Origin of the sequence: Dyella silvae (assembly GCF_026421305.1) — a bacterium.
Taxonomy (GTDB): Bacteria; Pseudomonadota; Gammaproteobacteria; order Xanthomonadales; family Rhodanobacteraceae; genus Dyella; species Dyella silvae.
The window spans coordinates 1-56,259 of record NZ_JAPJBQ010000013.1 but is presented as its reverse complement, the minus strand read 5'-3'; the positions used below and the strand labels follow the sequence as shown (position 1 = coordinate 56,259).

Below are 56,259 nucleotides of genomic sequence, written 5' to 3'. Positions count from 1 at the left end.
GTCGGCGTCCTCACTGCAGATCACCGAAAGCTGCATGCCGCCGTTCATAGTGTCGGACAGATCGCCCGACAACAGCTTGGCCTGACCAAGCAACGGCCCCACGTCGCCATGCGCCGCCGCGTCAATGGACAACGGCAGCAAGGCGGCGGTAAGCGGCGTATAGGCAAACATGCGGACCACACTGGCCAGCGAATACTCGTTCAACTCGCGCTGCACGCTCTGGTAGGTCTGCGGATCGCGGAAGCTCACCTTGTGCGGATTGGCTCGCAGCGCGTCGCGCAATTGGTAAAGCGTCTGATAGGGATCGTTGAAGCGCTTGCGGCAATCGTCGTTGCCACTGCATCGCGCAAACTGCGCCTTCAGCGCGTCGTCGAGATTCCGCGCGAAGTCCTGACCGAGCGCCAGCTCGTTGGGCACCACGCCATCGAGCACCATGCTGCGCACGGCCTGCGGATAGCGCATGGCGTACTGCTGCGCCATGCGCGTGCCGTAGGAAACGCCGACCAGGTCGAAGGTGGGCGAGCCCAGCGCCTTGCGCACTTCTTCCAGATCCTGCGCGGCGATGGTGGTGGTGTAGTAGCGCGGGTCCGCCTTGCTTGCGAGCTGCCTCAGGCAGCGCTCGGTTTCTGCGCGTTGCCGGTCTGGGTGGGCGTCCGTATCGTCCGCACCACTTTCCACGCCTTCGTTGTCGTCATGGCAGGTGAGCGGGTTGGAACCACCAGTTCCACGTTGATCGAGAAGCACCACATGGCGATGCGCGGTCAGTGGTTGCAGCGCGGCCGTTACGCCCGGCCACGACTCCGTGGCGGCCTGGCCGGGGCCGCCGGCAAGCAATACGAGCATGTCCTTGCTGGCCACCTGCGCGCTGCTGCGAATCACGGCCAGCTTCAGGCCGATTTTGCGGCTGTGCGGATCGTCGCGGTTCTCCGGCACCTCGAACGGCGCACACCACGCGGCGGTCGACAGCCCGCTGTTGGGCTGGCCCAGTTCGCAGGGCGTCAGCGTGAGTGAGCCGAGTCGCCAGGTTTGCGTTGTGCCTGCTGCAGCTTGCGATGACCCGGCAGCGGCTACGGCAGCAGCGCTGCCTTCCGGCGCGGCCATGGCCGCATGCGGATGCCAGTGCGTGCCGCCTAGTATCGCCAGTCCCAGCGCTACGGTGCCTATTCGTCCCTTGATTGCCATGACTTGAGCTCTCCCCTCATTCCGTTCGGGTGGTACAGGTTTGGCCGGACATTAGGGGCCCGGCTCAAAAATCGATTCGATGGAAAGGCCAAACAATCGCGCGATCTTGAACGCCAGCGGCAGACTGGGATCGTATTTGCCCGTTTCGATGGCGTTGACCGTCTGGCGTGACACATCCAGCCGCTCAGCGAGGTCGGCCTGCGACCAGCCATGGTCACTGCGAAGTTCGCGGATGCGGTTGTTCATTGGCAGCGGTTGCGCCAGAGCATGCCGCAGTGGGCGAGGCCATACGACAAGCACAGCGCCGGGTACACCAACAGCATCGCCAGCGCGCCGTCGATCGTCAGCACATGGGCCGCACCGAGGAAGCCAAACGTCATGCTGACTACGCTCACGATCGCGACGCCGATAGCCAGCGCCTCCATATGCTGGCGACGCTCAAGCTCATCGCTGCCCAGTACATAGCGAATGGAGACGAGCACGGCCCAGGCCACCGGCAGCACGGGCGACAAGGCCGTGATCACCTTGAGCCAACCGGGTTCCATGGTTCGATGCAGCGGCCATACGTAAAGCATGACCAGCATGTAGACGAGCATGGCCGGCATGAATTCGCGGGCGTAGCGGTGGTCGATCTGGCGGCTGCGCTCGCGCATCACCGCGCGATTGATGTGGATCATCAGCGGCACCGAACCCGCAAAGACGAGCAGCCCTATCACGCGCAGAGCCAGGTTGCCCTTCACCATCAACCAGACGCCGCCGATCATCAGCGTGAAGTTGAGCAGCATGACCAGCCAGCGGGCCCAGCGGGGCCAGGTGTACATCGGGGCGCGGTACCAGCCCGCGTTTCGCACCGGCATGTTCATGGCTGCCCACCCTTGCTCTCGACGTATCGCATGGCCTTCCTCCCTGGACCGCATGTCAAGTCAACTTGACACAGGTTAAGGGGTGGCAATTCGCGATGTCAAGCGTGCTTTACACAAGAGGCGGATATCGGCCTTTGGCGTAGGAACTTGAGCGCGTAAGCAATAAGACATTTCCAAAAATGTGACACAATTTGCACATTGAGCCGGTCTTGGGGCCCGATGTGACGCGGTCCGGCTTACAAAAATCGTCACCCCCTCTTAACACCCAGTTCTCGAAATGCTCACGGCGAGGCCATTTCCATGGCCCCGTCCGCGTTGGCACGGGGGTTGCTTAGGGCGGGGTAAGCGATCTGGTTTCCGGCCGACAGGGGCTAGGGCCAGAAGCCAACAGCGCAATCGGAAGGCGGTGTATCTCGTTGTCCGGAGGCGCATAACTCGTTGTTTTCAATACTTACGCCTAGTCAAAGGACATCGTATGAAGAAAGTTATGCTTACCGCCCTGGCCGCCCTGTTTGGCGGCGCCGTTCTGGCTCCGATGGCGGCCACGGCCTCCGACGGACAGATCACCTTCAGCGGCAACGTCAACGCCAGCACCTGCACCATCGCTTCGAGCGCCAACGGCACCACCGGTACCGCCAACTTCGCCGTTGCGCTGCCGACCGTCTCCAAGGCCTCGCTGGGTGCCGCCGCTGGCGTCACCGCCGGGACGACCCCGTTCAGCCTGAGCCTGACCAACTGCCCGGCCGGCACCAACACGGTTGCGGCCAACTTCGACGCCAGCGCCGCCATCAACACCAATGGCCGTCTGAACAACACCAACAGCGGCGCGGGTGCAGCCACCGGCGTTGACCTGCAGGTGCTGAACAACAGCCAGGCCGCGATCAACCTGAACACCCAGGCCAACGCCACCACGGCGGCGGTCACCGGCGGCAACGCGACGCTGAACTATTTCGTCCAGTACTACAACAACGGCGGCACGCTCGGTGCCGGTACGGTTGCCAGTGCTGTGAACTACAGCATCACGTACAAGTAAGCACCGGACGCCCCGTGGCCGCCATGGCCACGGGGCTCTTCCCCCCGTTGACCTGATCGGACTTCCCTTGATGAAACGCCTCTTCCGCGCCATGGGCACGGGACTGCTGGCTTATTGCCTGGTTCTGTCTTCCGCGCATGCCAACGTCATCATTGCCGGTACGCGCGTGGTGTTCCCCGCCAGCGACGGCGAAGTCACGCTGCGCCTCACCAACGACAACAACGCGCCAGCGCTCATCGAGGCCTGGGTCGATGCCGGCGACGAACATTCCACGCCGGACAAGGTCAACACGCCGTTCCTGATTACCCCGCCGCTGTTCCGCATGGAGCCGCACCGGGACCAGAGCCTGCGCATCATCTTCACGCCGGGCAAGCAGACGATGCCCGCCGATCGCGAATCGTTGTTCTGGCTCAACGTGCTGGAAATTCCGCCGAAGCCGTCAGGCCAGGAATTTGCCGGAAAGAATTATCTGCAGCTCGCCATTCGTTCGCGCCTGAAGCTGTTCTATCGCCCGCCTGGCCTGGCTGGTGATGCGCAGAAGGCCGGCAGCGCGCTGACGTTCAAGGCCACCGCTTCGGCGCTGGTCGTGCACAACCCCACGCCGTACTACGTCACCATCAGCGCGCTCACTGTGGGCAGCGATGGTCAGTCGTTTACATCCGAGGGCGGCATGGTCGCTCCCCTCGCCGACCTGCGCCTGGAACTGGCCAACATGAAGCACGCGCCAGCCCCGGGCACGGTCGTGCAGTACGAGACCATCAATGACTACGGCGCCGCGACGTCGCTCAAGAGCGCGATTGTTCCGTGATGTTTTCACGCGCCACCACGAATCGCCTGTCCAGGCAGGTGGTGCGTCGGCGCGTGCTTTGGTGCGCGACCATTGCGGCACTTCTTGGCCCTTACCCGGCACTGTCCTTCGCTGCAGCCGCTGCCAGCGGCGCTGATGCCTCGGCCAATGGCGGCTACGCGGACTTTGACCGCAACCTGCTTTCGGGCGCCGGCCAGAACACGACGACGGATCTGTCGCGCTTCGAGCACGGTAACCCGGTGCTGGCAGGTACATACAACACCGACGTCAAGCTCAACGGCGCATGGATTGCCCGCACCGACGTGCGTTTCGTGGCCCCCTCGCCCAACGACAACGCCGCACCTTGTATCACTGCCGAGCTATTCCGGCAGACCGGGCTGCGTGCGGCATCGCCATCCGAAGAGCTGCAGGCCAGGCTGAAAGATCCGGCCGCCTGCGTGGCTATCGGCGACCTGATTCCCGGCGCGACCACATCGTTCGACATGGGCGAGCTGCGGCTGGATATCAGCGTGCCGCAGGCCTATGTGGGGCGCACGCCTCGCGGTTACGTCGATCCGCAATACTGGGATACCGGCGTGCCGGCCGCCCGACTCAACTACAACTTCAACAGTTACCGCAGCACCAGCCAGGGTCAGAGCCAGACGTCGTCGTATCTGGGCCTGAATGCCGGCGTGAATATCGGCGCATGGCACTTCCGCCACGATTCAACGCTCAACTGGCTATCGGCTACAGCGGCCACGTCATCGCAGCGCCACTGGCAGAACATCGATACCTATGTGCAGCGCGACCTGCCCTCGCTGCGCGCGCAGCTGACCGTCGGCGACAGCTTTACCGATGGCTCGGTGTTCGACAGTTTCGGCGTGCGCGGCGTGCAACTCGCCACCGACGATCGCATGCTGCCGGAATCGGTTCGCGGTTATGCGCCCGTGGTGCGCGGCGTGGCCGACACCAACGCACTGATCACCGTGCGCCAGAACGGCGCGCAGATCTATCAGACGACCGTGGCGCCGGGGCCGTTCGTCATCAAGGACATCTATCCGACCGGCTACGGCGGCAATCTGGACGTCACCGTGACGGAAGCCGATGGCCGCGTGCGTACGTTTAGCGTGCCGTATGCCTCAGTGGCACAACTGCTGCGTCCGGGCACGCTGCGCTTTGGCATGGCGGCGGGACAACTCCGCAATCAGACCCTCCAGCACCGGCCGAACGTGGTGCAGGCCACGGCGCAGTACGGTTTCAGCAATCTGATCACCGGTTACGCGGGCTTGCAGGGCGCGCAGGACTACGCATCGATACTCGCCGGCGCCGCCGTGAATACGCCGCTCGGCGCATTCGCTGCGGATGTCACGCATGCGCGCACGGAGATTCCCGGGTACGCCACGCAGTCTGGCCAGAGCGTGCGCCTGAGCTACAGCAAGATTCTTCCGCAATCGGGCACGTCGCTGTCAGTGGCAGCGTATCGCTACTCGACCAGCGGATTCCTGAGCCTGAGCGATGCGGCCGTGGTTCGCGATTACGCACTGCGCGGACTCAACGCGTTCACCGAGTACAGCACGTCGACGCCGACGCTGGTCAATGGCGTGCCACTGCAGACGGTGCTGACGCCGGGCCAGCAAGCCACGCTGGCAGGCACCACCTACAACCCCTCGCTCGCCGTCGTCGGCCTGCAACGCCAGCGCAACCGCTTCAGCCTGACGCTCAACCAGCAGCTGGGCGAGCATGGCGGCACGCTCTACGCGAATGGTTCGGTCAGCGACTACTGGAATCGCAACGGCACCGACACGCAATTCCAGGTGGGTTACAACGGCGCTGTCCGCAGCGTCAGCTACACGCTGTCTGCGACGCGCACGCGTGATCCGCTGGGTCGCTATGACAACGAGTACGGCCTGACCGTGCAGATCCCGCTGGGCGAGAGCGTGCACGCACCGAGCCTCAACCTCACGTTCAATCACAATGCCATCAGCGGCAACCAGGAGCAGGCGATGCTCGCTGGATCGGCCGGCAGCGAAGATCAGTACAACTACACCGCGATGGCGTCGCACAACGAAAATGGTGGCACCGCAGGCAGCGTCAGCGGCGGCTACCGCGCGCCGTTTGCGACGTTCAACGCCAGCGTCGGCAAGGGCAGCGGCTATTCGCAGACCTCAGTGGGCATGAGCGGCGGCGTGGTGGTGCACGCGGGCGGCATCACCTTCGGTCAACCGCTGGGCGATACGGTGGGCGTGATCTACGCGCCGGGCGCCGATGGCGCACGCGTCAGCAGCTCCATCGGCGCGCATGTGAATGCCTCCGGTTACGCGCTGGTGCCGTACCTCTCGCCGTATCTGCTCAACACCATCGAGCTCGACCCGAAGGGTTTGCCGCTGGATGTGCAGCTCGACGCCACCAGCGCGCAGGTCGCTCCGCACGCAGGTGCCGTGGTCATGCTCAAGTTCAAGACCAAGACCGGCCGCACGCTGGTAGCCAACATTCACCAGCCCGACGGCACACCCGTGCCGTTTGGCACCGAAGTGCTCGACGAAAAGGGCACGTCACTTGGCATGGTCGGCCAGGGCGGCCAGGCGCTGATTCGCGTTGCTGCCAACGCCGGCGAGCTCACGGCGCGCTGGCAGGATGACGGCGGCATGTCGCAAGCCTGCTCGTTCACCTATCAACTTGCGGCGCCGGACAAGAACCAGGCACTCGCAAAATACGCAGCCATCGACGCCGTGTGCACCGCACCGCGTGCCGTGGCCCAGACAATGAGGAATCACCCGTGATGCCATCCCGACGGAGGACTGCACGTCCCATGCGCTGGCTCGCCCTGCTCGGATGCCTCGTGCTGTCAACAGTGTGGGCACCGGGCGCGCTGGCGGCCGTGTCGTGCTCAGGGCCAAGCACCCTGCCGATTACTCTGCCCAGCGTCACGGTCTCCAGCAACACGCCGCAGGGCGCACCGTTGGGGCCGCCGACGCAGGTCACCGCCACGTTCACCTGCACAGGTCTGCCCTACGACTCGTCGACCTTTGGTCAGACGGTCACCTTCCAGGCCGGCGATCTGGCCGCCATTGACACGGCCAACGATCCGCCAACTGGCGGCGGCATCATGTTCAGTACCAGCAAGAGCGGTGTCTCGTTGCAACTTACGGCGACACCGGTGCAGGCCTCGGACAACGCCTGTCTGCGCTGCGGCCCCGGTTCTACGCGTGGCTGGGAAGCGGCGACCATCACTTATCCCAACAGCAGCGTCACCGTCACGTTGACCGCCCAGTTGATCAAGACTGGCACGACGGTCAGCGCGGGCACAGTGCCCAAGATCAACCAGCTGCTGCGCTTCTATTGGTACATCTACGGCATCACCGCCAGCGTGGGGCCCATCACCACCGTTTCCGTGAACTCGACGTCGATTACATCGGCGGCCTGTTCGCTCAACATCGGCAATCAGAACGTGCTGGCGGTAACGCTGCCGACCATCTCGACCAACGCGTTGCGCGGCACCGGAAGCGTGGCGGGAACGACGCCGTTCAACCTCACCTATCAGTGCTCGACAGGCGCCAAGCTCTCGATGAGCATGAGCTCTTCCACGACGTGGTCGAGCACCCTTGGTGTGCTTTCGTCGAGCGCCGCCTGCCCCAGCAGTTCACAGACGCCAGCGAAAAACGTCGGCGTGCAGGTGCTTCAGAGCGACTACACCCCGATGTCGTTCTCGCAGGCGCAGTCGCTGGGCAATTCGCCCGATGGCACGCTGACCATTCCGTACTATGCCCAGTACTACCAGACAGCCACGCCGGTGAGCGCGGGGCCCGTCTGTGCGACGGCGACCTTCACCATGTCCTACAAATAGAGCCCGTTGGCTTTAGTCGTACGCGCGCACGATCAGACGAGCGTTTTCGGCGCCAGCATAGTTGACGAGATAAGCGAGAAGCCGGTCCTGCATCAGCACTTCGCCCTCAAGCGGAACCACGCTTTGCCGATAAAACGAAGAGGGCGGTGCGGTTCCCACCTCGCCGCAGCTGCTTCTCGACGAACCCATACCCGGCACGCCGCCCGCTGACAGCTCGCACGTCGATGTCACGATCTGACCTGAAAAGGTTATGCGGCCACCTTCTGCGTGCGCCAACGGCCCACCGAGCGCCAAGGCGACTACGCAACAACCCGTCCAGGTCCAGCGAATCCAGCCCTTCATAAGTGCCCCTTCCCGCACCCCCTACGGAAAAAGGGGTACCTGATGGGATCTATCGGCGTGAGTCCCCGAGGCTTGATATCGGAACGCCGGGCACGTCTCGGCCATGTGAACCAGATCACATTTTCATGTGAGCCGAATCACACTTTCGGCCGCCTGCGGGCGGGAAAGGGCTGTTCTGGAAAGAAAAGGCGGGGCTGGGCTGCCGGGTTAGCGGCCCAGACGGGCGGAACTTAAGTGGTGCGTTCGGGCCGCGTTAAGCCAGCGGCCCCAGGTCGTTTAACGCGAGGAGATGTACTTCTCGCGGCGGATATGCGCCACCGGCAGGCCGAATTCCTTGAAGGCCGCGAAAGCGGCGTCGACCATGTTGGGGTTGCCGCACAGGTAGGCGATATCGCGCTCGGCGCTCGGGGCCAGCTCGGCCAGCACGTTCTGCACGTGGCCCTGGCGGTCGCTCGGGCGCGGCCTGGCACGGGGCTGGCGGCTCAGGCAGCCATGGAAGCTGAAGCCCGGATGGGCCTGTGCGAACGCTTCGAACTCCTCGCCGTAGAGCAATTCCACTTCGTTGCGCGCGCCATACAGCAGCACCACTTCGCGACCCTGCTTCACCAGTTCAGCAATCTGCGGAAGCATGGCGCGATACGGCGTGACGCCCGTACCGGTGGCCAACAGCAGGTAACGCTTGTTGGTGTCGCCCGCCTGCAGGCAGAACCGGCCGTAGGGGCCGCTGGCGCTGATCTCACCGCCGATGGGCAGCTCACTCAACAACTTGGTGGCGGCACCGCCTTCCACATAGCTCACCGCGATTTCGATGCGCTGCACCGGCGAGGTGCCGTCACCGACCGTGCCCACCGAATAACTGCGCTTGGTGGCCGTGCCATCGTCGTAGTGGAAGTGGATCTGCAGGAACTGCCCCGGCACAAAGGCCAGCGGCTGTCCGTCTGCGCGCTCGAACGCCAGGTGCCGCACGGTGGGCGCCAGCATGGTGCTGTCGACGAGACGGAGCTGAAAGTGGTCTGCCATGGGTATTCCGGGAGAAACAGTGTGGCCGCCACATCGGAACGGACGGGCTGGGCAAGCCACGTATAATAAGGGGCTAGCCCCTCCGGTGCAGCCCATGTCCCCAAGTCCCACTCCCGCGCTGGTCGTCGATAACCTGCGCAAGACCTATAGCAACGGCGTCGAAGCTCTCAAAGGCATCAGTCTCACGGTCCAGCCCGGCGACTTTTTCGCCCTGCTCGGCCCCAACGGCGCTGGCAAATCCACCCTCATCGGCATTCTCTCCTCGCTGGTGAACGCCACCAGCGGCGATGCGCAGGTCTTTGGCGTATCGGTGAACAAACAGCGCGGCAAGGCCATGCAGCTTATTGGCCTGGTGCCGCAGGAAATCAACTTCAACCAGTTCGAAAAGCCGTTCGACATCTGCGTGAATGAGGCCGGTTTCTACGGCATTCCGCGGAAGATCGCCGCCGAACGCGCCGAGAAGTACCTCAAAGAGCTGCGTCTGTGGGATAAGGCGCAGCATCAGGCCCGTATGCTCTCCGGCGGTATGAAGCGTCGTCTCATGATCGCCCGCGCCATGATGAACGAGCCGAAGTTGCTCATTCTCGATGAGCCCACCGCTGGCGTGGATATCGAAATCCGCCGCTCCATGTGGCAGTTCGTCAGCGGCATCAATGCCGCCGGCACCACGGTGATCCTCACTACGCATTACCTGGAAGAAGCCGAACAGCTCTGCCGCAACATCGCCATCATCGACCACGGCACCATCGTGGAAAACACGTCGATGAAGCGCCTGCTGGCCACGCTGGACGTGGAAACCTTTGTGCTGGACATCGCCCACGTGCCCGCCGAACTCCCTGTGATTCCCGGCATCACGCTGCGCCGCCTCGACGAGCACACCCTTGAAGTGGAAATGTCGCGCTCACACGACCTCAATTCGCTGTTCGCCAGCCTGAGCGAGCGCGGCATGACGGTGACCTCGATGCGCAACAAGACCAACCGCCTGGAGGAATTGTTCGTGCGTCTGGTGGAAAACGGCCGTAGCACCAAGGAAAACGTGGAGAAGGTGGCATGAACAGCACCGCCAATATCGTCGCGCTGAACACCATTGTCCGGCGCGAAATCGTGCGCATCATGCGCATCTGGACGCAGACGCTGATTCCGCCTGCGATCACGATGACGCTGTACTTCGTGATCTTCGGCAAGCTGATCGGCAGCCGCATCGGCCAGATGCATGGCTTCACCTACATGCAGTACATCGTGCCGGGCCTGGTGATGATGAGCATCATCACCAACAGCTACGGCAACATCTCCAGCTCGTTTTTCGGTGCCAAGTTCAGCCGTGCCGTGGAAGAAATGCTGGTGTCGCCAATGCCCAACTGGGTGATTCTGCTCGGCTACGTGACCGGTGCCGTAACCCGCGGTCTGGTGGTCGGTGCGCTGGTGCTGTTGATCGCCTTGTTCTTCACCGACCTGCATGTAGCGCACCCGGTCATCACCTTCCTGTCGGTGCTGATGGGCGCCACCGTGTTCTCGCTGGCCGGCTTCGTCAACGCGATATTCGCCAAGAAGTTCGACGACATCGCCCTGGTCCCCACCTTCGTGCTCACCCCGCTGACCTACCTCGGCGGCGTGTTCTACTCGGTGGACCTGCTGGGTGAACCGTGGCGCAGCATCTCGATGATCAACCCGATTCTGTACATGGTGAACGCGTTCCGCTTCGGCGTGCTTGGCGTGAGCGATGTGAATATCGGCGTGGCGTTTGCGGTGATGCTGGCCTTCGTGATTGGCCTTACCGCCGTGGCGCTGAACCTGCTCAAGCGCGGCATCGGGCTACGCTCTTAAAGGCAGAAAACAGGGAAGATAAGTGAGAAACGAGAGGAAAGCTCTCTCTCACTACTCACTCCTCTCCACTCACTCTTAGCTCTTCCATGCGTGTAAACAAATACATCAGCGAAGCCGGCATCTGCTCCCGCCGCGAGGCGGACGAGCTGCTGCTGGCCGGCCGCGTCACCATCAATGGCGAAGTCGTCACCACCGGCGCCAAAGCGCTGGAGGGTGACGAGGTGCGCGTAGACGGCGAGATCGTCAAGGCGCGCATCCTGGCCGCCACGCCATCGGCGAAGCGCGCGGTCTATATCGCGCTCAACAAGCCGGTGGGCGTGACCTGCACCACCGACCAGACGGTGAAGGACAACATCGTCGACTTTGTCGACCACCAGCAACGCGTCTTTCCCATCGGGCGCCTGGACAAGGATTCCGAAGGGCTGATTCTGCTGACCAGCAACGGCGATATCGTCAACGAGATTCTGCGCACGGAGAACAACCACGAGAAGGAATATCTCGTGGCGGTGAACAAGGCCGTTACCGACGAGTTTCTCGCGGGCATGGCGCGTGGCGTGCGCATTCACGGGCAGATGACCAAGCCGTGCAAGGTGCGCAAGATCGCCAAGTTTGGCTTCGCGATCATTCTTACGCAGGGTCTGAACCGGCAGATTCGTTTGATGGCGGCAGCGTTTGGTTATCGCGTGACGCAGTTGCGGCGCGTGCGCGTCGTCAATGTGAAGTTGGGGCATCTGAAGCCCGGCCAGTGGCGCAATCTCACCGACGCAGAACTGAAGGGCCTGCTGCCCAACCGCACGCAGTGGTAGTGCGCTTTGGCGCTACACCACACTTCTCCCTCTCCCCTCCGGGGAGAGGGCTGGGGTGAGGGGCCAATCTTGCGACACCCTCTTCAGGATTTTCGCGATCAACGGCAAAACGTGCTGCAGCGCGCCACTTACGCCGACTCGCATTCATTGAAACGCTACGTTTGAAGCGACAACGGGCCACCGATCCAATAACGCACCTGCACAAATCGCCACAAAACCACCCACCGCTCGACATCACCTCCCCTCTGGTGCATACGTATTCACTTCGAACAACCGGCACCGCCAGCGCAGAATCGCCGGACTCTGGATTGGGGAGAGGCAATGAATCTGAATTCCACATCGGCGCCGAAGAACGCCGTCGACGACCTTGGGCAACACGCTACAGCGCGTGTCGTGCTGATCGCCGCCGCCGCCGCACTGGGCGGTTTCCTGTTCGGTTTCGACACCGCGGTGATCAACGGCGCGGTCGATGCCGTACGCGGCAACTTTGGTCTCGACGCGGGCCGAATCGGCTTTGCCGTGTCGTGCGCGCTGCTCGGCTCGGCGGTAGGCGCCTGGTATGCCGGCCCGTTGGCGGATCGTCTGGGCCGCGTACGCAGCATGCAAGTGGCGGCGCTGTTTCTGGCCGCGAGCGCACTGGGCGCGGGCCTCGTCAGCAGCGTGGGCAGCCTGATCTTCTGGCGCCTGATCGGTGGCGTGGGCGTGGGTATGGCGTCGGTGATCGCACCGACCTACATCGCCGAAGTATCGCCTGCACAGGTGCGCGGACGGCTGGGCTCATTGCAACAGCTCGCTATCGTGCTCGGTATTTTCGCGGCGCTGCTGAGTGACGCATGGCTGGCCGGTTCTGCCGGCGGCGCTTCGCAGCCGCTGTGGCTCGGGCTGGCCGCATGGCGCTGGATGTTTCTCGTCGCCGTGGTGCCTGCGCTGATCTATGGCTCGCTGGTGCTGGGCGTCCCCGAATCGCCGCGCCATCTGGTGGCCAAGGGCCGCCTGCCTGAAGCACGTGAAGTGCTGCGCAAGGTGCTCGATATCCACAACGAAGCAGCACTGGACACCAAACTGCAGGACATCGAGCAAAGCCTGCGTTCCGAATACCGCCCGCGCCTGCGTGATTTGCGCGGCCCGCGCCTGGGGCTGTTGCCAGTGGTGTGGGTTGGCATCCTGTTGTCGGTGTTCCAGCAATTCGTGGGCATCAACGTCATCTTCTACTACTCCAACACGCTGTGGCATTCGGTGGGCTTCAGCGAGGCGGACTCGTTCTCCATCACCGTCGCCACGTCCGTGGTGAACGTGCTGGTGACGCTGGTGGCGATCGCCCTGGTTGACCGCATCGGCCGCAAGCCGCTGCTGGTGATTGGCTCGGCCGGCATGGCCGTCACACTGGGCCTGATGGCCTGGTGCTTCTCTCTGGCTACCGGCAGCGGCGAAAACCTCTCCCTGCCCACACCGTGGAACTACGTGGCGCTGGTCGCCGCCAATGCCTACGTGGTGTTCTTTGGCATGAGCTGGGGCCCGATGGTGTGGGTGCTGCTGGGCGAGATGTTCCCCAACCGCATTCGCGCTATCGCGCTGGCCGTCGCGGCCTCCGCCCAGTGGCTGGCCAACTTCGCCATCACGGCCACCTTCCCCGCGCTGGCCCAGGTGGGCCTGTCGTTCGCCTATGGCCTGTACGCGCTGTTCGCCCTGATATCGCTGGTGTTTGTGGTGATGTCGGTGCGTGAAACGAAGGGTATGGAGCTGGAAGATATGCGGGGTTGAGAGCCCTCGCTTGCATTCCGTTCGCCCGCCTCAAACCCCTGTGCCTGAACAGCGCAGGGGTTTCTTTTTTGGCGCGCTGAAGGGCTGATATCTCGGGATGCATGGATGAGCCGGATCGCAAGAATGACCCCTCACCCCGGCCCTCTCCCCGGAGGGGAGAGGGAGAAGTGGGGTATCTCGCGAAACACCGAGAGCACCAGCATGCTGCGCTTTAAGTCCTCTCCGCTGTGGCGCGTTGCGGTGTAGCCGTACCGCGTGTCGGATGGATCGTGAGGTGCCGATTGTCGAGGCCGCCAAGGCTCGTATTAAACACGACGCTACGAGCCTTTCAGGCCATTTTCTTTGGGTTACTTTTCTTTGACTCCGGGCATCCTGCCCTGCGCCCTTCGGGCCGGCTTCGCCGTTCGCACGCGCTCCTGCGCGTGCGTGGGCCAGCAAAAGAAAAGTGACTCGGCCTCCGGCAGGAGGTCGAAACGCCCGCCGCGTAGGCGGCACTCTGGCGGTATCGCCAGATCAGGTCCAAGAGCAAAGGCACTGGATCCCAGCCTTCGCTGGGATGACGGTGAGGGAAAACCAGCGCCGTCGCGAGCATCCCCCCCTCTCCCCTCTGGGGAGAGGGAGAAGTGCGGTGAATCGCGGTCCGCGACCTCAACCCCATCACATGCGATCATGGCGCATGACCGATTTCCGCACGCTCCCGCTCAAGCCCGCGCTGCTCTCCAGCGTGGAAACCCTCGGCTATACCGAAATGACCCCGGTGCAGGCGCTCAGCCTGCCACCGATGCTGGAAGGCCGCGACGTGATCGCCCAGGCCCGGACTGGCAGCGGCAAGACCGCGGCCTTCGGGCTGGGGTTGCTGCAGCACCTTTCAGTGGACACCATCCGGCTGCAGGCGCTGGTGCTGTGCCCCACGCGCGAGCTGGCCGATCAGGTCAGCAAATCCATCCGCAAGCTGGCGACGCATATTCCCAATGTGAAGGTGCTGACGCTGTGCGGCGGCATGCCGTTGGGCCCGCAGCTGGCGTCGCTCACCCACGATCCGCATATCGTGGTCGGTACGCCGGGCCGCGTGCAGGAACATCTCAAGCGCGGCAGCCTGCATGGCGGCGGTATCAAGGTGCTGGTGCTGGACGAAGCCGACCGCATGCTGGACATGGGTTTCTCTGAAGCCATCGACGACATCGTCGGACGCATCGCCAAGCACCATCAGACGCTGCTGTTCTCCGCCACTTATGCCGATGAGATCCGTCAGGTGAGCAAGCGCCTGCAGCGTGATCCGGTGGAAGTAACGGTGGAAACACCGCACGACGAAGTGACCATCGAGCAGCGCTTCCACGAGGTGGAGCCCGCACAAAAGATGGACGCGCTTGCCCAGCTGCTGGGCAAAGATCAGGTGAAGGAAGAGCAGGCCCAGCATGCACTGGTGTTCTGCAATATGCGCAAGGACGTGGATACCGTTGCCGTTGAGCTGGATAAGCGCGGTTTCACTGCACTGGCGCTGCATGGCGACATGGAGCAGCGCGATCGCGACGAAGTGCTGGTGCAGTTTGCCAACCGCAGCTGTTCCATTCTGGTCGCAACCGACGTGGCCGCACGCGGGCTCGACATTGCCTCGCTGCCGCTGGTGGTGAGCTACGACATCGCGCACGATCCGGACACCCATACGCATCGCGTCGGACGCACCGGCCGTGCAGGCGAAGATGGTCTGGCCATCACGCTGGTCACGCCACGCGAGCGTCCCAAGGCACTCAATATCGAAGAGCAGATGGGTCATGCCCTGTCCTGGCACCCGCTCAAAGTATCCCCGCCGCGCGGCAAGCAGCTGCATCTGGCGCCGATGCGAACGCTGGTGATCGATGCCGGACGGCAGGACAAGCTGCGGCCCGGCGATATTCTCGGCGCACTGACCGGCGATGCGGGCCTGGATGCCAAGCAGATCGGCAAGATCGATGTGTTCGCCACCCGCGCCTACGTCGCCATCCGCCGCGATCTGGCGAACAAGGCACTGGAACGGCTGCGTGCGGGACGCATCAAGGGGCGTAATTTCCGGGTGCGTGCGCTGCACTGATCGGTCACGTCACTGCCCCAGTGCAGGAGCGGCCCCCGAGGCCCCGACCATCGCCCCATCCCGGACGTCCAAACCGCGTAGTAAGGTGCAGGCTTCACCACTTGCCGGATGAAGCCGTGTCCCGCCGAACCCTTTGCCTCGCCGCACTGATCACCGCCTCTTTCGCCTCCGAGGCTGCCGACCTTCCGGTGGTGGTCCGCGAGCAGCCCTCACTGCAGGCGTTGTCCACGGCGCCCAGCGAGGCCGAGCTGCGTGCCACCATCGAGAAGCTGGTGAGCTTCGGTACCCGCCACACCCTGTCGGATACCAAGTCCGACACTCGCGGTATCGGCGCCGCGCGTCGCTGGGTGAAGTCTCGCTTCGAACAGATCTCCAAGGAGTGCGGCGGCTGTATCGAGGTGGTAACGCCATCGCAGGTGTTTACCGGCAAGCGCGTTCCGCAACCGACCGAAGTGATGGATGTCGTGGCGATCAAGCGCGGCAAGGGCGACCCAAAGCGGGTGATCGTGATGACGGGGCATATCGACTCGCGCGTCACCGACGTGATGAATGCCACCAGTGACGCGCCGGGCGCGAACGACGACGCCTCCGGCGTGGCCGCGCTGATGGAAGCCGCGCGCATTCTTTCCAAACAGAACAACGACGCCACCCTGGTATTTGCCGCGCTGTCCGGCGAGGAACAAGGCCTGTACGGCGGCAAGGTACTGGCCGATTACGCCACCGCCCAGGGCTGGCAGGTGCAGGCCGACCTCAACAACGACATCGTGGGCAACAGCCACGGCCAGAACGGCGTACTCGACAACACCACGGTGCGCGTCTTCTCCGAAGGCACCAAGACCAACGAGACGGCCGAGCAGGCCAAGTACCGTGCTTACCATGGCGGCGAAGTGGATTCGCCCTCGCGCAACATCGCGCGCTACATGGAGCAGATGGCAGCGACTTATATGCCCGATCTGCGCGTGCGCATGGTTTATCGCACGGACCGCTACAGCCGCGGCGGCGACCAGGTGCCGTTCCTGGAAGCCGGCTACCCCGCTGTGCGCGTCACCGAAGGCCACGAGGATTACACCCGTCAGCATCAGGACCTCCGCACCGCGGATGGCATCCACTACGGCGACACGGTCGACGGTGTGGATTTCCGCTATCTGGCCCGCGTGACCGCGCTCAACACCATCACCATGGCAGCCCTCGGCCGCGCCCCGGCGCCGCCCTCCGGCGTCACCACCGAAGGCGCACTGGCCACCGACACCACGGTGCACTGGAAGAAGGTGCCGGGAGCATCGGGCTACGTGGTGCACTGGCGCGACACGGTGGCCCCGCAATGGCAACACCGCCGCGCCGTGGGCAATGTGGATCAGGCCGTGATCAAAGACGTGGTGATCGACGACTGGTTCTTCGGCGTCTCCGCCGTATCAGCCGATGGCTACGAGAGCCCGGTGGTATTTCCGGGGGATGCCGGCAGCTTCGAACGCTCGCCGGCAGCCAAGTCGCAGTAACCAGACGGATCGGAAGTAGAGATAAGATGGCCCCGCCGCTGCGCCAAGGGGGAGCAGCGGCCGCATCGGGGGATGCGTATCAATGGACGATACCGGGGGTTCCATCATGTTTCGCACGACCTTTCTGCCAGCGCTCGGGCTGCTGGCCGCCTTTGCCCTGACCGCGCCTTCGCCAGCCGCTGCGGCCGAAGCTGGCGGCCACCGCATGACCGCGGAGGAATTTGTCAGCCAACTGCACCCCATGACGGGCAGCGTGCCCCTTCCGGGCGCGCAGGCGACGCTGACGATCGCCGACGGCTACAGCTTTCTGCCCGCTAAGGACGCGCAGCGCGTGCTTACCCAGGCGTGGGGCAATCCGCCTGACGAGAGCGTGCTTGGCATGATCATTCCAAGCACGGATGCACACTCCGTTCTGCATGAGAAGAACTGGGCGGTAGTGGTCACCTTTGTCGACGAAGGCTACGTGTCCGACGGGGACGCCGCCAAAATCGACTACAACGACATGCTCAAGGATCTGCAGAAGGCGACCCGCGAGGAAAATCCCGCGCGCCTTAAGGAAGGCTACCCCGCCATCGAACTGCTGGGCTGGGCCGAGCCACCCCATTACGACGCCGCTTCGCACAAGCTGTACTGGGCACGCGACCTCCAGTTCAAGAAGGCCGACGGCTCCGACAACGGCCACACGCTGAACTACGCCATTCGCGTGCTGGGCCGCAAAGGTTATCTCTCGCTCAACGCCATCGCGCCGATCGATCAGCTCGCTCAGGTGCGGGCCGACATGCCGACCGTGGTCGAGATGGCCGAATTCGACACCGGCGAGCGTTACGCCGACTACAACGCCTCGACGGACAAGACGGCCGCCTACGGCATTGCCGCGCTCGTGGCGGGCGGCATTGCGGCCAAGGCCGGCCTGTTCGCCAAACTCGGCGTGATGTTGCTGGCGTTCAAGAAATTCATTCTGCTGGGCGTCGCAGCAGTGACCGGCGCCATCGGCAAGTTGTTCAAACGCAAACAGGCCTGATGACTCGAGTACCGTGCGGCTCGGTGATGCGGGCTGCGCGGTGTGACATGGCCAACGTGGGGTTCACTTCGACAGGGGGAGAGAACGTTCCATGACGTACGCGGAGCCGCCGGTCAGGCGTAACGAACGCATCGAGCCCCGCTGGGACGGCCGCATGCCGCCGCCAGTGGCACCATCACGCAGACCACCCGCCGCGCCTCGGCCCCGTTCGCCGTACATCGTCGCGCACTGGCGCGGTGAATTCCCGATCTGGCAATCGTTCTGGGTAGGCGGCGCGCTGGTGGGTATTGCGCTGTTGATCATCGAAACGGCCTTGCTGGAATGGCTGAAGGCGCATCACCTCTCGCTGACGTCGATGCTGGTGCTCGCATCCGTCTATGCAGCGGCGCGGCTCACCATTTCGGTATGGCAGGTGGTGGGCATACTGCGTTCGGCGGCGCTCAGCGCCAGTGGCTGGGCTGTTCCGGTGAACATCCTGATGGTGCTGGCCATCCTCGGATTGGTTGGCAGCCTGCCCGCACGCATCCACGAGCTGCAGGCACTGTCGCACGGCGCCACCGCGCAGCGGCGGCTGAGCAACTTCACGCTTGTGCCCGACCCCATCGCGCACGCCATCGTCGTCAAGGGCAACGTGGGCGTGGGCTACGCCGACGCCGTCGTGGAGGCCCTCAACGCGCATCCGGACATCCATCGCCTGGTGCTCGACAGCCTGGGCGGCGATGTCGACAACGCTATGCAACTGCACGACTACCTTGCCGCCCACCCCGGCATCACCGCTGAAGTCGATCATGCCTGTGTCAGCGCCTGCACCGTGGTATTCACGGGCGCCTCTGAACGCGTCGTTTCCGTCCATGGCACGCTGGGTTTTCACCAGATGCATTCGATGATCGATTCGCGCGTGTCGAATGATTACGTGGACAACGAGCAGCAAAGATTCAAATCGATACTGACCACACTCGGCGCCTCACCCGATTTCGTTCGCCTCGCCTTTGCCAAACAGGGTGACGAGTTCTATTCACCGGATGCCACCGCACTGTTTGCCAACCACATCATTACCGGTCTTCGCATCGACGATCGCGTGTTCTCCGCAGCGCAGTGGCGAACCGAGAAATTTCTCTACGGCTTCAGCCTCAGCCCCAGCTCGCAGCCGATGGGCAAGGCACTCACGTTGATCCGCGAGCAATCGCCAGGCATCTACGACGCCTGGGTCGCACGCGACCTGCAGATCGAACAAGAGGCCAGTCGCGACCATCGCCTTGCCGACTACAACGTCTCGCTGTGGCATGCGCTGCACGCAGCGCGCGCGGCAGCCATGCATACCACCGCGGCTGATCACGTGCGCAGCTTCGCCATCGCCCGGCGCGACATGCTGATGGATATCAGCCAACAGTTTTCGGCGGATGCCTGCGGGCGTTATCTTGCCGGTCTTTCGTTCATTGGCGGCAAGCAGGCCGATGCCATCTACGAGACCAACGGGCAAAGCTATGTCGGGCTGTTGAGCGACAACGATCCAGCCCGCCGCATCGATGTCGACTGGACACTGGGCACACGCGAACTGAACCGGGTTCGCAGCCATGTCGCACAAACGGTGCCAGTGCAGCCGGGACCGGACTACCACACGCAACTGTGCCACCAACAGGTGGCGCTGCTGGATGAATTGCTGCTGCTCTCGCCTGCGGGCAGCGACATGGCGCTACGTGCGCTGTTCGCCACGCCGATGTGAGTGTATGGAGAGCCGCCGCTTCTGTCCGGCGGCTCTCAGTGCGAAGCATCCAGCCGCACACCCAGCTGGGCGAGACGACGCAATCCGTCGTCGCTCGGTTGCAAGGCGCGGCTGCTGGCATGACGCCGCAGCCATCCTGCCGCCAACAGGGTATCGGTCAACGACACGCCCAGCGGACCGCCCAGATGCAGCCGGCGCTCGGTCCAGTCGAGACAGCCGCGCCCGGCGAGCGGGAGCAAGGCCTGCACGAGGGTCTGATCGAGTCCGGCCAACACCAGCGCCTCCGCGCCGCTCTCCAGCAGGCGTATGCCCTCGCTCGCGGTATGCAGATGGCCATTGGCCAGCATGGCATCGCACAGACCCACGCCGAGCCGACCGGCCAGATGGCGATAACAGGTGCGCGCCATGCGCAGGCGCCGGTCGCCGCCAGATGGATCCGGCAACACGGGGCGTGTTCGCGGCAAGGCCAACGCTTCGATCAACGCTGCTACATCGTCGCTGGCCAACCGGTAGTAGCGATGGCGTCCCTGTTCATGCACTGCCAGCAGGCCGCCCTCGAGCAGTCGCTTGAGATGCGCGCTGCCGGTGGCCGCGCCGACGCCGGCTGCGCGCGCCAGTTCACCGGCCGGACGCGAGGTGCCATCGATCAGTGCCAACAGCATGGCCGCGCGTGCAGGCTCGGCCAGCAGGGCACCGATCTCGGCCAACTGGTAGCGGCTGGGGGAAACGGCATCGGTCATGGGCGAAGTCTAGCGCTCCGCCCTCCTTGATATTTCGTTGGGCACCGAAACAACCGCGGCGCGCCATGACGACACTGTGCTCATGGACATCTATCACGCCCCCGACACCCGCGTCATTCACCCTTCCATCCTGTACTTCGGCACGCCGGTGGTGCTTATCACCACACGCAATCCGGATGGCTCCACCAACATCACGCCCATGTCATCCGCATGGGCGCTGGCCGACCGCGTGGTCATCGGCTTGTCCGGCGGCGGACAAGGCCTGGCAAACCTGGAACGCGAGCGCGAGTGCGTGCTCAATCTTGCCAGTGAAGATATGTGCGAAGGCGTGGAGCGTATCGCGCCAACCACCGGGCACCATCCGGTACCAGCCTGGAAGCAGACGATCGGCTATCGCCACGAGGCCGACAAGTTCCGTCTTGGTGGCTGGCATGCGGCGCCATCGGTATCGGTGAGCGCGCCACGCATCGCGGAATGTCCGTTGCAGCTGGAGGCACGCGTGCTGTTGACGGTGGAGCGGCCGATCGAGCCATGGCACGGCGACGCCGGCGGCTACGCCATCATCGAACTGGAAGTGGTGCAGGTGCATGCGCACGATGAGATCGTGGTGAGTGGTACGCAGCATATCGATCCCGTGCGCTATCAGCCGTTGTTTTATCTGTTTCGGCATTACGTGGGGCGCGGAAATGCGTTGGGGAAAACGTTCAAAGCGGAAGTGTGAGAAGTAGCGCCTGTTCAAAATATTGGTGTGCCTCTCCAGGACACCTACATCCATGCCTCACCGTCATCCCAGCGAAAGCTGGGATCCAGTGACTTTCGGCTTTTTGAGGCGCTTAAAGGCGCTGGATGACTCGCTACGCTCGCCCCTTCGGGGCCGCCCTGCGGGCGTTCTGCGCGCTTCGCGCTTGTCCAGCTTTCGCTGGGATGACGGTGAGGGAATGACGAGACCATTCTGGAACGTTGCACTAGCTCCAAGAGCCGGTGATAGCATCGAGGCTCTCCTTCGAACGGGCGCCATCGGCATGCGCATCCTGGTCACGGGCAGTTCGGGTCACCTGGGCGAAGCGCTTGCGCTGACACTGCGCGAACTCGGCCATGAGGTGATCGGGCTGGATATCGTCGCGGGGCCCGCCACCACGCACGTCGGTTCCATCAGCGACCGCGCGGTGGTGCGGCGCCTGATGCCGGGCGTCAGCCAGGTGTTCCACCCCGCCACCCTGCACAAGCCGCATGTGGCCACGCACAGCCGGCAGGCCTTTATCGACGTCAACCTCACCGGCACGCTGAACCTGCTGGAAGAAGCGGTCGCTGCCGGCGTCGAATCCCTGGTGTACACCAGCACCACGAGCGTTTTCGGCGATGCGCTGGTGCCGCCGCCGGGGGAACCTGCTGCCTGGATCACCGAAGATGTCACGCCGGTACCCAAGAACATCTATGGCGTTACCAAGGCTGCCGCGGAAGATCTGTGCCAGCTGTTTCATCGCAACCAGGGCTTGTCGACCATGGTGCTGCGCACCTCGCGCTTCTTTCCCGAGGAGGACGACAGCCGCAGCGCTCGCGCCAACTACGTTGACGACAATCTGAAACTCAACGAGTACCTGCACCGGCGCGTCGATATCGAAGATGTGGTCAGCGCCCACCTGCTCGCCGCGCGGCGTGCGCCCGTGCTGGGTTTCAGGCGCTACATCATCAGCGCCACCACGCCGTTTCTTCCCGACGACCTGCCCGATCTGCGCGCCAACGCGCCGCTCGCCGTACACCGGCGCGTGCCGGGCTACGAGGCGGTTTACGCGCAGCGTGGCTGGAACATGGCGCCGGGCATCGATCGCGTCTACGTGAATGCGCGTGCCCGCCACGAACTCGGCTGATCGCCGCGCCACGACTTCGCATCGCTCATCGCACGGCTGCAGGCAGGCGACGATCTGCGCAGCCCGCTGGCGCGGCGGGTGGGCTCCAAGGGCTACCACACCGAAACATTTGCCGACGGACCGTACCCCGTCGATACCCACGCTTGATCTCAGGAGATATTTGTCTGTGAAGATCCCCATGCTGCCGTTTACGCCCACACAGTGGGACCAACTACCGGCAACGGTCCATCCGGGCGAGGCCGGCGAAGCGCACTGGCGTACGTTTTCCATCGGCGATCTGCGCGTACGCACGGTGGAGTACAGCGCCGGCTATCTGGCCGACCACTGGTGCGATCGCGGCCACGTGCTCTATGTACTGGATGGCGAGCTGCATACCGAATTGAAGGATGGCCGGCGCTTCGTGCTCACCGCCGGCATGAGCTACCAGGTATCCGATTTCGGCGATGCAGCGCACCGCTCGTCCACACCGACCGGTGCCCGGCTGTTTATCGTCGACTGACGGCGTTTGCCTAACCCACGATAGCCACCACGGCGGCCAGCCAGATCGCCGCCACACCGATCACGAACGCGCGCCGGGCAGCCACGATGCGCTCGGCGCTCTCCTCCGGCACGGGCGTGGTCACGATCCACGGCACCGATGCCAGTGCGGCGAAACCGAAAAAGGCAAACACGATCACCATCGCGTCGATGAAACGCCATGGCGTTGGCTCGTGCACACCCCAATAGCCAAGAAACGCCATGCCCATCGCACACAACGTGGCGGACGCAGAACACAAGCCGACGACGGATCCTGCGGGCGCGCGCATGGCACGAGCCTCCGGGGGTGGCTGCACTTGGGCGCGAGATTACACCCTGTCATAAGTCTGATGAGAGCCTGTTCGCGATCTCCGCATGGCCCGCGCCGGGAACGGTTTGCCCGTCAGACAAGGAAGAACGAGGGCGTGTATGTCGATACACAACCGAGTGATGACGCAGGATGACGGGCAAACAGACCCGGCACGGGCCATGCGGAGACCGCGAGCAGGCTCTTGGAGCTGTGTCGAAATCGGCGCGGCCGGTTCGTCATGACAGGGAGCGCGGCAAACATGCCCGCGCCAGCCCATCTCACAAGGAGTTGACGATGTCTGCACTGAACAGCACCACCCGGCGCCTGACCGGAACCGCTTTGCTGATGGCCCTGGCCGCCACCGGCGCAGCCCAGGCCGCCCCGGCCAGCTACACCATCGACCCCGCTCATACCTACCCAAGCTTTGAAGCCGATCATTTCGGCGGGCTGTCGACCTGGCGCGGCAAGTTCAACAGCACCGCTGGCAAGGTCACGCTGGATAAAGCGGCAGGCACCGGCAGCGTCGATATCACCGTGGATACCGCCAGCATCGACTTCGGCCTGGACAAGATGAACGAAGCGGCGCGCGGCACCGAGCTGTTCGACGTGACCAAGTACCCCAAGGCCACCTATCACGGCACGCTCGCCGGCTTCGTCAACGGCGCGCCCACCAAGGTGACTGGCGAGCTGACACTACACGGCGTCACCCAACCGCTCGACCTCACCCTCAACTCGTTCAAGTGCATGCCGCACCCGATGTACAAGCGCGAACTGTGCGGCGCAGACGCCATCGCAAGCTTCAAGCGTGATGCGTTCGGCATGGACAGCGGCAAAGCTTACGGCTTCAAGATGGACGTGGTGCTGCGCATCCAGGTGGAAGCCCTGATCGATGAAAGCAGCAACACCGGCAAGGTGGCACTGGCCACCCCTCAACACTGATGACGCATCGACGGTACACGCCCATGTCACTCACGCTCTACATGCATCCCCTTGCGTCCTACTGCCACAAGGTACTGGTCGCGCTGTATGAGAACGGCACGCCGTTCCGTCCGCACCTGGTCGATCTGGCCAACGCCGAGGCGCGCGATGCTTTCTACAAGCGGTGGCCCATCGGCCGCTTTCCGTTGCTGCACGACGATGCGCGCGATCAGCAGATACCCGAATCGAGCATCATCATCGAGTATCTCGCTCAGCACTATCCGGGCCCGGTGGTCCTGATACCCGCTGATGCCGACGCTGCGCGCGAGGTGCGCCTGCAGGACCGCTTCATCGACATCTACGTGCATGACCAGGTGCAGAAGATCATTACCGATCGTCTGCGCCCATCGGATCAGCACGATCGCTATGGCGTCGCGCAGGCGCGCGATCGCTTGCATGTGTCGCTGGGCATCCTCGAAAAACGCATGGGCCATCACGCCTGGGCCGCAGGCGACAGCTTCAGCATGGCCGACTGCGCCGCCGCACCGGCGCTGTTCTACGGCAATCTGCTGATACCGCTGGAAGAGGAATACCCGCACACCGCGGCCTACCTGTTGCGCCTGATGCAACGTCCCTCATTTGATCGCGTACTGAGGGAAGCCGAGCCCTATATGCACATGGTGCCCAAGGAACCCGCGGCAGCCTGACCAGGCCCTCGCCATTTTTATTCTGGAGACACGTCATGCTTATCGCACTCGTCATCATTCTGCTGATCATCGCCGCCGTGCTGGTGATCGCCGCCACGCGCCCCGACCGTTTTACCGTCGAACGCACGGCCACCATCCAGGCGGCGCCGGAACGGATTTTTCCGATCATCAACGACCTGCACCGCTGGCCGTCATGGTCGCCGTACGAAAAGAAAGATCCGAACATGCAGCGCAGTTACGAAGGCCCGGACGCGGGCGTCGGCGCCACCTACGGATGGAACGGCAACAAGAACGTCGGCAGTGGCCGCATGGAAATCAGCCAGTCCACGCCGTCGTCGCGCATCGAGATGAAACTGGATTTCTTTGCGCCCTTCAAAGCCAGCCATACGGCTGAGTTCCGGCTCGATTCGCGCGGTGCGGCTACCCAGGTTACCTGGGCGCTGCATGGCGAGTCGAACTTCACGAGCAAGCTGATGGGCCTGGTGATCAACATGGACAAGATGATCGGCAAGGATTTCGAGGAGGGCCTCGGCAATCTGCGCACGCTTGTGGAAGCGCGGGCTTAAGAATCCGCCCCCGTTTCCCTTATCTAGCGCACTCGTACCTATCCCTCACCGTCATCCCCGCGAAGGCGGGAAGAGCTTCACAACAGCCGAAGGCTGGTCATCCAGTGCCTTTTAGATGTCACGGAAGATCGAAAGTCGCTGGATCCCCGCCTTCGCGGGGATGACGGTGAGGTAACAACCATGCTGTGCAGAACGTTTGCTTGCCGCTAAAGGCGGCATTTCCACAAAAGACGGCCATTGCGAAGCAAATGCTTTCGCCTGCCTGACGAACTTTCGCAGCAAATCCTACTTGCGGCTGAACAAAACCGGCCGGGCGCATCAACGACGTCAACCGGGCCCACGCAGGCTCGTTTTCCGCCCTGAGCCACCCATTCAACCGGGTGGCGACAGGGGCAAGCGCTCTTACGACGCGGGGTGAAACTCCCCCAAGGCGAGCTTTGCCCTGCAAAAACTCACCCGGAACCAAGGATTCAAAGCCATGCAGACCAAGATGACGACGCGTTTCAGCCTGATCGCTTTTTCGATGGCCGCTGTGCTCGCGAGCGCCGGCGCCATGGCGCAGTCCACCTCGCCGGAGAACATCCCCGGCCACCCGCGCGTTTCTGAAGTGAACCAGCGTCTGGAGAACCAGCAGGATCGCATCCAGGCAGGCGTGGCCGACGGCCAGCTCAACGCCAAGCAGGCGACGCGTGATGAAAAGCAGGACGCCAACATCGCCGCACGCGAAAGCCGTGACGAAGCCCAGCATGGCGGCCACCTGACCAAGCAGGAACAGAAGAACCTCAACAAGTCGCTGAACCAGGACAGCAAGCGCATCCATAAGCAGCGCGCTGCCGGCTGATCCGGGCAACACACGATGTGACAGCAACGGCCCGGCCATCGCCGGGCCGTTGGCTTTTGCGGCGCGGCACAACTTCCAGCACTGGTGGCCACTTGCCGGCGTGCGAGTATCCGGGCACTCAACCAAGGCGGGAGGGTTTATGGTCAACCGGATGCTGGCAGTCGCTTGTCTGGGTGCATTGATCGTCGGGGCGGCGCACGCCGCCGATCCCACCGCCGGCAAGCCGCTCTATGGCGCCTGGGGTTTCGATCAGTCTGGCGCCGATACCCACACCAAGCCCGGCAACGATTTCTTCCGTTATGCCAACGGCACCTGGCTGGATCACACGCCCATTCCTGCCGACAAGCCCGCCGTGAGCCTGCGGCTGGCCATGTCCGACCTCACCGAGCAGCGCCTGCACGACATCATGGAGGCCGCTGCCAACGGCCATGAACCGGCCACCACGCTGGAGGGCAAGGTGGGCGCGTTCTACCAATCGTTCATGGACAGCGCTCACATCGATGCGCTGGGCGCCAAGCCCATCGCCCCGCAACTGGATGCCGTGCGCCACGCCACCACGCGTGATGCGCAGGCCGCCCTGATGGGGCGCACCAATACGGATTTCGAAGGCTCGCTGTTCAGCGTCAACTTCGATATCGACCTGAAGGACACCAAGCGTTACACGGTGTATCTCTCGCAGGCCGGACTCGGACTGCCGGATCGCGATTACTACCTCAAGCCCGAGTTCGCCAAGCAAAAGGCTGCATACCAAGCGTATGTGACGCGCCTGCTTACCCTGGCCGGCTGGCCACAGCCCGATGCTGCCGCGAAGGATGTGGTCGCCTTCGAAACAGCGATTGCGCTGGCCAACCTCAGCAAGGTCGAGCAACGCGATCCGGTGGCAATGTACAACCCGATGAGCCTCGCCGAACTAGAAAAGCTTGCACCAGGCTTCGCCTGGAAAGATTTTCTGAAGGCCTCGCAGCTGGGTGATCTCAACAACGTCGTGGTGATGGAGAAACCGGCGTTCCCCAAACTCACCGCGCTATATGCGAAGACACCCGTCGGCACCATCCAGGCATGGCAAGCCGCGCGCATTGCGGACGATGCCGCGTACTACCTGTCCCAGCCATTCCAGGACGCGTACTTCGAGATGCACAACAAGACGCTTGCCGGTCAGCAGCAGATCGAGGCGCGCTGGAAGCGAGGCGTGCATGCCGTCTCGGGCGGCGACTGCGGCGTCAACGACCGGCTTTCCTGCTTCGGCAACCTGGGCTGGGGCGTAGGCCAGCTTTATACGGCCAAATACTTTCCCGCATCGTCGAAAGCAAAAATCGAAGAGCTCGTAGCCAACCTCAAGGCCGCCTATCGCGTACGCATCGAGAAGCTCGACTGGATGGGCCCGCAAACCCGCCAGGAAGCGCTGCGCAAGCTCGACACTTACACCATCAAGGTCGGCTATCCCGACCATCCACGCGACTACTCGAACGTAGCGATGCGCAACGACGATCTCACCGGCAACGTGTTGCGTGCCGCGCAAGCCGACTGGTCGTTCTACGTGAATCGCCTGCATGGTCCGGTGGATCGCAGCGACTGGACCATGACCCCGCAGACCAACGACGCCTACAACGGCTCGCTGCGCGACATTGTCTTTCCGGCCGCCATTCTGCAGCCACCGATGTTTGATCCTAACGCCGACCCCGCCATCAACTACGGTGCGATCGGTGGCGTCATCGGTCACGAACTGACGCACGGCTTCGACGATGAAGGCCGCAAGATCGACGCCGACGGCGCACTGCGTGACTGGTGGGCACCCGCGGATGCCAAGGCCTTCGATGAACGCGCGAAAAAACTCGGCGCGCAATACGACGCCTTCGAACCGTTGCCAGGCGTACACATCAACGGCGATCTGACCATGGGCGAGAACATTGCCGACCTCGGCGGCCTCACCCTGGCGCTCGATGCTTATCGTGCCTCCCTGCACGGCAAGCCTGCACCGGTCATTGATGGCCTCACCGGCGACCAGCGCGTATTCCTCGGCTGGGCACAAGCCTGGCGCGGCAAGCTCACCGACGACGCCATCCGCCGCCAGGTCACCAGCGACCCGCATTCGCCACGCACCTTCCGCGTGAACGGACCGGTGCGCAATATCGATGGGTGGTATCAGGCGTTCGATGTGCAGTCGGGCGACAAGCTTTACCTCGACTCGAAGGATCGGGTGCGGATCTGGTGAGGCACATGGCGACGGTGCTGGTACCACTGCCTCATCAGGACTTCGACCCCAGCGAGGTGGCCGTGCCGTGGCGCGTGCTGACTGCGGCCGGACATAAAGTCGTTTTCGCTACACCAGACGGCCAGACCGCCAGCGCGGATCCGATCATGATCAGCGGTGAAGGGCTGGATCCGTGGGGGTTCATACCAGGGCTGCGCAAACTGACGCTCTTCGGCCGCTTGCTGCGTGCCAATACCGACGCGCGGCGCGATTACGCGTCCTTATTGATGGACGCGAACTTCAATGCGCCGCTGCCATGGGACGCCATCGATCCTTCTCACTTCGATGGCCTGCTATTGCCTGGCGGACATTGCGCACGCGGTGTACGTATTTATCTGGAAAGCACGCTGCTGCAAAATGCAGTGGCGGCGTTCTTCGCCGCAGACAAACCCGTTGCCGCCATTTGCCACGGCGTGGTGCTGGCCGCGCGCAGCCGCGGTGCGAATGGCCGCTCGGTGCTGCATGGGCGACGGACGACGGGGCTCACCTGGGCACTGGAGAAATCCGCGTGGTCGCTTACACGCATCACGCGGTTCTGGGATCCGGACTACTACCGCACCTATCCGGATGGTCCCGGCCAGCCTGTCGGCTACATGTCGGTGCAGCAGGAAGTGACGCGTGCCCTGGCACGCCCGGAAGACTTCCTCGATGTTCCACGCGACGCCGTGCACTACCGCCGCAAGACGTCGGGCCTGGTGCGCGACACCGACACTGACGACACCCCGGCCTTCGTCGTGCGCGACGGCAACTACGTCTCAGCCCGTTGGCCCGGCGACGTGCACCGGTTCGCCCGCGAGTTCGCGGCAATGCTTGAGAGCAAGAGTGAGAAGTGAGGAGTGAGAGATGGGGCTGACCGGCTCTTCTCTCATTTCTCACTCCTCTTCACTCGCTCCTTCCCCTTCCCGGCAGGAAAATTTCCTACCGCCCGCTAACCCCGTCATCCGGCTCGGCTTTTCCGGCTTATCCACGCCTAATCCACAATCTATTGGGTTGACCGGCCCTGAACGGCCCGATATGTTGTGCCCCGTCGGTGCCACTCTCAGACCAACGGTCGGAATGGCTTAAAACGGGAATCCGGTGGAAATCCGGGACTGCCCCGCAGCGGTAAGCGGAAACGAAAGCCAACAACGCACTGGCCCTCAGCGGCTGGGAAGCGGGAGCGAGTAGGCAGGGTCGCAAGACCCGCGTCCGCAAGTCCGAAGACCTGCCGACAGCTGCGGCCAACGCGTCGTGGTGTGGGTGACGGCTTCCGCGGGGAAGTACGTCGATGCGCAGGGCAACCAGCCCTGCTGCTCGACTGTCCGCGAAATCTCACCCCTTTTTTCAGCCCTGCGCGCGGGAGCAGGCGGTTGATGACCAAGCTTGGAGCGAAGTCGCCATGCAACCTATCGATACCACCGGCCGCGAACGTGACAACGAGCGCGCCGACAATGCTGCTTTCCCCGCCGATGCCGTCGTGGCCGAAGCGCCGCGCGCGGATACTCCGTTTGCCCTGACCCCGCCGCACAACCCCGGCCAGATGCGCGTGACCAAGCGCAGCGGCCGCCAGGAAGCGGTGGACGTCAACAAGATCGTTCGCGCAGTCACCCGCAGCAGCGAAGGCCTGCACGGCGTCGATCCGCTGCGCGTGGCGCTCAAGACCATCGGCGGCCTGTACGACGGCGCCACCACGGCAGAGCTGGATCAGCTCTCTATCCGCACGGCTGCCGCGCTTACCGCGGAAGAACCCGAATACGGTCAGCTCGCCGCGCGCTTGCTGGCTGCGTACATCGACAAGGAAGTGAGCGGACAGGAAATCCAGAGCTTCTCGCAGTCGATCGCACGCGGCGCGGAACTGGGCATTCTCAACGATCGCCTGCGCGACTTCGTCGCCACCAACGCGCGCAAGCTCAACGACGCGATCGACCCGCACGCCACGCGCCGCTTCGAATACTTCGGCCTGCGCACGGTGTATGACCGCTACCTGCTGCGTCATCCGCAGCTGCGCAAGGTGGTCGAGACGCCGCAGCATTTCTTCATGCGCATCGCCTGCGCGCTGGGCGGCAACGAGATTGGCGAGACGCTGGAGCTCTATCGCCTGCTTTCCTCGCTGGAATACATCGCCAGCTCGCCGACGCTGTTCAATGCCGGCACCGCGCACGAGCAGCTCAGCTCATGTTTCCTGCTCGACTCACCGGCCGACTCGCTGGAGTCGATCTATGAGAAGTACGGCGACGTGGCCAAGCTCAGCAAGTTCGCCGGCGGCATCGGTCTCGCCTACTCGCGCGTTCGTTCGCGCGGCTCGCTGATCAAGGGCACCAATGGCCACTCCAACGGCCTGGTGCCGTGGCTGAAGACGCTCGACGCCTCCGTGGCGGCGGTGAACCAGGGCGGCAAGCGCAAAGGCGCGGCCTGCGTTTACCTGGAGCCGTGGCACGGCGACATCGAGGAATTCCTCGAGCTGCGCGACAACACGGGCGACGATGCCCGTCGCACGCACAACCTCAACCTCGCCAACTGGATCCCGGACGAGTTCATGCGCCGCGTGGAGAGCGACGGCGAGTGGTCGCTGTTCGACCCCAAGGTCGTGCCGCACTTCGTCGACAGTTGGGGCGAGACGTTCGAGAAGGCCTACCGTGAAGCGGAAGCCGCTGGCTTGGCCACCAAGAAGGTCAAGGCACGCGAGCTTTACGCCCGCATGCTGCGCACACTGGCGCAGACCGGCAACGGCTGGATGACCTTCAAGGACCGCAGCAACGCCACCAGCAACCAGACGGCGAAGTCGGAAAACGTCATCCACCTTTCGAACCTGTGCACTGAGATCCTGGAAGTCACTAACGCCGATGAAACGGCGGTGTGCAACCTGGGTTCGGTGAACTTGTCGCGCCACGTGGTGGACGGCCAGTTCGATTTCGACAAGCTCGCCTCCACGGTGCGTACCGCCGTGCGCCAGCTCGATCGCGTGATCGATCTCAACTTCTACCCGATCGACACCGCCAAGGTCGCCAACAACAAGTGGCGTCCGGTGGGTCTGGGCGTGATGGGCTTGCAGGACGTGTTCTTCAAGCTGCGTCTGCCGTTCGATTCGGCCGAAGCGCTGATGCTTTCCACCCGCATCGCCGAAGAGATCTATTACAACGCGCTGTGGCAGTCGAACGAGCTGGCCGCGGAGAACGGTGCGCACCCTGGCTTTGCCGAAAGCCGCGCGGCCAACGGTGAGCTGCAGTTCGACTACTGGTCGAACGCCACGCCCACCGACAAGGCACGCTGGGACGAACTGCGCGAGTCGATCAAGGCCAAGGGGCTGCGCAACTCGCTGCTGATCGCCATCGCACCGACCGCCACCATCGCCTCTATCGCGGGCTGCTACGAGTGCATCGAGCCGCAGGTGAGCAACCTGTTCAAGCGCGAAACGCTGTCGGGCGACTTCCTGGTGGTGAATCGCTATCTGGTGGAAGAGCTGAAGACGCTGGGCTTGTGGACCGCCGACGTGCGTGACGCCATCAAGCTGTCCGAAGGCTCCATCCAGGGCATCAGCGCGATTCCGGAACGCCTGCGCACCATCTACCGCACGGTGTGGGAGCTTCCGCAGAAGGCGCTGATCGACCTGGGTGCGGCTCGCGGTGCGTACATCGACCAGAGCCAGTCGCTGAACCTGTTCATGGAAAACCCGAACATCGGTCAGCTCAGCTCCATGTACATGTACGCGTGGAAGTCCGGCATCAAGACCACCTACTACCTGCGTTCGCGTCCGGCGACCAAGATTGCCAAGACCACGGTGTCGGCAGCACCGGCTTCGAAGGCGGCGCCGGTGGCGGATCAAGATCAGGAGCAGGCGACGGCGGCGGTGTTCTGCTCGCTGGAGAATCCGGAGTATTGCGAGGCGTGTCAGTAATCGTTGTCCCCCGCGAATGCGGGAAGAGCTTCACAACAGCCTAAGGCTGGTCATCCAGTGACTCTTTCGCGAGGTTCGAAAGGCTCTGGATTCCCGCCTGCGCGGGAATGACGATCAAGGAATGAGGTCAGAATAAAGGTCGCGCCAGCAGGGGTTGGTCTTTTCGATCAACCTCAGTTTCCAGGCTCGATTCCATTTCTTGATCGCCTTTTCCCGTGAAATGGCCGACTCCATGGAATCGTGCATTTCGTACCAGACCAGCTGATGGACGTGATGGTGACGGGTGAAACCCTCAACGACATCGTTGCGATGCTGCCAGCTACGAGCCAACAGGTTAGAAGTGACGCCCGTATACAAGGTGCCATTACGGCTACTGGCGAGAATGTAAACGCAGGGCTGGCGATTGCGCATGCGAAGGGCTCCGGTTTCACACCGCCCGAGCTTGCCGTCATCGACAACCCAATACGACCGTCATCCCCGCGTAGGCGGGGATCCAGCGCCTTTCTCTGACACGTTTCAGTGAAGTGAGGGAAGTCACTGGATTCCCGCCTGCGCGGGAATGACGATCAAAGAACAACGGCGCGCCGCACCATCGGCGCCGCAGAGACAAGAGGAACACCCATGTCCACCCAGCACATTCTTAATCCCGGCTTCGAACTCACCCTGCGCCCGATGCGCTATCCCGAGTTCTACGAGATGTACCGCAACGCGATCAAGAACACCTGGACGGTCGAGGAAGTGGATTTCTCGCTGGACACGACCGACCTCAAGTCGAAGATGTCTGAGGCCGACCGCCACCTGATCCATCGCCTCGTGGCCTTCTTCGCCACCGGCGACACCATCGTGGCGAACAACCTGGTGCTGAACCTGTACCAGCACATCAATGCGCCCGAAGCACGCATGTATCTGTCGCGCCAGCTGTACGAAGAAGCGCTGCACGTGCAGTTCTACCTCACCCTGCTGGATACCTACATTCCCGATCCGACCGAGCGCAACAAGGCGTTCGACGCGATCCAGAACATTCCGTCGATCCGCCAGAAGGGCGAGTTCTGCTTCAAGTGGATCGACTCCATCCAGGGCCTGCAGAAGCTCGAAACGCGCGAGCATCGACGCCAGTTCCTGCTGAACCTGATCTGCTTCGCCGCCTGCATCGAAGGCCTGTTCTTTTTTGCTGCGTTCGCCTACGTGTACTTCCTGCGCTCGCGCGGCCTGCTGCACGGCCTGGCCTCGGGCACCAACTGGGTGTTCCGTGACGAGAGCTGCCACATGGCGTTCGCGTTCGACGTGGTGCGCACCGTGCGCGCCGAAGAGCCCGACCTGTTCGACGACGAGGTGCGCACGCAGATCGAAGAGATGCTGGAAGACGCCATCGCCTGCGAAACCCAGTTCGCCGAAGACGTGCTTTCCGGTGGCGTGGCTGGCCTGTCGGTGAAGGACATGCGCCAATACCTGGAGTACTGTGCCGATCAGCGTCTGGCCCAGCTCGACTTGCCGAAAAAGTACGGCGCCAAGAACCCGTTCGACTTCATGGATCTGCAGGACGTGCAGGAAGTGACCAACTTCTTCGAGCGCCGCGTGTCGGCTTATCAGGTGGGCGTGCAGGGCGAAGTGGCGTTCGACATGTCGTTCTGATGATGAAGGGCGGCGCACCGCCATCAGCGATGCGCCGCCCTCCCCTCGATCACTCAGGCCCGATGTCCGAAAAAGCGACGCATCGCCGTCGCCAGCCAACCGCCTTCCCGGGTGTCTCCGGTCAACTTCTGCAGCTTGCGCCGCACGACGGGCACATAGGCTTTGTCATCACCGCGGATATGCTGGAACAACCAGCGTGACAGCAGCGATTTGAGCTCTTCCGCAACGTCCTCTCCTGCGCGTGCGCGATCCTGATAACGCTTCACTGTTTCGACGAATCGCTCGTGGATGGCCCGGTGTGCGTCACTGAACGGGTAGCCGGCGTCTTCCATCAGCGCCTCTTCGAAAGCGAAGTGGGACAAGGTGTAGTCCACCAGGTCTTCCAGTACCACCTGCACGCACGGTTGGTCACTTTCCCGCTGTGCCTCGTGCAGCGCGTTGACCATGCTGACAATGCGCTGGTGTTGCTTATCGATCACCTCGATGCCGGTATCGAGGTCCCCCTGCCAGGACAGATAACCCATCTCGCCTCCCCTCAGGCGCGTTATATGGGCGGCAAGTGATAGCGTGGCCGCCGTCCATGCGACTTGATGTGGGTCAACCCACCGTTATCGCCGGGCTACGCCAAAGAACCGCCTTAGGGAACGGCCCAACCAGCCGGTGCTGCTGCCATCGTCGACGGCCGCCTCCTGCATATGGCGACGCACCGCGTCGACGATGGCCTTGTCGTCATTGCGGATGTGGTTGAACAGCCAGTGCGAGAGCGTGTGCAGAAGTTCGCTGCCGATATCCTCGCCGGCACGGAAGCGCAGCTGATAGTCCGCCACGCGTTTGATGAATACTTCGTGGACCCGCTTGTGCGCCCGGCTGAATTCGTAGCCGGCATCCTCCATCAGGGATTCCTCGAAGGTGAAATGCGACAGGGTGTAGTCCACCAACTCGTCGAGAATGTCACCGATCTCCGCTCGTTCGCGATGATCCAATGCATCGTGGAGATGATTGATCATCTCCACGATGCGCTTGTGCTGGTTGTCGATCACCCTGATGCCGGTGTTGAGATCGTCCTGCCAAACCATGTAGGACATACCGCTGCCTTCCATACGCGTAAGTGGACACCATTTGTGGTCATCCACCTAGGCCATGGTTTGATATGCATCATTGACAGCCATATCCATTCGATCTTCGCGACACTAAGCCGCATCGCGAATGTCCGGGTGGCACGGCCACCCGGACATCTCTGTTGAATTACTTGGCAACCGGCGCGCCAAGACTGATGAACGGTACCGCGCCCGTGCCCGAGTAGGTCGGCAGATGGCCATCCCACTTTTCAATCGCCGACATCTGAACCACGTTGGGGTTCTGGCGCAACGCTTCACCCTTGAGCGAAATGGCTTTGGCTTCTGCTTCCGCGATAGTGAGCTGAGCCTGGGCACGTCCCTGTGCTTCAGCTTCCACCTTTTCCGCTTCGGCCTTCGCCTGCGCCACTTCGTTCTGGCGCTGCTCAGCCATCTGCGTCGCCTGGATCTTGGCGTTGATCGACTGCACCACCGTTTCCGGCAGACGCAATTCGCCGATCCAGTAGATCTTCTCCACATCAATACCGACGGCCGATACTTCCTCGCTGACGTCGCGCTGCACGGCTTCGATGAGACTGGCCTTGCCTTTGCCGTAGACCGATTCGATATCCAGATTCGATGCCTCTTTCACCAACGCATCGCGAATCATGTTGCGCAGATACACGTCGGTGATCTCGTCGATGCCTTTGCGGTACTTCTGGAAAATCAGCGTCACCTTGGCCGGATCGATGTGATAAGTGATGCCCACATCGGCATTCACCGTCAGGCCCTGCGCCGTCTGGAAGCTGATCGACTCGTCCACCGGACGGCCTTCCGAGGCCGAACGGGTGAAGGTGTAGGTCTGCGTAAACGTGGGGAAGGTGTACATCTCATAGCCCCAGCCCACCCAGTAGCGGCCCGGTGGCAATTCCTGCAGCGAACCCTTGCCATCGCCATACATCTGGAACTTCACGCCGACGTTGCCTGCCGGCACCTTGGAGCATGCCGCCAGCGCCAGGACGGAAAGCGACAACAACATGGTCAGTACGCATTTCATGAGTGGATCATTCCTTGTGGGTGAAACCGCGGCGCAGCAGCAGGAAGCCCCATGCCGCGAGCAATGCCAGAAGAGCCAGACCAGCCAGCACGGCGAACGTGCTGGTGGCTGAGATCAGTTCCGGACCGATAAAGCCGATGTAAAGGAGCAGGCAGACGACGAACGGCCACAGCCGATGGGCCAGCCAGTCGACAAGCGTTTTCATGATTTCCCCGTGGTCTGTATCAGTGGCGAATGCCGGTTTGGACGTCCATCTGGCGCGGCCCACCGAGGCAACACGCGCTAGGTGTTGCGGGTGGCCGACTGATGGAGGGCCGTTGGGAGTCGCTAACCCTGGCGTCGCAAGCGTCGCTGTTGGCGACAGTGCGGATGGGCAAAGCAGATGGATGCGGCCTTCATATAAGCGCACTCCGATGGGCGCTGCTGGATGAGGACGGCGCGCACTCTACTCCGAATCTTGTGCAATGCAACAAGTCAGTAGTGACGCAATTTAGCCCTATGGACCTATTGACTACAGCTGTAGTCACGGACTAGTTTGACTACAGCTGTAGTCACAGGACAGAAACCATGGGCAAACCTTCCATAGGCGATCAGGAGCTGGCGCTTCTGCAATACATCGCCGAGCACACGAACGCATCGGTAGGCGAAGTGGCCGCCGGGTATGGCGAACCGCGCGGGCTGGCCCGCTCCACGGTGCTGACCATGATGGAACGCCTGCGCGGCAAGGCCTACCTCAAGCGGCGCCAGGTAGCGGGCATATATCGCTACAGCCCGGCCACAGGGCCCGGCGAAGTGATGCGCAGCGCCGTGGGCCAGTTTGTCGAGAAGACCTTGAGCGGCTCGGTATCGCCGTTTGTCGCATGGATGTCCGAACGCACGGATGTAAGCGACACCGAGTTGGCCGAACTGGAAGCCCTCGTGGCGCAACTGCAGTCGCGAAAGAAGGACGGCTGACATGAACACCATGGCGCTTATTGCAGAGAACCTCGTCAGCCGGCTTGCGTGGACCTCGGTGCAGGCCGCATTGCTTGTCGGTCTCGTGTGGCTGGCTGCCCGGCAGTTGCCGCGGCTGAGCGCCGCCACGCGCTCGCTCCTGTGGTGGTTGCTCGGCGTGCAATTGCTGCTGGGGCTGCTGATGCCCACGCCGGTATCGCTGCCGCTGTTGTCGCCTTCACCGGCGCACGTCATGGCCGCGCCATCCACGCAGCCTATGACGCCTGCATTGACGGCACCCAGCGAACACCGCATCGACGGATTCAACGCGTCGGTGGCCGCCGCGCCGAATGCCCTTGCCAATACCGCGTTGCACGGGACGTCCGTACAGAACGAAAGTGCGGTGTCGTTCCACTGGCAGACCGTGCTGTTGTCACTGTGGCTGGCCGGCGTACTCGTTCACCTGGTCATCGCCGTACGACAGTCGCGCGAAGCACGAGCCATCGTGCGCGCTTCGCAACCGCTCGATGACCCCGCATTGCAGGCTGCGTGCGCCGCCCAGGCTCGCGCCCTCGGCCTGCGCCGCTGTCCGTCGCTGCGCGTATCGCACGACATCGACTCGCCACAAGTGAGCGGCTTGTGGCGCCCCACGGTGCTGTTGCCTGCCCGCCATACGCTGTCGCCAGAGGATTCCGCGCTGGCATTGGCCCATGAGCTGACCCATCTCCGTCGTGGCGATCTGTGGATGGGCTGGATACCGGCGATCGCGCAGCGGATGTTCTTCTTCCACCCGCTGGTGCGCTGGGCGATGCGCGAGTACGCGCTCCATCGCGAGGCCGCCTGTGATGCGCAGGTAGTGCAGCAGAACCACACCGCGCCACAAGCCTATGGACGACTGCTGCTGCGCCTTGGCGTGGCGCATCCACCGCATGCCGGTCTTGCCGGCGCATCTCCCACGTTTCACAACCTGAGGCGACGACTCACCATGCTGCAACTCAGTCAGCAAGACACCACTTCGCCCACGCGCAGCTGGCTGCTCGTGGCCCTGGTCGCGGCGATCGGCGTGTTGCCCTATCGCGTCACGCAAGCAACACCCGACCAGCCTGCCGCGCAACCGGCCGCTTCGTCCTCGGCAGCCACGGCACCCGCGACGCGCACGACCACGACCACGTCAACGACGTCCACCGCATTGCCTGCTGTACCGCCGGTGCCGCCCGTGCCGAAGGCACCCCCGGTGCCCATGACGCCGGCAGTCCCGCCTGCGCCACCCGCGCCGCCGGCGCCGCCCGCCCCCGCTGATGCCTCCGGCTTCTCCGCTCGCCACGTGCACATCGATACCCACAGTGATGAGGGATACGGGTTTGCGCTGCTCGATCGCGATTCGGTCACGGTCAATGGCACGGAAGGTGACCTGCAGGCTGCGGAACATCTGCGCAAGAACGGAGAACCGCTGGTGTTGTTCCGTCGCGGCAGTCAGTCCTACGTGATCCAGGACCAGGCCTATGTCGCTCGTGCCAGGACCGCGTACGCGCCAGTCACAGCGCTTGCCCAGGAGCAAGGCAAGCTCGGCGGCGAGCAAGGCCGGCTGGGTGGTCAGCAAGGCGCTATTGGCGCTCGCGAAGGTGCGCTGGGCATGCGGCAGGCAGCTATCGCTCAGCGCGAAGCATCGCTCGATATGCGGGAAAGCCTGGGCAAGTCGGGCGACGCCAGTGTTGGTGAGCGCGCCGGCATCAAGGCGGAAACGGCGGAGATCGAACGCGAACGCGCCGAACTCGAGCGCCAGCAAGAAGCTCTGGGACGCCAGCAGGAGGCGCTCGGCAAGCAACAGGAAGCACTGGGCCGCCGCCAGCAAGAGGCCACCGCCAAGGCGAACGATCAGATGACCAGGTTGCTGGATGAGGCGCTGGCGAAAGGTGTGGCGCAGCCTTTGAGCAAGCGCTGAGGCTCTGCGAGCTCTTTCAATACTGAGTGGACCAGCTAATACCTCACCGTCATCCCCGCGAAGGCGGGGATCCAGTGCCTTTAAGACGCTGAGGGAAACCGAAAGTCGCTGGATCCCCGCCTTCGCGGGGATGACGGTGAGGGTCTAATGCAGGTATGCGGTGCGCGTGTGCGAAATCGCATACCTGCCAAGCGGGCGGAAGATATGGTTAAACCTCAATCCTTCGGCGGCTTCATCGCGTACTCCTTCGGAGGCGTGTCGCCCGCAAGGTTCCGCACGAAGTAATCCCAGCGCTTGCGCATCATGTAGTTCACGGCGCTGCCGTAGGCGTGGTGCGCGTTGGGAATCATCAGCAGATCGAAGTCCTTGTTGGCCTTGATCAGCGCGTCCACCACCAGCAGCGTTTCGTACGGCGGCACGTTGTCGTCCATGGTGCCGTGCGCCAGCAGCAGGTGGCCTTTGAGGTTGGCTGCGAAGCTCTGGTTGGCCTGATCGTCGTAGTTGCTCTTGCCGTCCTTGTCCGTCACCAGCAGACCCTGCCACTTCTCGGCCCAGTCGTCTTCGTAGTTGCGGTTGTCGTGGTTGCCGCTTTCGGCGATGCCGACTTTGAAGAAGTCCGGGTACCGGAACATGGCGGCCGCGGTGGCGTTGCCGCCGCCGGAATGGCCCCACATGCCCACACGCTCCATGTCGATCCATGGGTAGCGCTTGCCCAGCTCCTTCAGGCCTGCCACCTGATCGGGCAGCGTGTTGTCGCCGATGTTGCCGTAGTAGGCATCATGAAACGCCTTGGAGCGCCAGGGCGTGCCCATGCCATCGATGGCCACGACGATGAAGCCCAACTCGGCCAGCGCCTGATGATCGCTGCGGGTGGGGTTGAAGCTGCGCGAGCCCACCGAACCCGTCTGCGGGCCAGGATAGACGTAGTCGACGATCGGGTACTTTTTGGCAGGATCGAAATGCGTCGGCTTGAACATCAGGCCGTACAGATCTGTTTTGCCGTCGCGCCCCTTTACCGTGAACGACTGAGGCGGCTGCCAGCCCGCCGCCAGCAGACGGCTGATGTCCGCCTTGGCAATGGTGCCCATCACGTGACCGTCATCCGAACTGCGCAGCACGGTCACCGCCGGCGTGGCCGGGGTGGAATAGGCGTCGGCAAACAGACGTCCATCCGGCGACAGCGTAATGGTGTGGTCCGCGGGTTCCGGCGCCAGCAGCGCGGGTGCGCCACCGTCCATGCTGACTTTGTAGAACTGCTGGTAATACGGATCGACGCCGCGTTCGCGGCCTACGCCACGAAACCACAGCGTGCGCGACTTGCGATCCACGCGCAGCACTTCGGTGACGTTGCCCTCGCCCGTGGTGATAGCGCGCTTGAGCTTGCCGCTGTCCAGGTCATACAGGTACAGGTTGCCCCAGTTGGTGCGTTCACTGAACCACACCACTTCGTGGCTCTCCGGCAGGTACTGCCAGTTGACCCTGCCGTTGCCGCTTTCGTAATACGTCGGCACGCTTTCGTTGAACACCGTGCGTACGTCGCCAGTGCGCGGATCAGCAACGCGGAACCAAGCCTGCTTGTGGTCGCGCGACGACGACACAAAAGCCAGCGAGCTGGCGTCCGGCGCCCACTGCACGTCGTCCCAGCCGCCATCGCGGCCGCAGCTGATGTCGTCGCACAGCGTGGAACGATGCTGATCGGGCTCCATCTTCAGGCGAACCACCTTGCGGCTGGCGGCATCGACAATGACGCGCTCGATCATCGTCACGTTCTTGTCGCCCACCAGCGGGTACTTCCACTTCTCCACTTTCGGCTGGCCGACGTTGGTGCCCACCAGCACCATATCGCTGGTCTTGCGCTGATCCTGCTGGAAGGTGGCGATCTGCCTGGAGTCCGGCGACCACACAAGGATGGCCTTGTTGGAATGCTTCCAGCCCGCGTTGTCGGTGGCGTAGCCGTAGTTTTCCACACCGTCGATGGTCAGCTGGGTCTCCTTGCCGGTGGCTACGTCGCGCACCCACAGATTCCAGTCGCGCACAAAGGCTTCGCTGCGCTTGTCCGGCGAGAGAACGACCGGCTCGTTGCCCACGCCTTCCACGTTTTCGTCGCGGCTCTTGCTGCAGGCGCCTTCGGCTTTCGTGTCGCACAGGTAGCGCTTGCCTTTCAGGGTGACGTCGAGGCGTCCGTCTGCGGCTACGGCGAAGCTGGTGATGCCCAGCGTGTCGGCACTTACGGGCTTACCCAGCGCCTTGCTCAGCGCGGCGGCAAGTTGGGCATGATCAAAAGCCGGCGCCGTCTTGCCGGTGACGGCATCGAAGCGCACAAAGTGGTCGCCTTTGGCGTCGTGGTCGCGATACCAGAAGTGGTCATTGTCCAGCCAGATCACCGACTGCACGGCGTGATCCACCAGCGGCGTGGTGTTGTAGCCCGCGAAACGTTCGGCGCGCGCGTAATCATCGTGGGTCAGCGTGCGGCCTTCGGCGGCCACGCCGGCCGACAGCATGCTCATCACCATCGCGCCCAGCAGGCGCGCGCCGTGTGCCTTCAAAATCATGTGTTCTCCCCAGTGGACAGCTCATGGTGGGCGTCACACTGGACGCCCCGATCAACGCTTGATCCTAGCGCTGCTTATACCAAGGAACGCCTGCCATGAGTCCCGTCCTCAGGCGAATTTCATCAGGACCACGCCCGCCGTGATCAGCACCAGCCCCAGCCAGCCCGAACGGCGCAAATGCTCGCCGAACATGGTGATGCCAAGCACGGTGGTTGCGATCAGGCCGACGCCACCCCATACGCCGTAGGCCACCGACAACTGGATGCCCTCGATGGTGTAGCTCAGGGCCGTGAATGCCGCCAGCGCGCAGACGATGGCTGCCACCGCGGGGCCCTTGTAGGTGAAGCCATGCGAGCGCTTCATCAGCACGTTGGCGGCAACTTCCAGCACGATCGCGATGGACAGGTAGAGCAGATGAATCGGCTGGAAGTCAGGCAGCATGCGTGCGCTCCGCCGGAGCCTCGTCCGTGCCACGCTCCAGCAACAGGATGCCGGCAATGATCAGCACCATGGCGATCAGCTTGACCGGCGTCAGCGCCTCGGCGAACAGCCATGCGCTGCACAGCGTAATCAGCACCAGCCCCAGGCTCTCCCACGCGCCATAGGCCACCGCGAGCGGGATTCGCTTCACCGCCAGCGCCAGGTTGGTGTAGGACAACACCAGCATCACGTACATCACGCTCATACCCATCGTATGGGCCTGGTGATGCAATCCGTATTTCATCGCCAATGTACCGATGACTTCGGTGACAATAGCCGCGGCCATGAAGAGCCAGTAGCGCATGCCGTTCTCCTTGCTGCGCGCATGAGTGCCCCATCCTACCTTTTTCCCCGACTGAACACGCCCATGACCCTATCGTCCGACACCACGTCACTGCCTGAAGCCCGCATGCTTGAGATGGTGTTTCCCGATCACACCAACCATCTCGGCACGCTGTTCGGCGGGCAGGCACTGGCATGGATGGACAAGGCCGCCTTCATCGTCGCGTCACGCCATGCACGCCGCACGGTGGTCACGGCGCGCTCCGAAGAAGTGAATTTCCGCGTGCCCGTACGCAAGGGGCAGCTGGCGGAACTGGTGGCGCGCATCGTGCACGTCGGTCACAGCTCGATGACGGTGGAAGTGGAGCTCACGGCAGAAGATCCGCTTACCGGCGACCGCCGCGTCTGCACCACCGGCCGTTTCGTGATGGTGGCACTCGATTCCAATGGCGCGCCGGCGACCGTGCCGCCGCTGCCTGCGGCAGGTGCCTGATCGCTGCGAAAGTCTGATTGCGACCTCTGTCTTTAATAGCTCGTCATTCCCGCGAAGGCGGGAATGACGAGCAAAAGCGCGCGTCTCGCCACGATTGACCACCCTTGACGCCGGCACCAGCGCACGCCCACGCTCTACAGGTCCTCACCCGGAGTCCCCGCGATGCCTGCCCAGTTCACCGTGATCGGCAACTATGTCTCGCCCTATGTTCGCAAGGTGCTGGTGTGCATGGACCTCAAGGGGCTGTCGTACGAGATCGACCCCATCGCGCCTTTCATTGGCGATGAACGCTTCACCAAACTGAGCCCGCTGCGCCGCATCCCCGTGCTGATCGAGGGCGACATGGTGCTCAACGACTCGTCCGTGATTTGCCAGTATCTGGAAGATCGCTTTCCCACGCCCGCGCTCTATCCCACCGACATCACCGATCGCGCGCGGGCGCGCTGGCTGGAGGAGTACTGCGATACGCATCTGGCCAGCGTACTGGTGTGGAAGCTGTTCTATCAGAAGGCGATCCGCCGCCACGTGTTTGGCGAAACCACGGACGAGGACATTGTGGCCAAGGCACGCGAGGAAGAGATTCCCGCCGCGCTCGATTACCTCGAAAGCCAGTTGCCGCCTGCAGGCTATGTGTTCGGTGAGCTGTCGATTGCGGATATCAGCATGACGGCGTACTTCCGCACGGCGTCCTTCGTGCGCTATGCCATCGATGCGCAACGCTGGCCGCGCCTGGCGGCATTGGTGGAGAAAGTGCAGGCCCTGCCCGCTTTTCAGAAGCTAGCCACGCTGGAAGAGGCCATGTTGCGCATGCCTTTGATGGAGCAACGCGCCGCACTGGCCGCCGCCGGCGCGCCACTGACCTCGTGGACCATGGGCACGCAGCCGCCGCGCAAGGGTTTTGAGCGCATGGAGTAATGGCGATGCATAGGGGCTGCGCCCCGATGCATGGTCTCAGCGCAGATGCAGCCAGTGCAGATGCACGCCATTGGCGCGATCTTCGGCGCGAAACCCTTCGCGACTCTCGGCCACGATGCCCCACACGGTACGCAGGGTTTCGCCCTGCGGTTCGTCCACGCGCAAGTGCTCGCCCAGGGGAATGGCAAAACGGGTTTCCAGCATCATCACCTGATCGCGCTCCCAGATCAGCAGCGCAGGCTGGCCGGTCGTAGCGCCCCAGCCCAGATGAACCTGTACGTCCTTGGGGACGTAGGTGCCGCGGTTGTCGAGCTTCCAGTGCTCAGACTTGCGCAACAGTGCTTGCAGGCGTGGATCGCTCCAGTCCACGCGGCTCCCCTTGATGTTCGGCTTGTGAGCAGTCATTGCATCCCATCGGGCGTCCGCCATGGGCAGATGGCGGGTATGCCCGGTTATCGGCGCAACGCCGGCTAACTTGAGGCTGACGCCCCGGCGCCTCAGCTACGGCCGGGATGGGTTTTCAGCGGATGGTCGAGCCCGCCCACCGTGCGCAGCATCAGTTGCTGCACGGAGGCCATATGACCCGCCAGCGGCACCACTTCGTCTCGCAGCCAACGCAACCACGGCGGGCGCCCTCGCACCAGACGGGTGATCGCGCCAATGCGACGCACCACCGCTTTATGCACGGCATGACGCAGCACGCCGTAATCGTGAAGGCGGGAAAGATCACCAGCCAGCGCGTCAGCCGCGCAGTCGGCGTACACGTAGGCGTCTTCGATGCCCAGATTCATGCCACGCGCGCCGATAGGTGAATGGATATGCGCCGCGTCGCCACCAAGTGCGACGCGACCCAGCGCGGCCTGTGAAGCCACGCGATGGCCGATATGGAACTGCGACTGCCATGCCACGCTGCCCAGCGTGCCGTAACGACGCAGGGTGGCGAGCGGATCGGCGGTATTGGCGATCACCCGCCACGTGTCGCCTTTCAGTCGCAGCGTGAAGATGAAACCGTCGGACAAGAACAGCACGTGCGCATGCCATGGATCGAGCGACGTATACATGTCGATATCCCACAGCGACCAGGGTTCCGGCAGATGTCTGCCGCCAAACGTCAGCCCCAACGCTTCGCGCGTGGCGCTGCGTGCGCCATCGGCGCCGAAGAGCAACGAGACCTGCGCCTGCTCGATCTCGCCGTCGGCATGCCGCAGGGTGGCGGTGACATGCGACGCATCCTGCGTCAGCGTTTGCAGGGAAACGCCACGCTCCACCGGCACGCCCTGCGCCAGCAAGGCCTCGGCGAGCAAGGCCTCGGTACGCGCCTGCGGCAGCGCCGTCATGGCCTGGGGCGCCCCGTGCGCGTCAGGAAGATTCATTACCAGCACCTCGCGATCTCCCGCGCGCAGACAGGCGCCCTGGACAGCCCAGCCTTCCGCAACGATGCGATCGGATACGCCGGTATCGTGCAGCACCTCGAGCGTGCGCCGGTTCACCGCCAGCGCTCTGGAATACATCGAGGCTTGCGGCAGTACGTCGACAATGCGCACCGCCACGCCACGGCGTGCGAGAAACAGCGCTGCCGCCAGACCCGTTGGCCCGGCGCCCACAATCAGCACGGACGGTTGCGTCGGCTCCATCGCTGTCCTCCGAAGGCGGCGGCACAGTTTGGCGCCTGCGGACGTTTGGCTGACGTCAACGCGGCGCTAACCGGGGTACGGCCTAGGCCATCAGGCATGCCGGTCTGGGACTGTCGCCGCAGCAGCCGCCCGGCGATACTCCGCGGAGAACCCTGTCGGAGGCTTACCTATGCGCGCCCCGTTTGTCGTGTTCGCTTTGTGTCTCGCACTTCCCTGTTTCGCTGACACCCCTGCTCCCACGCCCGTCGAACAACTGGCCAAGCCACCGGCCAACGCGCAGCGTTTCACCATCCTCTCCTCAGCCGGCAAACACGGCCACTCAGAGCGCTGGGTCGCCGCCGATGGCACGCGCATGGGTCGCGAGAGCCTGCTGCTGCGTGGCATGGTGACCGAGGTGGACAGCCGGGCCACGCTTGGCCGCGACGGCATGCTGGAAAACGTCGTGATTCGAGGCCGCACGCCCCGTGGCAATGCGGGCGAGACCTTCGCGGTGCTGGGCGGCAAAGCCAGTTGGAAAAGCCCGGTGGACGCGGGCTCTGCGAGCTACGGTTCGCCTGCGGAATACGTGCCGTTCGGCGGCCCGATGAGCCTCACCGCGGACATGTTCGAAGCCTTGCTGGCCGCGCCCGACATGACGCTTGCCCTGCTTCCCGGCGGCAAGGCCCATGCCCAAAAGCTGGTGACCGTCACCGTTGGCGAAGGCGCCGCGAAGAAAGAGGTTACCGCCTATGCGGTCAGCGGCCTCAACAACACGCCGGTGCCCGTGTGGGCAGATGCAAAAGGTCATTTCTTCGGCTTCGTCGACGGCCTGACCTGGTTGCCGGAAGGTTACGAATCGGCGGAGCCCGCACTGAACAAAGCGCAGATGGTCGCCATGGCCGAGCATGCCAAGGCCATTGTCCCGCTCTTGCAGAAGACACCTACCGGCCCGGTCGCCTTCGCCCATGTGCGCGCCTTCGTCGACGGCACGCATTTCGTCGATGACCAGACGGTGGTGGTAGAGAACGGCGTGATCACGCAGGTTGGCCCAGCCGCCACCGCGACCTTGCCGAAGAACGCGCAGGTCATCGACGGTACCGGCAAGACGCTGGTGCCCGGCCTGTGGGATGCCCACCAGCATGTCGCCGACGATGCGAGCGGCCCCATGCTGCTATCGCTCGGCATCACCTCCGCACGCGATCCCGGCAACGACGATGCGCAAACACTGTCGCGCGCACGGCGCCGTGCGAAAGGCGAGCTGCTGTTGCCGCACGTCTATCCGTCCGTGCTGATCGACGGCAAAGGACCCAACACAGCGCAACAGGCCAGCGTCGCCACCTCGCAAGAACAAGCCATTCAGATTGTGGACAAGGCGAAAGCCGACGGCTTCACCGCCATCAAGATCTACGGCAGCTTCAATCCGGCCTGGGTGCCCGCCACCGCCGCCGAAGCGCACAAGGTTGGCTTGCATGTGCACGGCCACCTGCCGGCGGGCATGCGTACCATGGACGCGATCAACGCCGGCTATGACGAGATCACGCACATCTACTTCGTGATGATGCAGGCCATGCCGGACTCGGTGGTGAATGTCTCCAACGGCATCGCACGCTTCGAAGGACCCGGCCGCTACGCGCGCAATGTCGCCCTGGACGGGGAGCCGATGAAGTCGTTGATCGCGACGATGGCACAACGTCACATCACTTCCGACCCCACCCTGGTGGTTGCCGAGGTCCTCTTTGTCCCAGAGGACGGCGATCTGTCACCGGCCTATGCCCCGTTCGTAGGCACCCTTCCGCCCTCGGTGGAACGCGGATTTCGCCAGGGCGGTTTCGCCGTGCCCAAAGACCTTACCCGCGCCGACTACCGCGCCAGCTTCGCCAAACTGCAGGCGCTGGTAGGTGCGATGCACAAGGCCGGCGTGCCGATCGTGGCCGGCACCGACGGCAATGGCATGGAGCTGGTGCGCGAACTGGAACTCTATGTGCAGGCGGGCTTCACCAACGCCGAGGCGCTCGCCAGCGCCACCATCGCCCCCGCGCATCTGGTCGGCGTCGACGCGCACACCGGCAGCATCGCGACCGGCAAGGCGGCGGATCTCGTACTGGTGGATGGCAACCCCGCAGTGAACATCGGCGACTTGCGGCATACCGACGTAGTGATGATGGACGGCAAGCTGATGGACGCCAACGCGCTGCGCACCGAGGGCGGCATCAGCCATCGGCCAGCCTGGGAAGAGTGAGGCTCGCTCAGGGCAACCCGCGCAACAGCTCAGCCATCCAGTCGACAAACACACGCAACCGCAGCGGCAATTGCCGCTGCGATGAGTACAGGGCAGTCAACGGCAACGTCGGCGGCGGCATGGTGGGCAGCAACTCCACGAGCTGTCCCCCGGCCAATGCATCGGCCATGCGATAGCGCGGAAACTGCGCAATGCCCAGACCGGCCTCGCAACAACTGAGATAAGCCTCGGTGCCGCTCACCGTGACCTGCGAGGGCAGCATCACCTCACGCAGGCGGCGCCCCACCATGAATTCCAGTGGCGTGGTGCGGCGCGTGGTAGGTGAGGCCCAGTTCACCGCGATATGCCCGTTTTGCAAATCGGCCAGCGTCTGCGGCATGCCATGCCGGCGCACATAGTCCGCGCTGGCTACCGTGATTTGCGACATGTTGGCCACGCGGCGCCCGATCATGCTGGAGTCGGACAGCTCGCCCGCACGCAACACGCAATCCACGCCCTCCTGCACCAGATCGACGAAACGGTCGCTGGTGCCGATATCCAGCTCGATCTGCGGATAGCGTGCGAAGAAATCCGGCAAGGCCGGCACCACCACGCTGCGCGCCAGCGAAGACGCCAGGTCGATGCGCAGCTTGCCCTTGGGCAGCACGGCGGCTTCGCGGAAATCCGCTTCCACCGAATCGAGATCGGCCAGCAGGCGCACGCAATGGTTGTAGTACACCTCGCCGTCGCGAGTGGGCCGCACGCTGCGCGTGGTTCGCTGCAGCAGGTGCGCGCCCAGGCGTTCTTCCAGCCGTTTGATGGTGTGGGTGAGGGTGGCGCGCGGCAGGTCGAGGTCATCGGCAGCGCGGGTGAAGCTGCCCAGCTCGACAATGCGCGTGAACACCCGCATGGCTTGCAGACGGTCCATCGGGGCCTCGGCAGATTGTTGGCGATTTCAACAACAGATATGGCGATTATTGAGTATTTATCGCCCGCCCGCCAAGGCGAACAATGCGCGCCATGCCTCTCCCACTCACCAAGGACATACCCATGCAGAAGCGACAGCTCGGTCAGCACGGCCCCCTCGTCTCCGCCCTCGGCCTCGGCTGCATGGGCATGAGCGATTTCTACGGCAGCCGCGACGATGCCGAATCCATCGCCACCATCCACCACGCGCTGGAACGCGGCATCAACCTGCTCGATACCGCCGATATGTACGGCCCGCATACCAACGAGATGCTGGTAGGCAAGGCCATCCGCGACCGCCGCGACCAGGCCTTTGTCGCCACCAAGTTCGGCATCGTTCGCGACCCAAGCAACCCGACCGCACGCGGCGTCAACGGCAGCCCGGAATACGTGCGCGCGGCTTGCGACGGCAGCCTGAAGCGGCTGGGCCTCGACCATATCGACCTGTACTACCAGCATCGCGTCGACACCCAGGTGCCGATCGAGGAAACCGTGGGCGCCATGGCCGATCTGGTGAAGGCCGGCAAGGTGCGTTATCTCGGCTTGTCCGAAGCCTCCGCCGCCACGCTGGAGCGCGCCAGCAAGGTGCATCCCATCACCGCGCTGCAGGTGGAGTTTTCGCTGTGGACACGCGACCCGCAGGAGAACGGCATGCTCGAAGCCTGCCGCAAGCTCGGCACCTCGCTGGTGGCCTACTCCCCGCTCGGCCGCGGCTTCCTGACGGGCGCGCTTGCCAGCCCCGATGACTTCGAGGCCGATGACTACCGCCGCCAGTCGCCGCGCTTCCAGGGCGAGAACTTCTTCCGCAATCTTGAGCTGGTGGAAAAAGTGAAGGCGCTGGCCGCCGACAAAGGCTGCACGCCCGCGCAGCTGGCGCTGGCCTGGGTGCTGGCGCAGGGCAAGGACGTGGTGGCCATCCCCGGCACCAAGCGCCGCGACCGTCTGGATGAAAACCTCGGCGCACTCGCAGTGTCACTGAGCGCTGGCGAGCTGGCCGCGATCGATGCGGTGTTCCCACCCGAAGCGATTGCCGGTACCCGCTACACCGAGGCCGGCATGCACATGGTCAACGTGTGATCCACCTGTACCGCGCGGCCCCGAACAAGGCCGCGCGTTGCGCTTCCTAGCACACCTCAATCAGCGTGGCCCGTGGACGCGTGGGGCTGGTCGAGGTACCTGCCAGTCATCCGGCCACGCGCCTGTATGGCACCGACAACCAGCTAGTGCTCAGCGCCAAGCGTTACAACACGAACCACTGGTGATTCAGGGGCTGGGTGCGGGGCCTGAGGTGACGGCGCAGGCGATGTTGGGGGATGTGCTGGCGCTGGCGTGACGCCTGAGGTTTCTCGAGTCGCGCACAGAGCGCGTTCCCACAAGGGATCGACCCACTCTGTGGGAGCGCGCCCTGTGTGCGACTCAGCTCATCGAATCGTCCAAAGAAAAACGCCCGGCTCATCACCACGCGTTTTTTTCGTTTCAATCGTTGGATATACAGGTCAGCCGTGCACGTGCGGGTTGGCTTCCGCCACTTCCACCAACGTTGTGCGCCAGCCGGACTTCACACCCCAACTGACCCGTGGCGCTATCCCCTGCCATTGAAGTCGCCTTAACTGACAGGCGATGTCGGTCAATGACGCTACCGAAAAGGCGAGCCGTGCCTAACCTTGTCAGGTCGAACTCACGTAGCCCTCCCCATTCCGCGTCTATTGACAGCGGTGGCGGGCATAAGCGACCTCGGTATGGACTCGGCCTACTACGCCCTCATCTTCAACTTCCTTACCCACAAGATCGAGCGCTTCGCCATCGACACGATGGGCCGAGCCATCGATGGGGTGACCAGCGTTGCCTTCATCCTCGTCACGCTGTGGGTGTTCATTCGCGGCTACGCCATGGTCACCGGCCAATTGCGTGCGCCGATGATGGACACAGTCACGCGCCTGATCAAAATCGCCCTGATCGTCACCGCCGCCAAAGCCATGTCGTTCGGCGGCGTCGATCTGTACAACGTGCTGTACAAACAACTGCCGCGCGAGGTCAACCAGATCATGGCCGGGTCGGACGCCTCACCCGTCCAACAGATCGACAAGAACCTGCTGCTGATCTCCGTCGCCACCAGCGCTATCGACATGGTGCAAGTGCCCAGCGGTGATATCGCGCTGGCCGACGCAAAGGCACACACCACCATGATGGCCACCTTTGGTATTGGCGCCCCCGCCATGGCCGCCGGCGCCATGCTGCTGCTCTACCAACTGGCCATCGCCCTGATCGTGGGGCTCGCGCCGCTGTTCCTCCTGTGTCTGGCGTTTGATCGCACCAAAGACTTGTTCCGACGATGGCTGATGTACGCCATCGGCACGGTGTTCTCCATGGCCACCTTGAACTGGGTCAGCTCCATCGCGTTAGACCTGACCACACGGGTGGCAGCGGCGCTATGGACCACCGACGCGCTCAGCCGCATGACGGGCTTGGATGCCCAAGGCTTCAGCACCATGGCCTTTCAGCAAGGTGGCGTGGGCTTGCTGATGACCGTGCTGATCATCTCCACCCCGCCCATGGCCGCGATGCTCTTTGGTGGTGTAATGGGTAACTTCAACCCATTTCCTGGGTTCGGTAGTGCGGGCAGTGGCCGCTCGCGTCGTGCGCCGGGTGGCGGCGAAACACCCGCGCCTCACTATCAACCGTCCGCCGCACCATCGCAGACTACGACAGCGCCACTCTTTCCTCATCGACTCACCGGCATGGCATCGTCCGCTCAGGCGGATGTGATCAAGCCCGTCGACCCCTCCCGTAACTTCGCGTCACTGGATGACATCGCCATGGCGCGAGCGGCTTATGGCGATCCGAGGTTTTGGACAGCCCAGGTGGGGCCACCCGCACTGGGTACCGCTGCAGCCATCAACACTGATGGCTCTACGTCGCCATTGCAGTTCAGCGAGCAAGGCATCGGTATGCTAAAGCGAGCGGAGGGTTCGATGCACTTAGCTCCTTATGACGATCAAACGGGGTTGAATATTGACCATTGGGTGCCAGGCGCCACCATAGGTTATGGCCATCTAATCACTCAGGATCAGTGGCCCCAATTTTCATCGGGAATTACCGAGGATCAGGGGAATGCGCTCTTCGTATCCGATTTACAGCCATTCATAGATACCGTGAACGCGAGCTTGACTCGAGGAGCAAGTCAAAGTCAGTTCGATGCCCTAGTGATACTTTGCTTCAATATCGGGCCGGGAGCATTTCGGCAGTCATCTGCATTGCAGATGATCAATGATCCGCAAGCGAGCACACCTTACACATCTGTAGATGAGGCGTGGCGTGCCTGGAATAGATCTCAAGGCCGCGTCAATCGCGGCCTTGAAAACAGGCGAAACGCTGAGCTTGACCTATTCAACAACGGAAACTACGGAGAATGAGTATGAAGTCGCTTTCACTATGGCTAGTACTCTGCCTTGCCGCGCTTGTTTCAACTCCGGCGTTCGCGAGGTACCAGAGGTTACTCTCTACCCCGGCGCGCATCGTAATTGTTCTGGTCTTGTGCGATGAAGGCGAGATTGATTGCCCGGATGTGCTCTATGTCGGTGTGGATAGAGCGTCGGGGGAGGTTACTCAGCTAAAGGGCGCCGACTGGGTTCGCCGCTGCCCGCGCCAGAATGAGCCGTGTCAGCATATCGGATTCAAATTCTCTTCAAAAAGTAGCGACTACTACATTACCGACAACGGAACGCTCACTATTCAGTCAACCCGTGGTGAGCAACTGGCGAGCGAGCACGGGAAATGGGTTGATATCTAGTGTTTTATTGGGTGGTTCAACAAGGCCACGTGAGACGGCACCTGGGTAACCCCAGTACCCATGACCTACCTCAATAGTCGCCACGCTTGAGAGGCCAGGGCATTTGAAGATTTATCGCATGACAACCCTCAGAATTAACCATTTGCTACGCAACCTCTATGGGCTTCTGGTGGTGTTGGCTCTGGTTGCGCCTTTATGTATTTCATCATGCCACGCACAAACGGTCACGTCGTTGCCATCGTACGCAACGCTCCAAACTGTGGCGCGCATTGATGACGACAAAGATATTCAGCACAAACTCCAGCTGTTGCTTGGTGCCGACTATCAGCCCTTCGTGAGTAACTTTGACGTCTGGGGAGAACCAAGAAGGCTCCTTGGTGGAGGCCTGCTTGTCGAGGGGTGGTTGCGCGACCTTTACCTCTATGAGGCATCCGTCTTTGCCATATACCCTGATGGACGAATTTATGCGGCACGCGCGGACGTAGCAGACAAAAGTGGCGGAGCCGATGGGACCATCCGCTACTACTCCAATGATGTGGCATTCGGAACGGTCGTGCACCCGGCCCTGGCTCCTTGGATCGCTCGCTTTCGCGGCGCAACGACGGTCTTTCCCGGCTATGCAGGCGGACCGTAGGTTGCACATTCCGTACAGGAATCTTGCTGACGGCCCAATGTGAAGAATTGGCGGTGCCGTCCCCACAGCGGCCAAAGTTTCCTCTCCGCGATTCAAGGCCTATGCCCAGCACCAAAACAGGGGGTCAGAGTCGTCTTTCCTTGCTTGACGGTGCGCAGGGCGGGACAAAGTGCAGTCTGACCCCTGTTTTGGCACTCAATGGGTATCGGATTTTAAACAAAGGGATATGTGGTCAGGTCCGGTCTATCGTTCAAATCAGCCTGACTATGAGATCTATCGCGCGGCGGAACAGTAATGAAAATACGGCATACCAAGAGTCATCCGCTCAAGGCCTTTCTTGTCGTTGCAATGCTGCTTGCCGTGATAATCATCGGTCGGTCGGCTTCAGCTCAGACTTCCTCTCCCGAAGCTTTCGTGAGAGGCGTTTATGCACACTACAAGGCCGGGGGCACACCGATTTCCTTGATAAGTCCAGATGCCGGCAAGGTAGCGACGACCAACCTGCTGGAAGCCATTAAGCGTGATGCGGAAGCGATGCACGGCGAAGCCGGTGTTTTGGATGCGGACCCTTTGTGCGAATGCCAAGACTTCGATCTTTCGCTCGAGAACATCCACATATCAATGCAAGATCAGAAGAATGCGTTAGCAACGGTTTCATTCATAAATCTTGGATCAAGGCGCACCTTACGCCTGAAGCTCGTAAAAACTAAGAGCGGGTGGCGAATCGATGATGTTTTGTCGCCGGACATGCCGAGCTTGCGAGAGGCCATGAAACAGGAAACTAACGTGTTCAGCCGCTAAGCCGCGAATAGGGGACGGAGGTAGTTAAATCGATAAAGTCTGATTCCGATCCATAACAGACCTTACGGGTGTGGCCTACATCGGGCGGCGGCCGCAAGGTGAGAAACTTCGGATCCTTGTTCAGACCATGCCGGCCCGCTGTTCAGCCCTCACCACCATCCGCATCAGGGCGGCGCGGTACGACGAAAAAGGGGTCGCGAAAAAGGGGTCAGAGTGCTTTTTTCTAAGGACTAGAAAAAACACTCTGACCCCTTTTCGCTATCTGGGCGACCTAACGCGAAGGAGCACTTGGCTCCTTTATGGCGAATTCGCGCCCGCGCCTTTCCCGCTCCAGATCGCACTGCACTTGCAGCAGCATCCAGTAGAGCGCGCTGGTGTTGAGTACCACGGCGAGCCGGATGGCGTCGTTGGCGCGCATGGGTACCTCGCCGATGATGAGTCGCCGCAGGCTGGTCACGGTAATGCCGGTGCGGCGGGCGAGAGCGGAAAGGGTCATGGCGCGGGGTTTCAGATAGTCGTCCCGCAGCACCTCGCCGGGGGTGCGCAGGCGCAGTGAAGGGTCCACCCGCAGCTGCGGGTCGGGGCGGATCAGATTCATCGGGTTTTCCGGTCAGGCACGGCAAGGCGACGCATCAGGGATGACATCGATGCGTGTCGGGGAATGTCCTGCGACGCTGTGCGTGATCGCCCAGGTGTGGCGCATCGATGGGTATCGACGCGCCACGGGGAACGATCACAGGACGGGGCTAAGCGTTCACTCTCAACGCCTCACCGTACCCATCCACCAGACGTTCAAGGCACTGGATAGCGGTGGCCACTGCAATGGCCACGGAGGCCGAAAGCGGCCATTCCAACGACTTGTGGGGAAACCCCTGGGCGTGGGCGTGCAGGCACTGCTCGTGATCGATGCGCAGACGCGTCAGGGCATAGGCAGCCAGGGCGAGGTCTTCGCGAGTGAACACGAGCTCAGGAGGGAGTGCCGACGCCGACCCCTTGAGGGTGTCGGGTGGAGGAGTGTGGGTGCTGCCGGCGGGAACGGGCAGGCGTGCGCGTGCCGTATGATCGTGGGTAGCCAAGATCAACTCCTAACGTTGGTTTTGGTCAGCGGGTCGTGAGTGCGCCAAACACTTACGACCCGCGCTTCATGACATCACTGCCATGGTCACTCGCGGCAACCGGTGAACAGACACCGCGAGCGACCCTTCGAGAGTACTCAGGGCCGCCATGGACCGCTGTAGGGGTTTGCCGCTACGCGCTACCCTTGTGTCAGCCGGCAAGCCGACTGAATGACCTGACGGCCGAACTTGGCTCACGGTTACGACCTGGGACCAAAAGGGACGGAGGCAGTTGAATCAGCTAACTACTTCCGTCCCCTGTTATTACCGCCTAGGTCCGCTTCCGACCCATAGCAGAGAGTTCGGATTTCTAAATCACGGCAACTCAGGCGTCATTGAATGATTCGAGCAGTCCTCAACTTCAACCCACCGCTTCTGCGTCAGGCTGTACGCGGCTTTTGGTGGCGGGTCACCGGCTTGCGCTTTTTCATCGCTTTGGCGGCGGTCGCTATCGGCCTCGTAGTGTCCATCCACGAAGGCGACACTTTCTGGGTGACGGGTGTGCTGAGTAGCGTTCTAGTGGCGGGGATTCTCTTTTCGGTCGCCCTGTACGTGGTCCACCACCGCAACACTTTTCAAAAGCTCAGGGATATGGGGAGCCCTCAGGCGACGCTCGAAGCTTCCGATAACACATTGTCGCTTTCGTCCGGCGCCGGTAGCGCATCAATCCCATGGGCAGCCGTTGTGGAGATATGGCAGCTAAAAGATTGCTGGCTGCTCCTGCTTTCTAAATCGCAGTTCTTCACTTTGCCGCTCGCAGACGTAACGCCCGAGTTGAAGGCTTTCATTCTTGCGAAGGTGCAAGTGTCCGGAGGTCGGGTTAGCTAAAAAATGTCCGCTTCCGACCCAAAACGGACAGTTCCATTGGAGGGGGAAATGGCGAATCGATTGCCGGCCAGACGGATCGCATACGAAAGGCCCCTGACCGGGGCACTCATACACCGAACCATGTCGAGCCTCTTCCCCCGTAGGAACGACTACGGGATTGGTTCGTTTGATGAGTTGGTCCCAGAGCTGACGGCGCTCGGGATTAGCAACGCCGGGGATTTCAAGCGCCTTATGACTCGCTATAGGCGTGCGCTTCTCAGTTTTGATCGAGCCCCGTTGTCAGAGTTCGAACGCCGCCTTGCTATCGACGACTATGGTGCGGCCTTCGTGTCGGATGCAACGAGACGCCAGTATTGGTTCGCTTACCCTGGCTTAGTACGCGCGGCGATAGAAATGCACTTCGGCGAAGATGCCGTACCATCTAACCGTGAGGAATAGGCGGCCATTGGAACGTCCGCTTTCGACTGCGACTTCAGCCGGTCATTGCAACACATTGCTGGAATCGTTCGGCCGGTGTTTCAAAGTTGAGTGTCTGTCTTGGACGCTCATTCAATTGCCGAGCCACGGCGTCGAGTTTAGCCTGCGAGTAACC

Annotated in this window: 54 protein-coding genes, 2 pseudogenes and 1 riboswitch (1 of these 57 only partly in view); of the genes and pseudogenes, 35 read left to right on the top strand and 21 right to left on the bottom strand. The window is 62.8% G+C overall.

Annotated elements, in window-relative coordinates:
* The 3 genes in view from OQE56_RS19585 to OQE56_RS19575 are tightly spaced (at most 51 nt apart) and all read right to left on the bottom strand, a layout consistent with a single transcriptional unit that may run on beyond the window.
* Positions 1-1,182, bottom strand: partial view of an alpha/beta fold hydrolase gene (locus OQE56_RS19585; RefSeq protein ID WP_267226694.1) — the 5' portion only. It extends 390 nt beyond the left edge of the window; 1,182 of the gene's 1,572 nt are visible here — the first part of the coding sequence; it begins with the start codon at positions 1,180-1,182; the stop codon falls past the left edge of the window.
* A gap of 51 nt (positions 1,183-1,233) precedes the next feature.
* On the bottom strand, positions 1,234-1,428 hold the full coding sequence (locus OQE56_RS19580; RefSeq protein WP_267226692.1) for a helix-turn-helix transcriptional regulator: 195 nt from the start codon (positions 1,426-1,428) through the stop codon (positions 1,234-1,236).
* Positions 1,425-2,045: a hypothetical protein gene (locus OQE56_RS19575; RefSeq protein WP_267226690.1), complete on the bottom strand. Its 621-nt coding sequence runs from the start codon at positions 2,043-2,045 to the stop codon at positions 1,425-1,427. The genes OQE56_RS19580 and OQE56_RS19575 overlap by 4 nt, the downstream gene beginning before the upstream one ends.
* 475 nt (positions 2,046-2,520) lie before the next feature.
* Here OQE56_RS19575 and OQE56_RS19570 point away from each other — a divergent pair, with 475 nt between their 5' ends.
* The 4 genes from OQE56_RS19570 to OQE56_RS19555 all read left to right on the top strand — a co-directional run bounded on the left by OQE56_RS19570 (position 2,521) and on the right by OQE56_RS19555 (position 7,709).
* Positions 2,521-3,078: a fimbrial protein gene (locus OQE56_RS19570; protein ID WP_267226689.1), complete on the top strand. Its 558-nt coding sequence runs from the start codon at positions 2,521-2,523 to the stop codon at positions 3,076-3,078.
* A 70-nt stretch (positions 3,079-3,148) separates the two neighbouring features.
* Positions 3,149-3,886: a fimbrial biogenesis chaperone gene (locus OQE56_RS19565; protein WP_267226687.1), complete on the top strand. Its 738-nt coding sequence runs from the start codon at positions 3,149-3,151 to the stop codon at positions 3,884-3,886.
* Positions 3,886-6,645 (top strand): fimbria/pilus outer membrane usher protein, encoded by a 2,760-nt coding sequence (locus tag OQE56_RS19560; RefSeq protein ID WP_267226701.1) that lies wholly within the window; start codon positions 3,886-3,888, stop codon positions 6,643-6,645. The genes OQE56_RS19565 and OQE56_RS19560 overlap by 1 nt, the downstream gene beginning before the upstream one ends.
* A 29-nt stretch (positions 6,646-6,674) precedes the next feature.
* On the top strand, positions 6,675-7,709 hold the full coding sequence (locus OQE56_RS19555) for a fimbrial protein (protein ID WP_267226685.1): 1,035 nt from the start codon (positions 6,675-6,677) through the stop codon (positions 7,707-7,709).
* Positions 7,710-7,721: 12 nt separating this feature from the next.
* Here the strand turns inward: OQE56_RS19555 and OQE56_RS19550 are convergent, their stop codons facing one another.
* Together OQE56_RS19550 and OQE56_RS19545 are read right to left on the bottom strand one after the other, a co-directional pair.
* Positions 7,722-8,051, bottom strand: coding sequence for a hypothetical protein (locus OQE56_RS19550; RefSeq protein ID WP_267226684.1), 330 nt, complete (start codon positions 8,049-8,051; stop codon positions 7,722-7,724).
* Positions 8,052-8,327: 276 nt separating this feature from the next.
* Complete coding sequence (locus tag OQE56_RS19545; protein ID WP_267226682.1) at positions 8,328-9,071, bottom strand: FAD-binding oxidoreductase; 744 nt, start codon at positions 9,069-9,071, stop codon at positions 8,328-8,330.
* Positions 9,072-9,165: 94 nt separating this feature from the next.
* Between OQE56_RS19545 and OQE56_RS19540 the strand changes: the two genes are divergently transcribed.
* The 8 genes from OQE56_RS19540 (at position 9,166) to OQE56_RS19505 (ending at position 19,770) form a co-directional block, all read left to right on the top strand.
* Entirely contained in the window at positions 9,166-10,125 is a 960-nt protein-coding gene (locus tag OQE56_RS19540; protein ID WP_267226680.1) for an ABC transporter ATP-binding protein, read from the top strand.
* Entirely contained in the window at positions 10,122-10,895 is a 774-nt protein-coding gene (locus OQE56_RS19535; RefSeq protein WP_267226679.1) for an ABC transporter permease, read from the top strand. Before OQE56_RS19540 ends, OQE56_RS19535 begins: the two co-directional genes overlap by 4 nt.
* A gap of 86 nt (positions 10,896-10,981) precedes the next feature.
* Positions 10,982-11,701 carry a pseudouridine synthase gene (locus OQE56_RS19530; protein WP_267226677.1) on the top strand — a complete coding sequence of 240 codons (720 nt, stop codon included), beginning with the start codon at positions 10,982-10,984 and terminating at the stop codon, positions 11,699-11,701.
* A gap of 321 nt (positions 11,702-12,022) precedes the next feature.
* Entirely contained in the window at positions 12,023-13,462 is a 1,440-nt protein-coding gene (locus OQE56_RS19525; RefSeq protein WP_267226676.1) for a sugar porter family MFS transporter, read from the top strand.
* 676 nt (positions 13,463-14,138) lie between these two features.
* Positions 14,139-15,530 (top strand): ATP-dependent RNA helicase DbpA, encoded by a 1,392-nt coding sequence (gene dbpA / locus OQE56_RS19520; protein ID WP_267226674.1) that lies wholly within the window; start codon positions 14,139-14,141, stop codon positions 15,528-15,530.
* A gap of 146 nt (positions 15,531-15,676) precedes the next feature.
* Positions 15,677-17,026 carry a M20/M25/M40 family metallo-hydrolase gene (locus tag OQE56_RS19515; protein WP_425601650.1) on the top strand — a complete coding sequence of 450 codons (1,350 nt, stop codon included), beginning with the start codon at positions 15,677-15,679 and terminating at the stop codon, positions 17,024-17,026.
* A gap of 106 nt (positions 17,027-17,132) precedes the next feature.
* On the top strand, positions 17,133-18,047 hold the full coding sequence (locus OQE56_RS19510) for a DUF2167 domain-containing protein (RefSeq protein ID WP_267226671.1): 915 nt from the start codon (positions 17,133-17,135) through the stop codon (positions 18,045-18,047).
* A 91-nt stretch (positions 18,048-18,138) separates the two neighbouring features.
* Entirely contained in the window at positions 18,139-19,770 is a 1,632-nt protein-coding gene (locus tag OQE56_RS19505) for a Clp protease/crotonase-like domain-containing protein (protein WP_267226669.1), read from the top strand.
* Between the two features lie 35 nt (positions 19,771-19,805).
* Here the strand turns inward: OQE56_RS19505 and OQE56_RS19500 are convergent, their stop codons facing one another.
* Entirely contained in the window at positions 19,806-20,510 is a 705-nt protein-coding gene (locus OQE56_RS19500; protein ID WP_267226667.1) for an ArsR/SmtB family transcription factor, read from the bottom strand.
* A 37-nt stretch (positions 20,511-20,547) separates the two neighbouring features.
* Here OQE56_RS19500 and OQE56_RS19495 point away from each other — a divergent pair, with 37 nt between their 5' ends.
* The 3 genes from OQE56_RS19495 to OQE56_RS19485 all read left to right on the top strand — a co-directional run bounded on the left by OQE56_RS19495 (position 20,548) and on the right by OQE56_RS19485 (position 22,877).
* On the top strand, positions 20,548-21,231 hold the full coding sequence (locus OQE56_RS19495) for a flavin reductase family protein (protein WP_323748600.1): 684 nt from the start codon (positions 20,548-20,550) through the stop codon (positions 21,229-21,231).
* Positions 21,232-21,532: 301 nt separating this feature from the next.
* Positions 21,533-22,378 carry an NAD-dependent epimerase/dehydratase family protein gene (locus OQE56_RS19490; protein WP_267226665.1) on the top strand — a complete coding sequence of 282 codons (846 nt, stop codon included), beginning with the start codon at positions 21,533-21,535 and terminating at the stop codon, positions 22,376-22,378.
* A gap of 166 nt (positions 22,379-22,544) precedes the next feature.
* Positions 22,545-22,877: a DHCW motif cupin fold protein gene (locus tag OQE56_RS19485; RefSeq protein WP_267226663.1), complete on the top strand. Its 333-nt coding sequence runs from the start codon at positions 22,545-22,547 to the stop codon at positions 22,875-22,877.
* Positions 22,878-22,887: 10 nt separating this feature from the next.
* On the opposite strand, the gene OQE56_RS19480 is transcribed toward OQE56_RS19485, so the two are convergent.
* A complete protein-coding gene (locus tag OQE56_RS19480) occupies positions 22,888-23,184 on the bottom strand; it encodes a hypothetical protein (RefSeq protein ID WP_267226661.1) in 297 nt (98 codons plus the stop codon).
* Positions 23,185-23,507: 323 nt separating this feature from the next.
* Between OQE56_RS19480 and OQE56_RS19475 the strand changes: the two genes are divergently transcribed.
* From OQE56_RS19475 to OQE56_RS19445, 7 genes are all read left to right on the top strand, one after another.
* Complete coding sequence (locus tag OQE56_RS19475; protein ID WP_425601649.1) at positions 23,508-24,143, top strand: YceI family protein; 636 nt, start codon at positions 23,508-23,510, stop codon at positions 24,141-24,143.
* A gap of 23 nt (positions 24,144-24,166) precedes the next feature.
* Complete coding sequence (locus OQE56_RS19470; protein WP_267226657.1) at positions 24,167-24,829, top strand: glutathione S-transferase family protein; 663 nt, start codon at positions 24,167-24,169, stop codon at positions 24,827-24,829.
* Positions 24,830-24,864: 35 nt separating this feature from the next.
* Complete coding sequence (locus OQE56_RS19465; protein WP_267226656.1) at positions 24,865-25,395, top strand: SRPBCC family protein; 531 nt, start codon at positions 24,865-24,867, stop codon at positions 25,393-25,395.
* A 478-nt stretch (positions 25,396-25,873) separates the two neighbouring features.
* Positions 25,874-26,236, top strand: a complete 363-nt coding sequence (locus tag OQE56_RS19460) for a hypothetical protein (protein WP_267226654.1) — start codon at positions 25,874-25,876, stop codon at positions 26,234-26,236.
* A 139-nt stretch (positions 26,237-26,375) separates the two neighbouring features.
* Entirely contained in the window at positions 26,376-28,448 is a 2,073-nt protein-coding gene (locus OQE56_RS19455) for a M13 family metallopeptidase (RefSeq protein ID WP_267226652.1), read from the top strand.
* A 5-nt stretch (positions 28,449-28,453) separates the two neighbouring features.
* The gene (locus OQE56_RS19450) at positions 28,454-29,320 is read left to right on the top strand and encodes a DJ-1/PfpI family protein (protein ID WP_267226649.1); all 867 of its coding nucleotides are present in this window, start codon (positions 28,454-28,456) and stop codon (positions 29,318-29,320) included.
* 179 nt (positions 29,321-29,499) lie between these two features.
* Positions 29,500-29,713, top strand: a riboswitch (cobalamin riboswitch).
* Between the two features lie 152 nt (positions 29,714-29,865).
* Positions 29,866-32,361 (top strand): ribonucleoside-diphosphate reductase subunit alpha, encoded by a 2,496-nt coding sequence (locus OQE56_RS19445; protein WP_267226648.1) that lies wholly within the window; start codon positions 29,866-29,868, stop codon positions 32,359-32,361.
* A gap of 114 nt (positions 32,362-32,475) precedes the next feature.
* On the opposite strand, the gene OQE56_RS19440 is transcribed toward OQE56_RS19445, so the two are convergent.
* Entirely contained in the window at positions 32,476-32,772 is a 297-nt protein-coding gene (locus OQE56_RS19440) for a GIY-YIG nuclease family protein (RefSeq protein WP_267226647.1), read from the bottom strand.
* Positions 32,773-32,982: 210 nt separating this feature from the next.
* Here OQE56_RS19440 and OQE56_RS19435 point away from each other — a divergent pair, with 210 nt between their 5' ends.
* Positions 32,983-33,993 (top strand): ribonucleotide-diphosphate reductase subunit beta, encoded by a 1,011-nt coding sequence (locus OQE56_RS19435; protein WP_267226645.1) that lies wholly within the window; start codon positions 32,983-32,985, stop codon positions 33,991-33,993.
* A gap of 53 nt (positions 33,994-34,046) precedes the next feature.
* Here OQE56_RS19435 and OQE56_RS19430 read toward each other — a convergent pair whose 3' ends face one another.
* The 4 genes from OQE56_RS19430 to OQE56_RS19415 form a co-directional block, all read right to left on the bottom strand.
* Positions 34,047-34,517, bottom strand: a complete 471-nt coding sequence (locus OQE56_RS19430; protein ID WP_267226643.1) for a bacteriohemerythrin — start codon at positions 34,515-34,517, stop codon at positions 34,047-34,049.
* Positions 34,518-34,601: 84 nt separating this feature from the next.
* Positions 34,602-35,078 (bottom strand): bacteriohemerythrin, encoded by a 477-nt coding sequence (locus OQE56_RS19425; RefSeq protein ID WP_267226642.1) that lies wholly within the window; start codon positions 35,076-35,078, stop codon positions 34,602-34,604.
* A 160-nt stretch (positions 35,079-35,238) separates the two neighbouring features.
* Positions 35,239-36,105 carry an SPFH domain-containing protein gene (locus OQE56_RS19420; protein ID WP_267226640.1) on the bottom strand — a complete coding sequence of 289 codons (867 nt, stop codon included), beginning with the start codon at positions 36,103-36,105 and terminating at the stop codon, positions 35,239-35,241.
* 7 nt (positions 36,106-36,112) lie between these two features.
* Positions 36,113-36,310, bottom strand: coding sequence for a hypothetical protein (locus tag OQE56_RS19415; RefSeq protein WP_267226638.1), 198 nt, complete (start codon positions 36,308-36,310; stop codon positions 36,113-36,115).
* Between the two features lie 362 nt (positions 36,311-36,672).
* On the opposite strand from OQE56_RS19415, the gene OQE56_RS19410 reads away from it, so the two are divergent.
* Both OQE56_RS19410 and OQE56_RS19405 read left to right on the top strand, forming a co-directional pair.
* Positions 36,673-37,059 (top strand): BlaI/MecI/CopY family transcriptional regulator, encoded by a 387-nt coding sequence (locus tag OQE56_RS19410; protein ID WP_267226636.1) that lies wholly within the window; start codon positions 36,673-36,675, stop codon positions 37,057-37,059.
* A gap of 1 nt (position 37,060) precedes the next feature.
* On the top strand, positions 37,061-38,980 hold the full coding sequence (locus OQE56_RS19405; RefSeq protein ID WP_267226634.1) for a M56 family metallopeptidase: 1,920 nt from the start codon (positions 37,061-37,063) through the stop codon (positions 38,978-38,980).
* A 215-nt stretch (positions 38,981-39,195) separates the two neighbouring features.
* Here the strand turns inward: OQE56_RS19405 and OQE56_RS19400 are convergent, their stop codons facing one another.
* From OQE56_RS19400 to OQE56_RS19390, 3 genes are all read right to left on the bottom strand, one after another.
* A complete protein-coding gene (locus tag OQE56_RS19400; RefSeq protein WP_267226632.1) occupies positions 39,196-41,532 on the bottom strand; it encodes a S9 family peptidase in 2,337 nt (778 codons plus the stop codon).
* Between the two features lie 108 nt (positions 41,533-41,640).
* The gene (gene mdtI / locus OQE56_RS19395) at positions 41,641-41,973 is read right to left on the bottom strand and encodes a multidrug/spermidine efflux SMR transporter subunit MdtI (RefSeq protein WP_267226630.1); all 333 of its coding nucleotides are present in this window, start codon (positions 41,971-41,973) and stop codon (positions 41,641-41,643) included.
* Entirely contained in the window at positions 41,963-42,316 is a 354-nt protein-coding gene (locus OQE56_RS19390) for an SMR family transporter (RefSeq protein ID WP_267226628.1), read from the bottom strand. The genes mdtI and OQE56_RS19390 overlap by 11 nt, the downstream gene beginning before the upstream one ends.
* 63 nt (positions 42,317-42,379) lie before the next feature.
* Here OQE56_RS19390 and OQE56_RS19385 point away from each other — a divergent pair, with 63 nt between their 5' ends.
* Entirely contained in the window at positions 42,380-42,787 is a 408-nt protein-coding gene (locus OQE56_RS19385) for an acyl-CoA thioesterase (RefSeq protein WP_267226626.1), read from the top strand.
* A 162-nt stretch (positions 42,788-42,949) separates the two neighbouring features.
* Positions 42,950-43,702, top strand: a complete 753-nt coding sequence (locus tag OQE56_RS19380; RefSeq protein ID WP_267226624.1) for a glutathione S-transferase family protein — start codon at positions 42,950-42,952, stop codon at positions 43,700-43,702.
* A gap of 36 nt (positions 43,703-43,738) precedes the next feature.
* Here OQE56_RS19380 and OQE56_RS19375 read toward each other — a convergent pair whose 3' ends face one another.
* A complete protein-coding gene (locus OQE56_RS19375; RefSeq protein ID WP_267226622.1) occupies positions 43,739-44,107 on the bottom strand; it encodes a hypothetical protein in 369 nt (122 codons plus the stop codon).
* 92 nt (positions 44,108-44,199) lie between these two features.
* Complete coding sequence (locus tag OQE56_RS19370; RefSeq protein WP_267226620.1) at positions 44,200-45,336, bottom strand: FAD-dependent oxidoreductase; 1,137 nt, start codon at positions 45,334-45,336, stop codon at positions 44,200-44,202.
* A gap of 169 nt (positions 45,337-45,505) precedes the next feature.
* Between OQE56_RS19370 and OQE56_RS19365 the strand changes: the two genes are divergently transcribed.
* On the top strand, positions 45,506-47,554 hold the full coding sequence (locus OQE56_RS19365; protein ID WP_267226618.1) for an amidohydrolase family protein: 2,049 nt from the start codon (positions 45,506-45,508) through the stop codon (positions 47,552-47,554).
* Between the two features lie 7 nt (positions 47,555-47,561).
* On the opposite strand, the gene OQE56_RS19360 is transcribed toward OQE56_RS19365, so the two are convergent.
* Positions 47,562-48,461: a LysR family transcriptional regulator gene (locus OQE56_RS19360; RefSeq protein WP_267226616.1), complete on the bottom strand. Its 900-nt coding sequence runs from the start codon at positions 48,459-48,461 to the stop codon at positions 47,562-47,564.
* 122 nt (positions 48,462-48,583) lie between these two features.
* Here OQE56_RS19360 and OQE56_RS19355 point away from each other — a divergent pair, with 122 nt between their 5' ends.
* From OQE56_RS19355 to OQE56_RS19330, 6 genes and pseudogenes are all read left to right on the top strand, one after another.
* Positions 48,584-49,576 (top strand): aldo/keto reductase, encoded by a 993-nt coding sequence (locus OQE56_RS19355; protein ID WP_267226614.1) that lies wholly within the window; start codon positions 48,584-48,586, stop codon positions 49,574-49,576.
* A 25-nt stretch (positions 49,577-49,601) separates the two neighbouring features.
* Positions 49,602-49,832 (top strand): annotated as a pseudogene (locus OQE56_RS19350) (homoserine dehydrogenase family protein); the annotation flags it as partial.
* Positions 49,833-50,214: 382 nt separating this feature from the next.
* Complete coding sequence (locus OQE56_RS19345; protein ID WP_267226698.1) at positions 50,215-51,912, top strand: glycoside hydrolase family protein; 1,698 nt, start codon at positions 50,215-50,217, stop codon at positions 51,910-51,912.
* A 2-nt stretch (positions 51,913-51,914) separates the two neighbouring features.
* Entirely contained in the window at positions 51,915-52,289 is a 375-nt protein-coding gene (locus OQE56_RS19340; RefSeq protein ID WP_267226612.1) for a hypothetical protein, read from the top strand.
* 118 nt (positions 52,290-52,407) lie between these two features.
* Positions 52,408-52,923 (top strand): hypothetical protein, encoded by a 516-nt coding sequence (locus OQE56_RS19335; RefSeq protein WP_267226611.1) that lies wholly within the window; start codon positions 52,408-52,410, stop codon positions 52,921-52,923.
* A gap of 294 nt (positions 52,924-53,217) precedes the next feature.
* On the top strand, positions 53,218-53,724 hold the full coding sequence (locus OQE56_RS19330; RefSeq protein WP_267226609.1) for a DUF3828 domain-containing protein: 507 nt from the start codon (positions 53,218-53,220) through the stop codon (positions 53,722-53,724).
* Positions 53,725-53,995: 271 nt separating this feature from the next.
* Here OQE56_RS19330 and OQE56_RS19325 read toward each other — a convergent pair whose 3' ends face one another.
* Together OQE56_RS19325 and OQE56_RS19320 are read right to left on the bottom strand one after the other, a co-directional pair.
* Positions 53,996-54,322 carry a HigA family addiction module antitoxin gene (locus OQE56_RS19325; protein WP_267226608.1) on the bottom strand — a complete coding sequence of 109 codons (327 nt, stop codon included), beginning with the start codon at positions 54,320-54,322 and terminating at the stop codon, positions 53,996-53,998.
* A 148-nt stretch (positions 54,323-54,470) separates the two neighbouring features.
* Positions 54,471-54,800: a hypothetical protein gene (locus OQE56_RS19320; protein WP_267226606.1), complete on the bottom strand. Its 330-nt coding sequence runs from the start codon at positions 54,798-54,800 to the stop codon at positions 54,471-54,473.
* Positions 54,801-55,178: 378 nt separating this feature from the next.
* On the opposite strand from OQE56_RS19320, the gene OQE56_RS19315 reads away from it, so the two are divergent.
* Positions 55,179-55,667: a YcxB family protein gene (locus OQE56_RS19315; RefSeq protein ID WP_267226605.1), complete on the top strand. Its 489-nt coding sequence runs from the start codon at positions 55,179-55,181 to the stop codon at positions 55,665-55,667.
* A 472-nt stretch (positions 55,668-56,139) separates the two neighbouring features.
* Here the strand turns inward: OQE56_RS19315 and OQE56_RS19310 are convergent.
* Positions 56,140-56,259 (bottom strand): annotated as a pseudogene (locus OQE56_RS19310) (IS30 family transposase); the annotation flags it as partial.

Excerpts from the sequence above, each read along its gene's own strand:
- OQE56_RS19580 (WP_267226692.1), bottom strand. The coding sequence starts at position 1,428 with ATGAACAACCGCATCCGCGAACTTCGCAGTGACCATGGCTGGTCGCAG.
- OQE56_RS19575 (WP_267226690.1), bottom strand. The coding sequence starts at position 2,045 with ATGAACATGCCGGTGCGAAACGCGGGCTGGTACCGCGCCCCGATGTAC.
- OQE56_RS19570 (WP_267226689.1), top strand. The coding sequence starts at position 2,521 with ATGAAGAAAGTTATGCTTACCGCCCTGGCCGCCCTGTTTGGCGGCGCC.
- OQE56_RS19565 (WP_267226687.1), top strand. The coding sequence starts at position 3,149 with ATGAAACGCCTCTTCCGCGCCATGGGCACGGGACTGCTGGCTTATTGC.
- OQE56_RS19560 (WP_267226701.1), top strand. The coding sequence starts at position 3,886 with ATGTTTTCACGCGCCACCACGAATCGCCTGTCCAGGCAGGTGGTGCGT.
- OQE56_RS19555 (WP_267226685.1), top strand. The coding sequence starts at position 6,675 with ATGCGCTGGCTCGCCCTGCTCGGATGCCTCGTGCTGTCAACAGTGTGG.
- OQE56_RS19550 (WP_267226684.1), bottom strand. The coding sequence starts at position 8,051 with ATGAAGGGCTGGATTCGCTGGACCTGGACGGGTTGTTGCGTAGTCGCC.
- OQE56_RS19545 (WP_267226682.1), bottom strand. The coding sequence starts at position 9,071 with ATGGCAGACCACTTTCAGCTCCGTCTCGTCGACAGCACCATGCTGGCG.
- OQE56_RS19540 (WP_267226680.1), top strand. The coding sequence starts at position 9,166 with ATGTCCCCAAGTCCCACTCCCGCGCTGGTCGTCGATAACCTGCGCAAG.
- OQE56_RS19535 (WP_267226679.1), top strand. The coding sequence starts at position 10,122 with ATGAACAGCACCGCCAATATCGTCGCGCTGAACACCATTGTCCGGCGC.
- OQE56_RS19530 (WP_267226677.1), top strand. The coding sequence starts at position 10,982 with ATGCGTGTAAACAAATACATCAGCGAAGCCGGCATCTGCTCCCGCCGC.
- OQE56_RS19525 (WP_267226676.1), top strand. The coding sequence starts at position 12,023 with ATGAATCTGAATTCCACATCGGCGCCGAAGAACGCCGTCGACGACCTT.
- dbpA (WP_267226674.1), top strand. The coding sequence starts at position 14,139 with ATGACCGATTTCCGCACGCTCCCGCTCAAGCCCGCGCTGCTCTCCAGC.
- OQE56_RS19510 (WP_267226671.1), top strand. The coding sequence starts at position 17,133 with ATGTTTCGCACGACCTTTCTGCCAGCGCTCGGGCTGCTGGCCGCCTTT.
- OQE56_RS19505 (WP_267226669.1), top strand. The coding sequence starts at position 18,139 with ATGACGTACGCGGAGCCGCCGGTCAGGCGTAACGAACGCATCGAGCCC.
- OQE56_RS19500 (WP_267226667.1), bottom strand. The coding sequence starts at position 20,510 with ATGACCGATGCCGTTTCCCCCAGCCGCTACCAGTTGGCCGAGATCGGT.
- OQE56_RS19490 (WP_267226665.1), top strand. The coding sequence starts at position 21,533 with ATGCGCATCCTGGTCACGGGCAGTTCGGGTCACCTGGGCGAAGCGCTT.
- OQE56_RS19480 (WP_267226661.1), bottom strand. The coding sequence starts at position 23,184 with ATGCGCGCGCCCGCAGGATCCGTCGTCGGCTTGTGTTCTGCGTCCGCC.
- OQE56_RS19470 (WP_267226657.1), top strand. The coding sequence starts at position 24,167 with ATGTCACTCACGCTCTACATGCATCCCCTTGCGTCCTACTGCCACAAG.
- OQE56_RS19465 (WP_267226656.1), top strand. The coding sequence starts at position 24,865 with ATGCTTATCGCACTCGTCATCATTCTGCTGATCATCGCCGCCGTGCTG.
- OQE56_RS19460 (WP_267226654.1), top strand. The coding sequence starts at position 25,874 with ATGCAGACCAAGATGACGACGCGTTTCAGCCTGATCGCTTTTTCGATG.
- OQE56_RS19455 (WP_267226652.1), top strand. The coding sequence starts at position 26,376 with ATGGTCAACCGGATGCTGGCAGTCGCTTGTCTGGGTGCATTGATCGTC.
- OQE56_RS19450 (WP_267226649.1), top strand. The coding sequence starts at position 28,454 with ATGGCGACGGTGCTGGTACCACTGCCTCATCAGGACTTCGACCCCAGC.
- OQE56_RS19445 (WP_267226648.1), top strand. The coding sequence starts at position 29,866 with ATGCAACCTATCGATACCACCGGCCGCGAACGTGACAACGAGCGCGCC.
- OQE56_RS19440 (WP_267226647.1), bottom strand. The coding sequence starts at position 32,772 with ATGCGCAATCGCCAGCCCTGCGTTTACATTCTCGCCAGTAGCCGTAAT.
- OQE56_RS19435 (WP_267226645.1), top strand. The coding sequence starts at position 32,983 with ATGTCCACCCAGCACATTCTTAATCCCGGCTTCGAACTCACCCTGCGC.
- OQE56_RS19430 (WP_267226643.1), bottom strand. The coding sequence starts at position 34,517 with ATGGGTTATCTGTCCTGGCAGGGGGACCTCGATACCGGCATCGAGGTG.
- OQE56_RS19425 (WP_267226642.1), bottom strand. The coding sequence starts at position 35,078 with ATGTCCTACATGGTTTGGCAGGACGATCTCAACACCGGCATCAGGGTG.
- OQE56_RS19420 (WP_267226640.1), bottom strand. The coding sequence starts at position 36,105 with ATGAAATGCGTACTGACCATGTTGTTGTCGCTTTCCGTCCTGGCGCTG.
- OQE56_RS19415 (WP_267226638.1), bottom strand. The coding sequence starts at position 36,310 with ATGAAAACGCTTGTCGACTGGCTGGCCCATCGGCTGTGGCCGTTCGTC.
- OQE56_RS19410 (WP_267226636.1), top strand. The coding sequence starts at position 36,673 with ATGGGCAAACCTTCCATAGGCGATCAGGAGCTGGCGCTTCTGCAATAC.
- OQE56_RS19405 (WP_267226634.1), top strand. The coding sequence starts at position 37,061 with ATGAACACCATGGCGCTTATTGCAGAGAACCTCGTCAGCCGGCTTGCG.
- OQE56_RS19400 (WP_267226632.1), bottom strand. The coding sequence starts at position 41,532 with ATGATTTTGAAGGCACACGGCGCGCGCCTGCTGGGCGCGATGGTGATG.
- mdtI (WP_267226630.1), bottom strand. The coding sequence starts at position 41,973 with ATGCTGCCTGACTTCCAGCCGATTCATCTGCTCTACCTGTCCATCGCG.
- OQE56_RS19390 (WP_267226628.1), bottom strand. The coding sequence starts at position 42,316 with ATGCGCTACTGGCTCTTCATGGCCGCGGCTATTGTCACCGAAGTCATC.
- OQE56_RS19385 (WP_267226626.1), top strand. The coding sequence starts at position 42,380 with ATGACCCTATCGTCCGACACCACGTCACTGCCTGAAGCCCGCATGCTT.
- OQE56_RS19380 (WP_267226624.1), top strand. The coding sequence starts at position 42,950 with ATGCCTGCCCAGTTCACCGTGATCGGCAACTATGTCTCGCCCTATGTT.
- OQE56_RS19375 (WP_267226622.1), bottom strand. The coding sequence starts at position 44,107 with ATGACTGCTCACAAGCCGAACATCAAGGGGAGCCGCGTGGACTGGAGC.
- OQE56_RS19370 (WP_267226620.1), bottom strand. The coding sequence starts at position 45,336 with ATGGAGCCGACGCAACCGTCCGTGCTGATTGTGGGCGCCGGGCCAACG.
- OQE56_RS19365 (WP_267226618.1), top strand. The coding sequence starts at position 45,506 with ATGCGCGCCCCGTTTGTCGTGTTCGCTTTGTGTCTCGCACTTCCCTGT.
- OQE56_RS19360 (WP_267226616.1), bottom strand. The coding sequence starts at position 48,461 with ATGGACCGTCTGCAAGCCATGCGGGTGTTCACGCGCATTGTCGAGCTG.
- OQE56_RS19355 (WP_267226614.1), top strand. The coding sequence starts at position 48,584 with ATGCAGAAGCGACAGCTCGGTCAGCACGGCCCCCTCGTCTCCGCCCTC.
- OQE56_RS19340 (WP_267226612.1), top strand. The coding sequence starts at position 51,915 with ATGAAGTCGCTTTCACTATGGCTAGTACTCTGCCTTGCCGCGCTTGTT.
- OQE56_RS19335 (WP_267226611.1), top strand. The coding sequence starts at position 52,408 with ATGACAACCCTCAGAATTAACCATTTGCTACGCAACCTCTATGGGCTT.
- OQE56_RS19330 (WP_267226609.1), top strand. The coding sequence starts at position 53,218 with ATGAAAATACGGCATACCAAGAGTCATCCGCTCAAGGCCTTTCTTGTC.
- OQE56_RS19325 (WP_267226608.1), bottom strand. The coding sequence starts at position 54,322 with ATGAATCTGATCCGCCCCGACCCGCAGCTGCGGGTGGACCCTTCACTG.
- OQE56_RS19315 (WP_267226605.1), top strand. The coding sequence starts at position 55,179 with ATGATTCGAGCAGTCCTCAACTTCAACCCACCGCTTCTGCGTCAGGCT.